Here is a 56,502-nt window from a genome sequence, read left to right on the forward strand (position 1 = left end):
AGCACGTTGTCGTAGTTGTCCAGGGTGGGCGAGAAGACGAAGGCCTTGCCGGTGTCGTAGATGTCGACGTTGGTCTTGAACGACGCGGCGATCATCCAGAGCAGCGGCGCGATCAGCCCCAGCACCACGACGGTCAGGGCAACCGCCCGGAAGACCTTGAACGGCTTGCCCGGCTTCATCGGTCCAGCCCCTTCTTGCGGTAGGTCAGGGCCCACATCACCCCGATGATGATCAGGAAGAAGATGATCAGGACCGTCGACGAGAGGCCGTACTCGTTGTAGTCGAAGCTCAGCCCGTACGCGTAGACGTTGAGCGTCTCGACCTCGTGGAACGACCCGCCGCCGCGACCCTTTGTGGCGTAGAGGATGTCGAAGGTCTTCAGCGCGTCGATGCCGCGCAGCAGGATCGCGACGATCACCGTGGGCATCAGCAGCGGCAGCGTGACGTGCCGGAACCGCTGCCAGGTGCTGGCGCCGTCGATGAGGGCGGCCTCCTGCGGCTCGTCCGACAGCGACGTGAGGCCGGCGAGCAGGATCAGCACCACCATCGGGGTCCACTGCCAGATGTCGATGAACATCGTCGTCGGCAGTGCGCTGTTCTGACCGGACAGCCAGGGCTGCGGGCCGATCCCGACCCAGCTAAGCACCTGGTTGGCCATGCCGATGGTGGGGTCGAAGATCAGCCGCCACATCATGCCGACCGCCACCGGGGTGGCGACCAGCGGCAGCAGGATGGCGACCCGGACCCAGCGCTCACCGCGGAACGGCCGCCACAGCAGCAGGGCGATCGCCATGCCGAGCGCCACCTCGACGGCGAGCACGACGCCGGTGAACAGGACGGTGCGCCACACCGCCGGCCAGAACCGGTCGGTGTCGGCGAGCACGTCCAGGTAGTTCTGGAACCCGATGAACTCGCTCTCGGCGCGGACCGAACCCTCGGCGTCGGTGAGGCTGAGGTATCCGGTCCACGCCACCGGAAAGATGATCAGCACGGCGACGAACGCCATGGCGGGAGCCGCGAAGAGCCATTTGCGGTGCGCGTTGGCCCAGCGCGACCAGCCCGACTCCGCCGGGGCCGCGCCGGCGTTCGACGGACTGGTGACTGGTGTGGTGACGGCTGACATGAGGTCTCCGAGTGCTCAGGGCCGGGACCCGGCGCGGGGACGGCGGAGCCGGTAGGCCCCGCCGTCCCCGCGGTCGGGTTACTTCGCCTCGTCGTCGAGGAACTTCTGGAACGCCTCGTTCGCCGCGTCCGCCGAGGCGGCCGGATCCTTGCCGGTGATCGCGTCGACGATCGGCTGGCCGACGATCTCGCGGGCCTGGGCGACCTTCACGACGAGCGGACGGTCGTGACCGACGCCGTTGTCAGTGCTGGCCGTGGTGGCCTCGGCGAGGTCCTTCGGGTAGGTGGCGATGGCCTGCGGGTTGGCCCAGACCGAGGCGCGGGCGCCGGGGACGCCGGCCTCCTGCTGCGCCAGCGACTGCTCCTTGCCGGCCGCCCACTCGATGAACTTCCAGGCGTTGTCCTTGTTCTTCGACTGGTCGTTGATGCCCAGCGCCCAGGACGGGATGTTGTAGGGCTTCGAGCCGGCCGGGCCGGCCGGGAAGGGCGCGAAGCCGACGGTGTCGGAGACCTTCGACTTGGCCGGGTCGGTGGCGTTCTTGTAGAGCGAGTTGGCCTCGGTGTAGAAGGCCGCCTTGCCCTGGGTGAAGATCGCCATGGCCTCGGACCAGCTCATGTCGGTGCTGACGTTGTCCGGGCCGTGCTCGCGCAGCAGCCCGCCGTAGTAGGCGTACGCCTGCTTGGCCTGGTCGGTGTTGACCGCGGCCTTGCCGTTGGCGTCGACGAAGTCACCGCCGAAGCTGAACAGGAAGCTGGAGAACTGGGTGACGGCGGCGGCCTTGCCGGTGCGGGAGACGAAGCCCGCGACGCCCGGGTTGTCGGCCTCGACCTTGGCGGCCTGCGCCTTGAGCTCGTCCAGGCTCTTCGGCGGGGCGTCGAAGCCGGACTTCTTCAGCAGGTCCTTGCGGTAGTACAGCACCTCCGACTCGGTGATGATCGGCACGCCGACCACCTTGTCGTCGTAGGTGGTGGCCTGCACCGGGCCGGCCTGGAAGTCGCTGAAGTCGAAGGCGCTGTCCGCCTTGGACCGCTCGGTCAGGTCGGCCAGGTACTTGTTCTTGCCGAACTGCTTGCCCTCCTGCAGCGGCCGGTACATCATCACGTCGAGGTCGCTGGATCCCGCGTTCAGCTTGACGTTGTACTGGTCGGACAGCTGGTCCTCACCGAGCTGGGTGACCTCGACCTTCAGGCCGGTCTGCTTCTCGAACTCCGGCAGCGCCTTCTTGACGTTCTCCGTCCAGACGTGGTTCACCAGCGTCACGCGCACGGTCTTCGAACCGCCGCTGTCCTCTCCACCGCCGCAGGCGGCCAGGCCCATGGCGACCACCACGGCCAGAGACGTACCGATTATCGATCGACGTCGCACGCCATCTCTCCATTTCTCGTGGTCGCCGCCCCGGGGGAAGAGCGCCACAACGCTGTAACGTCCGCTTAACTACGGGATGCTAGGTCGAAAAAGCTGATTTATTCAAGGGGTTGACCGAACTGATATGATCGTTGGCGTGGAACCGTACTCCTCCGGGGGCGTCGGCACCCAGCCCGCTCCGGCCGAGGTCGGGTTGCACGCCCGCGTCCTCGAGCACCTCGGCACCGCCATCTGCGGCGGAGAGTTCGCCCCCGGGGCGGTCCTCAACATCGACGACCTGGTCGACCGGTACGAGGTCTCCCGCTCGGTGGTCCGCGAGGTGCTGCGTGTCCTGGCGTCGATCGGGTTCATCGAGACCCGCCGACGGGTAGGGGTGACGATCCGGCCCGCGCACGACTGGAACGTCTTCGATCCGCAGGTGATCCGGTGGCGGCTGGCCTCGGCCAGCCGGCTCGCCCAGCTCCGGTCCATCACCGAGCTGCGCACCGCCATCGAGCCGCACGCCGCCCTGCTGGCCGCCGAGCGGGCCGGTCACGACGAGGCCAGCGACCTCGTCGGCCTGGCGGCGAAGATGTGGGCCGCCGGCAAGGCCGGCGACGAGGAGCGCTTCCTGCGCCTGGACATCGAGTTCCACCGGCGGGTGCTGCTCGCCTCCGGCAACGAGATGTTCGTCCGGCTGCAGGACCTGGTCGCCGAGGTGCTCACCGGCCGGCACAAGCACCACCTCATGCCGCACCACCCGCACGAGCAGGCGCTGCGCCTGCACGCCGAGGTGGCCCAGGCGATCCAGCGGCACGAGGGCGAGCGCGCCCGGCTGGCGATGGTGCAGCTCATGGAACAGGCGTTCGAGGAGATGCGGTCCCTCTGGGAGCAGACCGCCGAGCCCCGCGCGATGAGCTGACCCGCCCCGGCGGGTTCAAGCTCGGAGAACCGGCCCGTGCCGACAGGCCTACTACGCCAGCCCGAGCACGCTTGGTGTCTCTCCGCGGCGGGGCGACGCTCTCAGCGCAGGCCGCCCGGTCCGACCAGGCCCGTCTCGTAGGCGACGATGACCAGTTGCGCCCGATCACGTACCGCCAGTTTGGTCAGCAACCGCCCGACGTGCGTCTTCACGGTGGCCAGGCTGAGACCGAGGTGCCCGGCCAACTCCGCGTTGGACAGGCCCCGGCCGATCAGTGTGAGTACTTCCCGTTCCCGTTCGGTAACCCCCTCCAGCTGTCGTGGCAGCGGCCGGGCCGGCTCCGGCCGACGCGCGAACTCGTCGATGAGCCGGCGGGTCACAGTCGGTGCGAGCAGTCCTTCGCCGGCGGCCACCACCCGGATGCCGGCAAGCAGGTCCGCCGGTGGGGTGTCCTTGAGCAGGAAGCCGCTGGCTCCGGCGCGTAGGGCTCCGTAGACGTATTCGTCCAGGTCGAACGTGGTCAGGATGACGACCCGGGTGCCGGCCGTGGCGGGGTTGCCACAGATCCGCCGGGTCGCCTCGATACCGTCCATCTCTGGCATCCGCACGTCCATCAGCACCACGTCCGGCCGGTGTTCGGCGGTCAGAGCCACAGCCTCGACGCCGGTGCCGGCCTCACCGACCGTGGTGAGGTCCGGGGCCGAATCGACCAACAGCCGAAAACTGCCGCGTAGCAGCGCCTGGTCGTCGGCGATCAGCACCCGGGTCACGCGGTCGCCCGGTAGGGCAGGCTGGCCGTCACCGCGAAGCCGCCGCCGGAGCGTGGCCCGGCACGGAACTCGCCCCCGTGCAACGTCACCCGTTCCCGCATGCCGATCAGTCCGTGTCCCTCCCCGCCGATCAGGACCGGACGGTCGCCGTCGTCCATGACCTCGACCCTGACCTCGCCGGGCGTGACGGTCACCGTCGCCCGGCAGACGGCCGGTGCCGCGTGCTTCACCACGTTTGTCACCGCCTCCTGCACGATCCGGTACACCGCCAGGCCCACTGACTCCGGCACCACGCCGGGCGAATCCTCCCGACGTACGTCGAGCCGTACGTCGACACCGCCCATCGCCGCCTGCTGCGCGAGTACGGGCAGCGCGTCCAGCCCGGGCGGCGGGGCGTACGGGGTGTCCTCGCGCAGCGCGCCGAGCACCCGGCGTACGTCGGTCAGGGCGTTGCGGCCGGTCTCCTCGATCACCCGCAGGGCGGCCCCCGCCTCGCGGGGATCGGCGTCGGCGACGTGGTTGGCGACGGCCGCCTTCACCACGATGAGGCTCAGCGTGTGCGCGACCACGTCGTGCAGCTCGCGGGCCACCCGCAACCGCTCCTCGGCGGCGGCTCGGCGGACCAGGTGCTCGCCCTGGCGGGCGGCGACGACCCGTCGCTCGCGGACCAGCCAGCCGATCATCCAGGCGGGCGCGATCATGGCGGCGGCGTAGACGACCCCACCGGTTCGCGACCAGAGGTCGCTCTCGGTCAGCGCCAGGGCGACGCTCACCAGCGCGAGGCAACCGGCGGCGCAGAGCATCGACCGGGGCGTACGTGTCGACACGGCCATCGTGTAGAGGGACAGACCGATGGCGAGCCCCGGAGCGGCAGCGGCGTAGCCCGGGATCACACCCGTGATCAGTGCGACTGCGGCGACGGAGCTGATCACGACGGCGACGGTGATCGGCCACCGCCGCCGGACGGCCAACGGCAACCCGAGGGCCATCCCGACGAGCACCGACACCCAGAGCGGTTCGCGCACCCCACCGTGCAGCGGTGACTCCAGTGCCGCGTACGGGCCGAGCAGCGCGCCGATCGCCAGGGCGAGTACGGCGTCCACGGCGGCCAGTTCCGCCGGCCGCAGCCGCCGGATCGGCAGGATGGCGGTCACCTGCCGAAGCGTATCGGCCGGCCGGCCGGGCCGCGTCCACCTGCGGTCGGTCATCCTCGGGTACGACGTCTGACGCTTTCCGATCCCCGGATCCGCTCAGGGACGGGCCGGAGAGTGTCCACACCGGCACGACGCGCCGCACCCGCCGTGACCGGCACCCTGGCGGTCATGACCACACAAACGGTGATCCTGACCGGGCTGCGAGCGGTGTACGGCACCGGAGCCCGCCGGGTGGCGGCGCTCGACGGCGTGACGACCAGCTTCGCCAGCGGCACCTTCACTGCGGTGATGGGCCCGTCGGGCTCGGGGAAATCCACCCTGCTGCATTGTGCGGCCGGGTTGGACAAACCGACAGCGGGGACCGTCGAGATCGACGGCAGGCGCCTCGACGATCTGGGGGAGGACGAGCTGACCCGGCTGCGCCGCGACCGGATCGGCTTCGTGTTCCAGGGGTTCAACCTGGTGTCCACGTTGACCGCGGCGCAGAACGTCGAGTTGCCGCTGCGGCTGGCCGGGCGCCGTCCCCCGGTCCGGGACGTCGTCGCCGCGCTCGACGCCGTGGGACTGGCCGGCCGGTCCGGGCACCGGCCGAGCGAACTGTCCGGCGGTGAACAGCAACGCGTCGCCGTGGCCCGGGCGTTGATCACCCGCCCCGCGGTGGTCTTCGCCGACGAACCGACAGGGGCCCTGGACAGCGCGGCATCCCGGCAGGTCCTCCGGCTGCTTCGCGCACTCGTCGACGATCACCGGCAGACGGTCGTGATGGTGACCCACGATCCCACCGCCGCCGCGTTCGCCGATCGGGTCCTCCTGCTCGCCGACGGTCGCGTCGTGGACGAGATGACCGGCGGGATCACCGCTGCGGCCATCGCCGCGCGGATCGCCGAGGCGGAGATCACGGCGGGAAGCGCCGTGGAGCCGTCGTGCTGAGCGTCCGGCGGTCGGCCGGCGCGTTTGCGGCCGTCGCCATCGGCGTCACACTGGTCGCGGCGGCCACCCTGCTGCTCGCCTCCGGCCGCCCGCGGGTGCCCGACCGGCTGGCGAACGCGGCGGTCGTGGTGCAGAGCCCCGAGGCCGGTGCGCCGGCCGACTCGTTCGCGCCCACCCGGCCATGGTCCGCCGCCAGGTCGGCGGAACTCACCAGCAGGCTGGCCGAGGTGCCGGGCGTCACGGCGGCGGTGCCCGACCGGACCTTCTACGCTCAGGCGCTCGTCGACGGCCGGCCCCCGGGCACCGATGCGCAGCGGGAGGACGCCCATCAGGGGCACGGCTGGTCCAGTGCCCGGTTGGGCGGACTCCGTCCCACCGCCGGCGAGCCGCCCCGGCGGGCCGGCGAGGTGGTCGTCGACCGCACGCTCGGGCTGCGTCCCGGCGGGCCGGTCACCCTGCTCACGGCGGCGGGTGCGCAGCCGTACACCGTCACGGGTCTGGTCGATGCGCCCGGCCTCTACGTCGCGGACGAGGTCGCGGCCGTGCTCGCGCCCGGAGTCCGGGCCATCGGCCTGCTCGTCGCACCGGGCGCCGACCCCGAGGTGGTTGCCGATACGGCTCGCGGTCTCCTCGGCCGCGACGGGCGGGCGCTGACCGGGGACGACCGTGCCGCGCTGGAACCCCGGGGGGATGCCCGTACCCGCTGGATCGGCATGCAGGTGCTTACCGCCACGGCGGCTCTCGCCGGCTTCGTCACGGTCTTCGTGGTCGCCTCCACCTTCGCGTTCACCGTCGCGCAGCGCCGCCGTGAGCTGGGCCTGCTGCGCGCCGTCGGCGCCACCCCGCATCAGGTCCGCCGCATTGTGTACGCCGAGGCGCTCGTCGTCGGCGCCTCGGGCGGGACTGTCGGACTGCTGGTCGGCGGTGGGCTTGCGCCGCTGCTGGGCCCGCTTCTCGTCGACGTCGGCTTCGAACCGTCGAGCTTCCGGGTCGGGTACGAGCCCTGGCCGGTCGCGCTCTCGCTTGTCGCCGGGCCGGTGATCTCGCTGCTGGCTGTCTGGTCGGCCTCGCGCCGGGCGGCGCGGGTTCGACCGCTTGAGGCGTTGCGCGATGCGGCGGCGGAGCAGCGACCGATCGGGCGGCTGCGCATCGCCACCGGCGCGCTGCTCGTCGCGGTGGGGGGCGCGCTCAGCGTCGGGACGGCGACCGCCGACGAGGCCCGCGTCGCGGCGCAGTACGCCCTGTACGCGGTGATGGCCTTGGTGGCCGGTGCCACCGTGCTGGCGCCGGCGGCAGTCGGCCCGGTGGTGCTGATGCTGCGGTCGCCGGTGCGCCGACCGGGTGGCGCGATCGGGATGCTGGTCCGGGCCGGGGCGTTGACCGCGACCCGGCGGACAGCCTCGATCGCCGCCCCGGTGCTGCTCACTGTCGCGTTCGCGGTGCTGGTCTCTGGAATGGTGCGCACCACCACTGCTGCCTACGCGGCGGGCCGGGCCGACAACGTCAACGCCGGCTGGGTCGTCGTGCCCGACCGCGCGCCGGGCCTGTCGGACCAGGCCGTCGCGGCGACCGGGGGTGCCGCCCTGCTACCGACGACGGTCTTCGATGCCAACCCGGACTCGTCGCCGGAGAACCGGCCACTGACCGCGCTCGGCGTGGACCCGGCGGGCTTCACCGCCGCGAACCGGGCGCTCACCGTCGTTGCCGGCTCACTGGACGACCTGAGCGGTGGTGACACGGTGGTCCTCCCCGCCTCGGCGAACCGGCAGCCGTCCGAGCCGTACGCGCTTGTCTTCGCCGATGGCGAGCGCGTGTCGCTGCGCGTCGTCGCGGTCGTCACCGACGACTCGATCCCCGGCGACCTGCTACTGCCCCGGTCGCTGGTGCGGGCGCACGACCCCTCGGCGCTCACCTCCGCCGTGTACGTCCAGGACCGGGTCGATCCTCCGGTCGGAGCGCGGATCGTCGACGTTTCGGCGTGGGCGGCCGAGGCGGACCGCGCCGAGGATCGCCTCGTCTGGCTCTTCACCCTGCTGCTGATCGGTGTGTCGGCCGGCTACGGGGCGGTTGCGGTGGCGAACACGCTGCTGATGGCCGCTGCCGGCCGGGTGGCTGATCTGCGGCTGATCCGGTTGGCCGGTGCGACCCGGAAGCAGGTCATGTGGCTGGTCACTGCCGAGTCAACCCTGGTGGTCCTGATCGGCGCGCTGCTCGGCGGGGCTGTCGCCCTCGTCGGTCTGCTGAGCATCCGTGCCGGCCTGGCCGAGCAGGTCGGCGTACCGGTCGACCTGGTGGTGCCGTGGCCAGTGGTCAGCGGGGTGGTGGGGCTCTGCCTGCTCCTGGCGGTGCTGGCGAGCGCACTGCCGACCTGGCGGTCACTGCGTCACCGTCCCGCGCGGTCCCCCGTCGGCGTCTTGGGGTAAACCCTGTACATCGTCCTTCGGATGGCGGTCGGGCCGCTACCCGCCCCCTGACGCGAACCGGGTTCGTATGCTCCGGGTGTGCTCCTGGGCTGGGAGAACGGCGGTCCGGGCAACGTGGGTGAACGCCTGTCGCTCCCTGCCACCCCAGGTGAACCCCCAGGTCGCTAGACTGGGCCCTCGCGCCCTCGTAGCTCAGGGGGATAGAGCATCGGTTTCCTAACCCGACGCTCCGTTTGTGTCCGCAGACTGATGACCTGCGGATTTTCTCTTTCCAGGGTCCTGCGCCGGTCGCACGTGCGCGCCGCTGTGATCGCCTGCGGAAGCTCAGCGAAGTGCGTAAGTGCTGGTCAGCTCTACTTTTCATCGACCGTCGTAGTTGTCTACTGCGACGTGCTGCGCTCGGCTCGGCGTTGGGTCGCGTCCACTCTGGGCCGAGCTTACTCTCTGCCCGAGGCGGAAACCTGCCATAGGGCGCTGACCGGCATGGCGCGGAGTTTGTCGCCGAACGGCAGCGTGGCGGTTCCGGTATAGAGGACGATGCCGACGATGAAGTCGTCGCCGAGGCGGTCGGCGAGTCGGCGTAGGCCGCGGAAGTCGTCGGGTCCGACGGTGCTGGCTGCTTTGACCTCGATGCCGACCACCTGACCAGCTCGGGTCTCGAGCACCGCGTCGACTTCGTACCTGCTCTGGTCGCGGTAGTGAGACAGGTCGACGAACTCCTCGGACCAGGTCAGCTGCCGGGACAGCTCGGACAGCACAAATGACTCGAGCAGCGGGCCGAACGGTGCACCCGGCCGGAGCAGTGCCCGGGCGTCGGTCGCGATTTCGTTGGCGGCGATGCCCGAGTCGACGAAGATCAGCTTCGACGCGGCGGTGGCACGGGTGCCCAGGTTGCGGGACCAGCCGGGAATCCGTTTGATCAGGAAGATCTCTTCCAGGGCTTGGAGGTAGCGGACGATCGTCGGCCGGCTCAGTCCGAGGGCGGATTCAAGGGCGTTGGCGGCGATGATGGTCGCGGATCTGGCCGCGAGGATGCGTACCAGTTTGCGTAGCTCGCCCTTGTGCTGGATGTCGGACAGCTGCCGGACGTCGCGGTCGATGAGCGCCTGGACGTACGCGTCGAGGAAGCGTTGGCGGCGACGCGGGTCGGTACGGGTGGTGGCCTCGGGTAGGCCGCCGCGCACGATTCGGGCTGCGTAGTCGGCTCGGGTCACGTTCGACTCGTGTCGCAGGTCCGGGCCGAGCACGAAGACGGCGTCGATGAATCCGTCCAGGGCTCCGTCGAGTTCGCCTTGGGAGAATGGCCAGAGCTCGACCGTTTCCATCCGACCGGGCAGCGCGTCCGGCGCAGCCACCATGCCGAACAGCCGAGACGATCCGGTGAGCAGGTAACGGCCAGGACGGGGATCTTCGTCGACGGCAGCCTTGATGGCCAACAGGAGCTCCGGAGCGCGCTGGATCTCGTCGATGACCAGGAGTTCGGAGGAGTCTACGAACCCGACCGGATCGGCAATCGCCGCCGCCCGGTCCTGAGCCCGATCAAGATCGCGGCGCTCGGCCAGACGGTCGCCGGCAACGAGGCGAACCAGGGTGCTCTTGCCTGCTTGGCGTGCCCCACTGATCAAGACGACGCGGGTGTCCGCCAGAGCGGCGTTGACCTGCGCGGCGGCGCGGCGGGGGATTAGGTGCGGTGTGGGCACGGCGTCATCATAACCGCCGCATTTCTGATCTGCGAGGCCGTTTGCTTTCGATTTGCGGTGCCATAGGCGTTCGATGCGCGGGCATTTGATGTTCGATCTGCGGGTTAGGCGAACGGGGCGGTTCGTGGAAGGGGTCCACCGCTACGTCGCGTTGCTGCAAATCGCGGCGAGTTCGGGGAAGGCACCCTCCCAGTCCTGGCGGAGCTGGGGTGGCAGCCACAGGGTGGGCCAGAGCCGCCGCAGCAGGTCGGCATTGAGCCAGGTGTGCAGGTCCTCGACGGTGCTGGCTTCGGTGAGCACCACCTTGTACATGCCGGCCAGGCGTGCGGGCCGGTTCAGGTCGTACTCGGCATGCCCTGACCAGTCGAGGTGACGCGGAAGCGTCACCGTCCCTTCGGTGGGACCGTGCAGTGCGGCGAGGGTTTCGGCCACCACGTAGGGCTTCCGGTCGCCGTATGGCCGGTAGTCCGCTGGCGGCTGGGGTGACATCCTGCGCCGGCTGAGGTTCGTCGCCCGCCGGACTTCCGGTCGTAGCGCCTGACGGATCGTCTCCCGGCTGTATCCGGTGACCCGCTGCAGATCTACCGGCCGCCAGCCGGTGAAACGCCCGCATCTGCTCGTCCCGCTCGGTCAACGCGGCCGCCCGCATCGCCTCATACCTGGAGACAACCGCGTGCAGCTCATCCTCGGAGAAACCGGCCCATGGCCGTTAGCCTGCCATGCTAGGCCCAGCACGCTTGGCCTTTTGTCAATCCCTGTAACCGGCGGGACCGGTCTTGGTGATCGCGATGGCATGCACTCATGTTCTGGTGAAGCCGAGTACCCGGTATCCGGGCATGCGGCGTGGGAGTGAGGCGGCAAGGATGGGTGTGGCTGGGTCGTGGTAGTCGTGGACCTCGGCGAGGTCCTTGCCGGCCGCGGCGCGGATGACGCGGCCGGCGCATTGAACGAGTAGGCCGTCGTAGGAGATCGGGCCGGCGAGGAAGAGGGTGTCGAGGGCGGGGGCGTCGAAGCCTTCACCGATGAACGGTGTGGTGCCGATGACGAGCAGACCGTCGCCGGCTTTGGCGCCGTCGAGCCGGTCGACGATGGTTCGCCGTTCGCGGGTGCTCATCGCGCCTTGGAGCACGAGCGGCTGGTGTCCGCGTGCGGCGAGCAAGGCAGTGAGTGCCTCGACCTGGGCGACGCGTCGGGTCAGGACGAGACAGTTGCGGCCGCGGGTCAGGGCTGCGGCGACGTCGTCGGTGATCTGGGTGTTGCGGGGCTCGTCGAGGGCCAGCCGTCGGTGCACCTCGGCGAGCGCGCCGGGCGCGTCCAGGTCGATGTCGCCGGGTTGGAAGGTGGTCTCGTGGATGAACAGCGCTCGACGGGGTCCGGCGTCGGTGTGCATCGCGGCTGCGAGGGTGCCTTGTTCCTCGTCGGTGAGGGTGTGGCGGACGGGTCCGAGTTGCCAGGTGACGAGTTGTCCGAGGCCGTCGCGTCGGGTGGGGGTGGCGGTGAGGCCGAGCCAGAACTGCGCGGCGATCCGTTTGACCGAGTGCTCGTAGGCTGCGGCGCCGAGGTGGTGGCATTCGTCGACAATGACGTGCCCGTAACCCTGGGTCAGGGTCGCGACGTCGTCGCGCCGGGCGAGGGAGGGCAGCAGGGCGATGTCCACGGTGCCGGTGAGCTTGCGTCGGCCGCCGCCGAGTTGGCCGGGCTTGATGCCGAGGAACTGTTGGATGCGGGTGCGCCACTGGTCGGCGAGGGCTTTGCGGTCGACGAGGACGAGGGTGGAGGTGTTGCGTTCGGCGATCACGGCGCAGGCCATGACGGTCTTGCCGGAGCCCGGTGGGGCGACCAGGATCCCGTCGTCGTGGGCGAGAAGCGCGCCGACCGCGCTGGCTTGCCTGCCGGTGAGTTCGGCGGTGAAAGCGATGTCGATCTCGCTCCCGGAGTTTCGTACGTCCGTGACGGCCAGCCGCGACCCGGCGCGCTCGACGATCGTGGCGATGGTGTGCCGCAGCCCGCGCGGAAGGACCAGGCGACCATCGAGGGTGAGGTCGTAGCCCTGGATGAAGCGTGGCGTATCCCAGGTGGACTTGCGGAGTCGTTGCAGCTCGTAGAACTTCGGGTTGGCCATGGCGGCGACGTGTTTGAACGTGGCGAGTGCGGCGGGGGTGAGCTGTCCGGCGTCGATGCTCAGCCCGGCACCGGCCTCCGCGTGGACCACCGGAGGCAGTGGAGGGTGGACCTGCGTCGCGGCGGACCGGCTGATCGTTGCGATGTCGGCACCGGTGACGGATTGTTTGGCCTGCCGGGCAATCTGTTCGGCGTCGCCGGGGCTGAGCCGGTCCAGTGTCGACAGAAATGCCCACTGGTCGGCGTACGGCTCGAGGGTGCCGAGGTCGAGGAAGGTGGTCAGTCCATCCTTGCGGCGGCGGCCCTGTAGCGGCGCGGCGATGAGGTTGCCGAAGCCACCCTCAGGAAGGACGTCCTGGTTGGGGAAGAGACGGTCGTACGACCGCAGATCCATCGACCCGCGCAGCACCATCGCCTCGCGCAGCAGGACCGTACCCACGGCCCGCGCGGTGGCCGCGGGAACAGCGCTGGTGAAGAAAGCCCACACGTGGGCTCCGCGGCCCGACTGGGAGATCTCCAACGCGGCGGGCACCGCGCAGGCGCGTGCCGCCTTCACGTATGCGAGGGCGTCGAGCATCGCCGTCGGGCCGTCGAAGTCGGCCACGACGAAGTGGCAGGTGTTGCCGGGCATCAGCGGGTACAGGCCCATGAACACGTCGCCGACCAGATGTGCCGCGACGACCTCCGTCGTGCGGGGCAGGTAGGTGGCACCCTGCCGGTCCATACCCTTGCGCCAGCCGCCCGCGACCGCGGGCATCCATCCGGCTGCGCCGGTACGGGCGTTGTCCCACCGCACGGCGTACACGTCGGCCCGGGCCCGGAACCGGTCGGTGAACAACGTCAGCTTGTCCCGGGTCGGCGAAGCCATGGTGACCAGCCCTGGCGGCTCAACCGGAGCGGACAACTGCTCCGGCGCCGCAGTCGTGTCCTGGCCGCGCAGCTCCAGCAGACGCCCCAGCCGGGCGTTCTCCGCCCGTAACCGCTTCACCTCCCGCCGAAGATCGACGAACTCGGCCACCGAACCCATGCCGACCATCCTCGCGCATCAGGCTCCGAACACCCCGACACCGGTCCGCTATCCTCCGCCGATGGCATCGAAGGGAACCGCCGCGCTGGAGGCGATGATCGAGGAAGCCACCGTCGACACGGACGGTCACGAGGACCAGCGTGCCGGCCTGTTCGCCATGATCGAGGAGCATCTGGCGGTGCCGTTCACCACCACCGTCCTCGGCGTCGAGGCCACCGTGCAGAAGATCGACCTGACCGCGGACAGCATCGTCGCGGTCTGCGCCCGAGGCCGCCACCGGCAACGGGTCGGTCTTCTCGACCTTCCGCTACCCACCCCTATGCCGGACGGTGCCGCGTGGGTCGACGCCTACCGGCACTGGGCCGGGAGGTAGGCCACCATGAGCGAGTACCAGTACTACGAATTCACCGCCGTCGACCGACCCCTCACCGGCCGCGAGCGGGCCGAGCTGCGGTCGCTGTCCACCCGGGCCGACATCACTGCCACCAGCTTCGTCAACACCTACGAGTGGGGCAACTTCAAGGGCAACCCGCGCACGCTGATGGAACGGTACTTCGACGCGCACCTGTACCTGGCGAACTGGGGCACCCGCCAGCTCATGCTGCGACTACCGAAACACGTGCTCGACCCCGCCACCGTCTCCCAGTACTGCCAAGGTGACAGTGCATCCGCGTGGACCGCCGGCAAGCACGTCATCATCGACCTCCACGACGAGGACGAGGACGGCACCGATGAGTGGGACCTCGACGGTCACGGCCTCCTCGCCTCCATCATCCCGGTCCGGGCCCGCCTCGCCGCCGGCGACCTGCGCCTGCTCTACCTGGCCTGGCTGCGCTGCGTACAGTCCGCCGAGATCGCCGACGACGAGCCTGAACCGCCCGTCCCCGCCCGGCTGGGGACCCTCGACGCGTCCCTCACCGCCGTCGCCGAGTTCCTACGCATCGACCCCGACCTGATCGCGGCCGCGGCGGCCGGATCGGCGCCGGCCACCTCCGGCGAACCGACCGCTGCGCAACTACGCACCTGGGTCGTCGGGCTGTCCGCGCGGGACAAGGACGCCATCTTGACCGACCTGATCACCGGCGGCGACAGCCAACTGCGCAACCGGCTGCTGCGCCGCTACCGCGACGCACACCGCACTGATACGCCCACCCCGGCAGCCGCCCGTACCGCCGGGGAACTGCTCGCCACCGCCGCGGAGTTGCGCGCCGAACGGGAACGACGGGACGCCGAGCAACGCGAACGCGACCGGATTCGCCGCGAACGGTCCGCCGCAGCAGCCCGGCAACGGCACCTCGACACCCTCGCAGTCGACCAACCCGCCGCCTGGCAGCGAGTCGACGAGCTCATCGCCACGAAGAAACCCCGCGAGTACGACACCGCCGTGCAACTCCTCGTCGACCTGCGCGAACTCAGCGAACGCGACGGGGACAGTTCGTCGTTCCAGCACCAGCTGGCCGAGCTACGGGTGGCGCACGCCCGCAAGCCCAGTTTGCTCGAACGCCTCAACCTCGCAGGCCTCGACAGCTGACGCATGGTTCCCCGCTGACCGTCGCCAAGGTGTGGCGAGGATCGTGGATGGCCGGTGCGGCGTGCCAGCGTGACGCCCCAGACAGTCGACGCCGGCGGCGGTCCGCTCCCCGACGCGACCCCATCGCGCCGGACACTTCATTCTGCCCGCCAAGATCAACCGGGGTCACCTGGAGACTCCTCCAGCGGATGCCGACCGGGGTGAACCGGTGCCAACGTGGGTCACCATGGCCGACCGCCGGTCGCGAACCGGGGTTCGTGTGCGCCGGGTGTGGTCCTGGGCTGGGAGAACGGCGGTCCGGGTGACGTGGGTGAACGGGGGCCACTCCCTGCCACCCCAGGTGAACCCCCACGTCGCTAGACTAGGCGCTCGCGCCCTCGTAGCTCAGGGGATAGAGCATCGGTTTCCTAAGACCGTCATCTATGCATGTCGGTAGGCCGACTGCCTGCGATTCAGCCGTTCATTACCTCTGTTTGTTGGTCGCATTGGATAGCTGCTGCGCTCCGTTGCTGGCGGTTACAGTAGCAAACCGGCCGCCTCTGTTGCTTTTTGTGTCAACTTTCTCGATTCTAAATCCTCGTCACGGCATTTTGCGACTTGACGTAGCGAGGATGCTGTCCGGGGAAGCACGTGCGATCCTCGCCCAACCCGCTCCTTTACGCCGCACGCCGAGTTACGCCTGGGCACCGGAGTCGGAAGTGGGCGCAAACGCGTTGCCAGGCTGATGCGCCAGGCCGGGCTGCAGGGCTTCTGCCGGCGCTGCCGTCAGGGCTGCAAGGTGCGCGAGTTGGACGCGTGAGTGGATGCCGAGCTTCCGGTAGACGCGGGTGAGGTTTGCTTCGACTGTTTTGACACTGATGGTGAGGGCGGTGGCGATGTCGCGGTTGGTCGCTCCGCTGGCGGCGAGCTCGACGCAGCGCTGTTCGGCGGAGGTGAGGCAGGGGAGCGTACTGCTGTGCGCGGGGACGGGCTCCAGTTGGTGGAGGGTGCGGGTGGCGGCTTCGATCCAGGGGTGTGCCTGGTGCGTGCTGAAGAGGTCGGCGGCGCTCTGCGCCGCGGTGCGGGCGCTGGCGCGTCGGCGTCCGCGTCGTTCGGTGTGGCTGAGGGCCAGGAGGGTTCGACCGTGTTCGATGGGCAGGTGGCGGAGGTGGTCGGCTGCTGCGGTGAGGAGGTCGGCGGCCGCATCGTAGTTGCCCAGGGTGGCTTCCAGGAGTGCCTGGGAGCGGTCGAGCACGGGGAGGACGCAGCTTCTATCTAGATCAGTCGCGGTGCGACGGGTATCGGTCAGCAGTTTGCGGGCTTGGTCGAGGTAGCCGAGGGAGATGAGGGCTTGGGCGAGGTCGGCGTGCCAGCGCAGGACGGACGGGTCGCGGACCTGCTGGCGCTTCTCAAGCGTACGGACCTCTTCCAGCGCCTCCAGGGCTTCTTTCGGACGCCCGGTGACCAGGAGAAGATGTCCGAGGACGAAGAGGTTTCGGGAGAGGAAGACTTTGTTGTCCTCCCGGCGGGAGGTGTCCGCCCCGCGGCGTGCGTGAGCGAGGGCGGAGTCGGTGCACGAGGCGGTGCCCTCGACCAGGGCGGAGGTGTAGCACGTTGGTGCGGGGTCCAAGGCGGCTCTGTCGGTAAGCGACAGGGCGCGGCCGGCGTAGTCGAGGGCCAGTCCGCACCGTCCGGCGCGGATCTCGACTTCGGCGAGGCTACGCAGGACATCCACGGTGGCTTCGGCGTCTCCGGTCCGCTCGGCTTCGACGAGCAGAGGCAGCAGTGCGCTGCGGGCTTCGTCCAGACGGTCGTCGAAGATGGCGTGCCGGGCGGAGAGCTGTTCGGGCCTGGCGTTGACGGGGATGTGAGTGCTGCGTGGCAGGGACAGGGCGTGGCCGAGCGTGGTCTCGGCTTGGGGGCGGCCGAGGATGCGTTGGATGCGGGCCTGCATCGTGAGGGCCATGGCGGTGGTGGCGGTGTCGCCAGCGCTCCGGGCGAGGCTGGCGGCCCGGGCAGCCTGGGCGCACGCCCGGTCGGGATCGCCGTTGACGTTGGCCCAGATCGCCTGGCGGACGAGGATCTGCGCGGTCAGGTCCGGATGTCCGGCCGCTTCGTGAAGTGCGTCGGCGAACAGCTTGTCGCCGTTGTACAGGTGCTGTCCGCCTGAGTCGATCAGGGCGATGAGGGCGTTGACGCGGTTGGCGGGGCTGCTGTCGTGGTTCAGGACGAGGCGGACGGCAGCCTGGCCGCGGGGCAGGTCGCCGTTGTGGGCGGCGTCGCGTACGGCGGTCAGCGCCCGTTCGGTGAGCAGGTCGGCGTCGGTCTCCGGGGTACGTTCGGCGGCGAGCAGGGAGAGCTCGGCCGCTAGTGCGGGTTCTCCGCGCAGCCGGGCGCGGGCGGCGGCGCGGTCGGCGCAGTCGGCCGACTGCGGGTCGTTGGTGTCGGCCGCCAGCGTGGTGTGACGGTCGCGGCGGATGCTGTCGCGGCTGGCTTCGGCCAGGCGGGCGTGCAGGAGCCTGCGTGTGGCGACCGGCGGTCGGGCCGCGAGTTCGGCACCGATCGCGGCGGCGGCGAACCGGATCTTCCCGTCGACCTGCCCGATGTTGATCAGTCCGGCTGCCTCGGCCTCTGCGAGAAGGTTTTCGGCGGGCGGGCCGGCGAGGCGGCTCAGCAGTTCGCGGTCGGGCCGGTCGTCGAGTGCGGCGACCGTCAACAGTTCCTGAACTTCGGCCGACACAGTGCCCAGCCATTCGTTCACCAGTCGGCGGGCGGCCGGCGGCAGGACCAGGTCGTCTACGAGACCCTGAGCGGCCGGCAGGTCGGTGGCGCGGCTGCGGGCCCCGGCGAATGCGAGGGCTAGGGCCGGGTTCCCTCCGCTGCGGATGTGGGTCTGCGTGACCTCGTAGGGGGTTAGCCGGTACGGCGACAGCAGGGTTGCGACCTGATCGGGTGTCAGCGCCGGGATGCGTACCGCACAGGGGTCCTCGCCGCACCAGTGGCCTTCGCTCCCCGGGCGCCAGATTCGCTCTGCGGCTATGACGGGAAGGTCGGGAGCCAGGCGCAGTGCCCAACGCAAGACGGCCGCGCTGGCCGTATCCAGCCACTGGGCGTTGTCCACCACCAGTGTCAGAGGCGGGGTGTCCAGCAGCAGGGTGGCGGTCAACCGGCGCAGCCGTAGAGCGGTCCCGGCGGGATCGGCAGAGCCCGGCACTCCGACGGCCTTGTCGATTCCGGTCGCGAGTTCCCGCGCGGCCGGCAGCGGTTGGAGGGCCAGTGCGAGTTCGAGCAGTCCGGTGTAGGGGACCTGGGCGTCCTGTGGGCTCGGAGCCAGCCTTAGGACAGGCATGCCCAGCTGCTGCCCGAGTACACCGGCCGCAGCGGTCTTGCCGATCCCGGGCGGACCGAACAGCACCACCCGACGGGCGCCGCGCACGACGCCCGGTACCACCGGCAGCATGGTGCCGGTGGCCCCCTGATGCGCATTCACTGCCGTCGCAGAATCTGGCACCGGATCATAGTGCGCCCGACGGTCCTTCGCGCACCAGAGCAAGGGGTTGCCCTGATTTCGGCCAGCCTCCGCCGTTCCTAGTGTCATCGCCAAAGCCGAGCTGTCACCGGTTGCCGGAGATCCCATCAACACGGGCCCTGCTGCCACACCCCTCAACCCATCTCGGCGGGAGGATTGCGATGTATCGAAGAACTGCCATGGCGGCCGCTGTCGCGGTTGCGCTTACCCTGGGCACCGTGACCGGGGTGGCCACCCAGTCGACCGCAGCCACCCCGCCCCCTACACCCACGGTTGCGCAGAGCCCGCTGTCGCTGGCGATCTCTGCAGCCGACCGCGCTGCCGACGGCGGTCACGACGCGCTGGCGAAAGGCCCCTTCGAGCAGTACGACCGTCGCATGGTGATCCCGTGGGTGGACGGCCTGTTCTCCATTGCCTACGAGCGCACCTACCGGGGCCTGCCGGTGGTCGGCGGCGACGCCGCCGTACTCGCCGACGGCCGGGGCGCCATCCGGGCGATCTCGGCCGCCACCAAGACGAAGATCAACGTCTCCGTCGTGCCGACGGTCGCCGCCGACCGCGCCGAGCAGACCGCCAAGGGCCTGCTCACCAAGGTCGACCAGGTCGAGTCGCGCACCCTCGTGGTGCACGTCAAGGACAGCACCGCGCGACTCGCGTGGGAGGTCGTCGTCGCCGGGCGCACCGCCTCGGCGCCCAGCCACCTGCATGTCTTCGTGGACGCGCGCAACGGCCAGGTGCTGGCCAAGCAGGAGGACGCCGCGGCCGGTTCCGGCACCGGCAAGTGGAACGGGCCCAGCCCACTGTCGATCACCACGTCGCAGTCGGGCAGCACGTACTACCTGCGCGACACCACGCGCACCGGCCTGAACTGCCAGGACTACAGCACCAGCACCGTCTTCTCCGGCGCCGACGACAGCTGGGGCAACGGAGTGGGCACAAGCAAGGAGACCGGCTGCGTCGACGCACTGTACTCGGCGCAGAAGGAATGGGACATGCTGTCGGCCTGGCTGGGCCGCAACGGGCACAACGGCAACGGCGGCAGCTGGCCGATCAAGGTCGGCCTGAACGAGCAGAACGCCTACTGGGACGGCTCGACGATCACGATCGGCAAGAACTCGGCAGGCAACTGGATCTCCTCGATGGATGTGGTGGGTCACGAGTTCGGCCACGGCATGGACCAGAACACCCCCGGCGGCACCAGCTCCGAAGCCGGCCTCGGCGAAGCCACCGGCGACATCTTCGGCGCCCTGACCGAGGCATACGCCAACCAGTCCAGCGCCTACGACGAACCCGACTACCTGGTCGGTGAGGAGATCGACCTCGTCGGCGACGGCCCGATCCGCAACATGTACAACCCCTCGCTGGTCGGCGGCCACCCGAACTGCTACTCCTCGTCGATCCCGAACACGGAGGTACACGCGGCCGCAGGTCCGCTCAACCACTGGTTCTACCTGCTCGCCGAGGGCAGCGCGCCGGGCGGCGGCAAGCCGAACAGCCCCATCTGCTCGGGCGGCCCGTCGTCGGTCACCGGCGTGGGCATCCAGTCCGCCGGAAAGATCTTCTACGGCGGCATGCTGCTGAAGACCTCCGGCATGACCCACAAGAAGTACCGCACCGCGACCCTGACCGCCGCGAAGAACCTGGACTCCTCGTGCGTCCTGTTCAACCGGACCAAGGACGCGTGGAACGCGGTCGCGGTCCCGGCCCAGACCGGCGACCCGACCTGCACCGGTTCCAGCACCGACTTCTCCGTCTCGGTCAGCCCCACCTCGGGCAGCGTCAACGCGGGCTCCTCGGTCACCGCGACGGTCAACACCGCGACCGTCTCCGGCAGCGCGCAGACCGTGTCGCTGACCTCCTCGGGTGCCCCGTCGGGGGTCACCGTGTCGTTCAGCCCGACGTCGGTGACGTCGGGCAACAGCTCCACGATGACGGTGGCGACCACCTCCAGTGCGGCTGCGGGCACGTACACCATCACCGTGACCGGCACCGGTTCGATCACCCACACCGCGCAGTACACGCTCACGGTCAACGGCGGCACCCCCGGTGGCACCGCGCCGGACATCGACGTCGCCAACGTGCAGGCGCACCTGACACAGCTCAGCACCATCGCCACCAATAACGGCGGCACCCGCCGCTCGACCGGCCAGGGCTACCTGCAGTCGGTGGCGTACGTCAAGGGCAAGCTGCAGGCCGCCGGCTTCACCGTCACCGAGCAGCCCTGCACCTCCGGCTGCACCAGCGGTGCAGGCCCGAACCTGATCGCCGAGTGGCCGGGCGGTAACGCGAGCAACGTCTACATGTTCGGCGCCCACCTGGACGGCGTCTCGGTCGGTCCGGGCATCAACGACAACGGCTCCGGCTCGGCGGCGCTGCTCGAGGTCGCCCTCGCGCTGGCCGCGCAGAACCCGACCATGCTGAACAAGGTCCGCTTCGGCTGGTGGACCGACGAGGAACAGGGCCTCAACGGCTCCAAGTTCTACGTCAACTCGCTGACCAGTACCCAGCGAACGGCGATCAAGGCCTACTACAACTTCGACATGATCGCGTCGAAGAACGGCGGCTACTTCATCAACAACATCACCTCGACCGCGTCGCAGCCGATGAAGGCGTACTGGGACTCCCTCAGCCTGCAGCCGGAGGAGAACGTCGAGGGCCAGGGCCGTTCCGACGACTACTCGTTCCAGAACGCGGGCATCCCGACCTCCGGTTACGCGATGGGCGCCAGCGCCACCAAGACGTCGGCCCAGGCGTCGAAGTGGGGCGGCACGGCCGGTCAGTCCTACGACTCCTGCTACCACTCCTCGTGCGACACCCTCAGCAACATCGACGCCACCGCGCTGAACCGGGCTGCCGACGGCATCGCCTACACGCTGTGGAACCGGGCGGTCGGCACCTCGACGCCGACCAACGACTTCTCGATCTCGGCCAGCCCCTCGTCGGGCACCGTGAACGCGGGGTCCAGCACCACGACCACCGTCGGCACCGCCACCACCTCGGGCAGCGCCCAGACGGTGACCCTGACCGCCAGCGGCGCCCCCACGGGCGTAACGGTCTCGTTCAGCCCGTCGTCGGTCACCTCCGGCAGCTCGTCGACCGCCACCATCGCGGTCGGCTCGTCGGTGGCCGGCGGCACCTACACCATCACCATCACCGGCACGGGGTCGGTGTCGCACAGCACCACGTACACGCTGACCGTGACCGGCGGACCGGGCGGCTGCACCGCCGCCCAGCTGATCCTCAACGGCGGGTTCGAAAGCGGCACCTCGCCGTGGACCGGCTCCACCGGCGCGATCGGCACCTCTATCGGGCAGGTGCCGCGCAGCGGCACCCGGTACGCGTGGCTCGGCGGATACGGCTACACCGCGACCGAGGCCATCAGCCAGACCGTCACCATCCCGTCGGGCTGCACCAGTGCGGTACTGACCTACTGGCTGCACATCGACACGAGCGAGTACGGGGCGCTCGCCTACGACGTGTTCACGATCAAGGCCAACGGCACCACCGTGGCGTCGCTGTCCAACATGAACGCTGCCACGGGCTACACGCAGCGCACCGTCAACCTCGGCGCGTACGCCGGCCAGACGGTCACGCTGACCTTCACCGGCACCGAGGACGCCTACCTGCAGACCAGCTTCGTGCTGGACGACGTGACCCTGCAGATCGGCTGAGTTCAACGGCAGGGTGGGGCGCTCGCCCCACCCTGCCGCAGGTCCTGCGCCCCTGTTCCGCTGCCGGACCGGACCTTAGCCTGAATCCGTGGATTGGATTCTGGGTGCGTTGTCGGGTTGATCTAGCCGATTGGGGGTGTGATGGATCCGCTGGCCCTGGTCTCCGTAGAACGCCAAGTAACCCGGCTCCGCCTTGACCTGGCGAGAGGCGAAGTCCATCGCCTCCGGGCGCAGATCTGCCCAACCTCGCGGGAAGCGGCCGTACCGGTCGTAGAACCTCCGCAACAGCGCGAACCCGGCCGTATCTCGCCATGCTTGGACGCAACCAGGTCCAGCTCAGCAGGGACAAGGGTCCAGTGCTCGACCAGCTCGCCGATGCTCAGAGGAGATCGACTCACAGCGGTCAACCACCGTGGCAGCGATCAGGGACCGCGCAGACCCCCAAAAAGATCAACTATTTGGCCCCTGGTCGCAAGATCGGCGTGGTTGGTCGTGAAGGGCCCGTCGGCGTGTGACCAGGTCCAGCGAAGCCGTCGGTGGGTCAGCCACGCACTAGCCTGGCCGGCGAGGTCGCGGTGCCGGCGCTGGGTCCTGTTGGTGTCGCCGCCGTCGGTGGTGAAGGCGAGCAGGGCGTAGCCGCCGGGGATGCCGGCGTGGGGCTCGCCGGGGTGCCGGCTGCCGTCGACGGGGAGGTGCACGCTGGCCAGGGCCGGTGCGCCCTGTCCGGGCAGGGTTTGCAGCATGTGGACGCGGCCGTGGTCGACCAGGTGCCATCGGCCGTCCAGGGGCAGCCTGAGCACGGTGCGGGCGTGGGCGAACAGTTCGTAGGCGTCGACGGGGTCCTGCACGACGAGGGTGGTGGTCGCGGTCATCGTGGTCACCGGGCCCAGATCGCCAGGGCTGCGGTGGTGGCGGCGCCGGCGTACCCGGCGAGCAGCAGCGGCACGGCGCGGGAGATGGCGGTGTACTTGGCCCGTACGGCGCGGGAGAGCCACCACAACTCGCGGGCGCGTGCGAGGGGGGCGGTCTGGGCTCCCGGGTCGGTGTCGCCACCGACAACGCGGACCAGGACGTCCTGGGCGGTGTCGGTGTCGGCGTAGGCGACGAACCCGAAGTCCCCACCCCGAAATCCCGGTACGCGAAACCCGCGTCCGGCACCGGTGGGGCTACTGAACCGCCGAAAGCCCTTGCGGCAGGGCTGGCGCCGCGCGCCCTTTATGGGCATCACCGCACGCTCTTCCGCGCTCGTCGAAGAGGGCCGATGCCCACCGAACTCGCACATCGTGTCCGGGGTGTCTGTCGGTGACGGCGGCAGGCTGAGGTTGCCGTGCCCGTTGGGCCGGGAGTGGGGATGGCTGAAGTGTGTTCCGCCGTGATCGTGGCTGACGTTCGAGGTGCCAACCCCGCTCCCCCCCCCCGGTTTTCGACACAGGCGCCCTCTCTGCCAGGCCAGCACGCCATTCGCACCAGCTCCACGCCCAGGTCGCGTGCGATCCGCTAACGTCGAATCGCCGTGCGTCGGGGCGCCGCAACAGTCGGCTCGACGCAGGTCGATGCGAACGGAAAGGCGAGCCCATGATTGATCGCCAGGATCTTCAACAGGCCAGGGACGATCTCGGCCGTAAGCTCGCCGCCCTGCGTAGGTCGAGGGGACTCATTCAGGAAGCCCTCGCACGCCAGGTGCACACGACGCGCAGCACCCTGGGAATGGTCGAGCGGGGCCGGCAGGTCGTGGACCGGATCTTCTGGCTGCAGTGCGACACCCTGCTGGACGCCCAGGGCGAGCTACTCGCCGCCTACGACGCCTACCGACACCTCCAGTCCCGGTTCCAGGCACAGCAGGCCGAGGCGGCACAGCGGGCGCGGTGGGGAGCGGTACCCGAGGCGGTGATGGCAGCCGGCGAGGCCACAGGCGAAAGGTACGGCGAAGTCGGCGACAATCGACGCCCGCCGGACCGGTTCCACGGCGAGCGCCCGGAGGCGGGCCGCACCACACGAACCGGGCAGGTCTCAGTCGTCAACGCGGTAGCAGGCCGTGGCGAGGAAGCCGACCACGATGCCAGGTCGCGACTGCTGGCCGAGCTGCGCCGGCACCTGCTCGCACCTGCCGCACCGAAACAGCCGGTCGAGCCTCTCACGCTTTCGGAGGTCCGTCAGCGGGTGGCCCATCTCCATAGCCTTTACCAGCGTGGCAACTATGCCGAGGCGGTCCGGGCGTTGCCCGACACGTTCGAGCAGGCGAACCTGTTGACCCGGACCTGCACCGGCACGCAGCGCGCCCTGGCCGTCGGGTCGCTGGCGGCGGCGAATCTCGCCGCCGCCAAACTCACCGTGAAACTCGGCGATCCCAGCCTTGCCTGGGTGGCGGCGGACCGTGCCGCTCGTGTCGCCGCCGAGCAGGCCGAGGATGTTGCGCTCGTCGCTGCGGCGGCGTTCTCGGTGGGTACTGCGCTGCTGGCGATGCCGGACCGCGTCGGCGATGCCGAGGAGGTGGTGCTGGCCGCTCTCGATGGTGTGACGGACACGAGGGACTCCGCGTCGACGGGTCCGCGTGTCCTGTCGGCCCACGGGGCGTTGACTCTGCTCGCGGCGCTGATCGCCGCCCGGCAGGCCCAGCCCGCCGCTGTCGAGCGGCACCTCGACGACGCGAACGCCCTGGCCCGGCGGCTCGGCGCCGATCGTAACGACCTGTGGACCGGGTTCGGTCCGACGAACGTGATGATCCACCGCATCAGCATCGCCGCCCGAACGGACCAGCCTCAGCTGGCGATCCACCTTGGAGAACAGCTCGACACCTCGTCGCTGCCGGCGGCCCTGGTGAGCCGCCGCGCCCGGGTCCACCTCGACCTCGCCGCCGCCTACGCCTGCTCGCCCGGCAACGATCCCGCAGCCGTGCTGCACCTGCTCGAAGCCGAACGCATCGCGCCGCAGACGGTGCACGTGCACGGCCGGACGCGCCATCTGATCGGCGACCTGCTCACCCGTGAGCGGCGCGCCGTCACCCCCGGCCTGCGGGCACTCGCCGAACGCGCCGGAATCGCCGCGTGACGTCCGGATCCGCGAATGCCCGTCTGCTCTACCTGGTGGTCTGTGCCGCGCCACCGGCCCGCCGCATCGTCGAGCTGGTCGAGGCGGTGCGGCGCGACGGCTGGGATGTGTACGTCATCGCGACCGAAACCGCGCACACCTGGCTTCCCAACGATCGGCTGGCCGCCGTTACGGGCAGGCCCGTCAGCTACCGGCAGCGGCATCCTGACGAACCGAGCGTCCTGCCACGCGCCGATGCCGTCGCGGTCGTTCCGGCGACGTTCAACACCATCAACAAGTGGGCCACCGGCATCAACGACAGTCTGGCCCTCGGCATCCTCAACGAAGCTCTCGGCGCAGGCATGCCGATCATCGTCTCCCCGTACGTCAAACCCACCCTCGCCCGCCACCCCGCGTTCGACGCCCACCTGCGGCTCCTCGCCGACCACGGCGTACGCCTCACCGCCACCGAGGCGCTGCGACCAGCTCACGACGATCAGCCCTTCCGCTGGAACGTGATCCTCGACGAACTCCACAGGCTGTCCGCCCGCCTGTCGTAGTCGGCCCCCGAGAGGCGCTGGGGCCGGTCTGACCGTGTCGAAATCCCGTGTCGAGGGTGTTCGACACGGTCAGACCGGCGTTGAGTGGTGGACATGACCGCTCGGCGCCCGCCGCTCAGGGGTCCCCGGCACCGCCCAACCCGAGGGGAGTTGATCCGTGTGACCCTGTACCGCAGTTTCTCGCCGCTGCCGAGGAATCCGGGACCGCTGGTGGCCGGGACGGCTCGGACCTCACGTTGACTGCGGCTTGATCGAACCCGGGCCGCCTTGCGTCGCCTTGCCGGTTGGGCACCCGGTGAGTTCGGCCTGCGTCCTGCCCAGCAGGGGAACAGTCCTCGGGCGTCTGAGGCCGTGTTCGTCCTTGGCGGATAACGGAAAGTGCGGGCCGTCCGCAACGGCGGCGGTCCTGACGAACAGGAGAGTGACGCGCACATGAGCGTCGACACGATGAGCAGCGACGACCTCCGTGACGCGATGGTCGACCAGCTGGTCGCTGACCATGCGGCCAAGGGGCTGACGATGCGGCCCGAGGTCGAGGCGGCACTGCGGGTGGTTCCCCGCGAGCTGTACACGCCGGGTGTCCCGATGGAGGAGGCGTACCGCAGCGACACCGCGGTCGTCACCAAGCGGCTCGGTGATGAGACCGTCAGTTCGGTGTCCGCGCCGTGGCTGATCGCGGAGATGCTCGGGCAGGCGGCTGACGCCCTCACCGGTGGCCTGCACGGCCGGCACGTGCTGGAGATCGGATCGGGCGGCTACAACGCGTCGCTGCTGCGCGAGCTGGTCGGGCCGTCGGGTTCGGTCACGACCGTGGACATCGACCCGGAGGTGACCGAGCGGGCGGTGGCGTGTCTGGCGGTGGCAGGTTACGGCGATGTCAGCGTGGTGTGCGCGGACGCGGAGCAGCCGATCGACCTGGGGCGCTGCTACGACCTGATCATCGTGACGGCCGGGGCGTGGGACATCCCCGCGGCGTGGATCGCGCAGCTCGCCGAGGACGGCGTGCTGGTGGTGCCGCTACGGACGTTCGGGATGACCCGGTCGTGGGCGCTGCGCCGGGTCGGTGACCGGCTGGTCAGCCACAGCCAGCGCCTCTGCGGGTTCGTGGCGATGCGGGGCACCGGAGCCCACGAGATGCGGTATGTCGACATCGCCGCCGGTGTCCACCTGCGGCTGGATGAGGGCCAGCAGGTCGACCCGGAATCGGTCGGTGGGCTGCTGTCGCAGCCGCAGGAGCAGGCATGGGCAGGGGTGGGCCTGCCGCCTCGTAGCGTCCTGGCCGACCTGGACCTGTGGCTGGCGGCCCGCCTCGCCGATGAGGTCGACCAGTTCGTGGTGCTCTCGGCGCAGCAGGAGGCCGTCGACGCCGGCATCGTCGCCCCTGCCTGGCGGTTCGGTACGCCCGCCGCCCTGCACGAGGGGACGTTCTCCTACCGGTCGACGCTGCGCTGGACCGACGACACGTTCGACCTCGGCGCCTGCGCTCACGGGCCCGACGCCGCCGCGGCGGCGGGACGGATGGCCGGGCACATGCGCGCGTGGGTGGACGCTGGCGAGCCCTCTCCGGTGCTGCACGTCCTACCCGCAGGTACTCCCGACGGCGCCCTGCCGGCCGGGACGGTGCTGGACAAGCGACACAGTCGCCTCGTCCTCACCTTCACCTCCGCATAGGAAGGAACACGCGAGTGGAGACCATGGAACTCGAGGAGTTCGACCTGGACATCACCCTGGTGGACGCCGGCCCCGCTGCCAGCGGGTACGCCACCAGCACCGACGACGGCTGCGGCTCGGGCAACACGGGCTCGAACGCCTGTTCCGGCGGCAGCAAGTAACCGTCCCTGACGATCCACCCCGGGCCCGGCGTCTCCAGCGCCGGGCCCCCGTCTTCGAGGGTGCGTTCATGTTCCCCACGGCCGGTGCGGCGCTGATCAGAGTTGCCGCCTACCCCAGCGGTCTGACCCTGCCCGCGTGGCCCGACCTGACGACGGATCAGCCCGAGCAGTGGCGGCAGTGGCTGGCCGCAGTGTGGGCGCTGCCGGGATTCGCCACCGCCGTCGCCGCTGCCACACCCCAGTTGGCCGAACAGATCACCCGGACCGTGGCCAGTGCGCCGACCACCGACCGCCGGTTCGGGCGCATGGTCGACTCGACGGTCCGGTACCTGCTGAGGTGGACCACCCGGGCGACACCGTTCGGCACCTTCGCCGGGGTGGCTCCGGTCGAGTTCGGCGCCCGCGCATCGGTTCGGTGGGGCGAGGCGCATCAGGTGGTGACCCGCCCTGACGGGACGTTCGTCGCCGAGCACACCGGGCGCGCCGAGCAGGACCTGGCGGCGCTGCGCGACGTCGCGGTGGTGACGAACTCGGTGGGGTACCAGCGCGGTCAGGACGTACGCCCAGAACTCCTGATCGTCGGCTTCCTGCGCCATGCTTCCCGCGCGGTCCAGCCAGCGGTCGCCCGCGGCCCGGTCGCCGAGATCGTCGCTGAGCCAACCCGCGAACTCGCTCCACCGTGCCTCGGTGCTGAGAAGCCGGTTACGAAGCTGTCCACGTGTCTGCCGACGCAGGGCGGCGATCAGCGCGATCTGCTGTTCGACGGTCGACAGGATGGTGAGGCCACCCAGCAGGTCGTCCGCTTGTACGAGGAGCGCGCGAAGCTCCGCGAAGTGATCGACAACGGCAGGGTCGACGGACCGTGGGTGAGAAACGCCTGTGGTGGTGACAACCGGCACGGCGGTGAGGCCAGCGGCCAGTTCCAGCAGAGCCCTCCGGCTTACCCGCAATGACATCGCCTGCCCATCGGACATGACCGCAAGCGTAACCGCGTCACCATCGTGAAAGTCCGTCTCACCTGCCACCGCGGCACCGGCGACCCGCGCGAGTGGTGCCGTCAGGCCGTTCGGACCACCGGCCGTCAGATCCGTGGCGGCGAGGTCGCGCAACGACTCCCGTGCCGGATCCGTCACCGGGACACCGTGAGTGCCAGCCGGTAGTGAGCGGTCCTCGACTTCGCCCCACCGCATGCGTTGTGCCGCTTCGACTTTCTCCTGATCAAGCTGCTGCTTCAGGCGCCGATAGTCGTCGTAGTCGGCCAGCAACTCTCCACCAGCGGCTAGGGCCGCTTCACAGCGCTGCCAGAAGATCCGGTCCGGGCATTGCTGCCCGCGCTCGACGCCCGCGATCGTGGTCCGGGAAACCGGCACCCGCCTCGCCAATGCCAACTGGGTCAGCCCACGCACGTTGCGCCAGGCGGCAAGCCTTGCACCCAGTGCCCGCTTCGCATCGTCTACCCGCTGCGGATCGATCATGACGCCCGTCCCTTCACAACCCCGTACGGACACGACGGCTGCATTGACGCAAAGCGACGTTACCGTAACCGATCTCCGCCAGAACCGGCCAGCGCCTCAACAACCCCGGCGCCGACGTCCTTGTCCGCGCCGAGCAACGTCTATCGGCGGGCGACCCGAGACCCGACTCCGGACCTTCGATGATGTGCGCGGTGTGTGCTCGAGAGCGGATGCCACCGTGGGGCAACCGGTGCCACCGGATGCCACGGCGGGTCAACGGGCCGGGTCGCTGCCGGGGTCCGTGTGCTCGGGGTGTGGTCATCGGTCGGCCCTGACCAGGGCGACGACGTGGGTGAACGTGGGCCACTCCCTGCCACCCCGGGTGAACCGGCAGGCCGCTAGACTGGGCACTCGCGCCCTCGTAGCTCAGGGGATAGAGCATCGGTTTCCTAAACCGTGTGTCGCAGGTTCGAATCCTGCCGGGGGCACCTCGATACACCGCCGAAACGCCGCCTGTATCCGGCCCTGTCGGCTACCTCGGTTGCCGGCAGCGGGGGCCTGCCCGTGACGCTCGCGCCGCATCCTCACCACGGACTCGTCGGTTGCCCGGCGCCGTGCTCCTACCCGTCCCGCGTCAAGACGAGGTTGACCCCGCGATCGTCCAGGCCATCCTCGTCCTACATCACGTCCAGACCAGCCCAGCCTCAGGATGAATGGGATCGTCGCTACACCGACGGGTCCCAGGCGATGAGCTGGTCGAAGATGCGACGGTCGCCGTCCAGCTCCAGCTTCGGAGAATCCAGCGGTACGCGGCCGTAAAAGAACAAGACCAGGTCACTGGCCGTGCCCCGGGCGGAGACGTCGGCCGTGTCCGGGTCCTCGCTGGCAGCCGACGTGCCGAGACGGGCGGCCCGTGCGCCCTCGCGGGACAGCCGAAGGCGCCAAGAGCGGCCCTCGGTGGCGTGGTAATCGACGACCGCGGGGTCGTGCGGCCAGGCGACATCCGTCGAGCAGAGGGTGAACTGGCAGTCGTCGAAACCCTCAAGGGCGACCTCCTCCGGTAGCGGTGCCGGGTTCCCCACGGTGAGCTGGGCATCGTAGGTGTGCACCGCGATCTCGGGCACCTGGCGCCGAGCCCATGCGCCGGAGGTTTCCGGTGACTGCGAGTCACCCCAGAACGTCCAACAACCGCGGTCCGGGCCGGCCTCACGCAGCGCGCTCGTCAGTCGCTCGACGGACTCGGTCCACCAGGCCAGCAGAGCCTCGCGTTCCCGAGGCGCACCCGCGCCGTCGTCCCAAGCGGACTTCTCCGGGGGAGCGTCGGCTGGCCCGGCGGCGACGATGGCGGCCGACCTGCGACGGCCCATGCCCAGGTGCTGCACGAGATCGAACAGCGTCCACTCCGGACAGGTCGGCACCGGCACGTCGAGGCTGGGCGCCGCAGCGACCGCGGCACGGAAGGCGGTCGACCGTTCGTCGATCAGCCGCAGATGATCAGCGAACGTCAAAGTCTTTTGCATCCCGGCTTTCTACCAGTGTGTTCCGATAGCGGGACAGCGATTTTCGCAGCTGGCGCGACCGCGGCATTGGCGCGCCACGGTTCCACCTGTCGTGACTCGCACCGTTTCCGTGCCGAGGCCGCTGCGGGCCTGTCGACCGATTCCCGTGGCACACCTGCGCGGCTAGCGTCCGTGTATGCCCCCCTCTCATCCGCCTCGACCGTCGAGTCAGCCCGGTGGTCCCGCCGGGACGCACCTCCCGATGCCGGAGGGTGGCCGTTCTGCCCCCGTTTCCTATCGAGCGGTGTACGTGTTGGCGATCCTGGCGACGTTGTGTTGGGGAGGCGCGGCATACGGCGGTTGGCTGATCTTTTCCGGCCGCGACATGGTCGAGGGCCTGCTGAGCTTCATCGGACTCCTCTGGCTCGCCGCGTTCGAGATGTTCGCGTTGCTGTTCACTGTCACCGCGGCTTTCGAGCTGCGTCGGCGCCACTCGCCTCGTGCGGCCCTGGTGACCGGTCTGGTCGCAGTCGCCGGGGTGGTCGTGACGATCGTGTTCGTGCTCTGGGTCTCGACGGGGACAAGTCAGACGGGCCTGTAGCGAGGGTCGAGGTGAAGCTCGGGGATGGCATCGCCCCGACGACGGGCCCGATGGGACGGGACCCGAGGGTCGACGGCGGTCAGCTCCTGGAGGTGGGAGCCGCGCGGGTCCAGCGAGGTAACCGCCGTGCCGCTCTCGGCCGTGTCCACACGTGTTGAACCGCGTGCGGCAGGTTCGAATCCTGCCGGGGCACCAGATTCGCCTACGGGCTGACCGTCCCCGACATGTTGCTGACACGCCCCATCGCGTCGAAGTCGACGCGCAGGACGGAGCCGTCCTGACTCTGTGCCGTCACCGACATCGGTGCCCGGTCCAGGCGCCATCCCTGCTGGTGCAGGAACGCCTCGACGGTGACGCGGTGTTCCACCGGGAAGGACTGGAGGACCTGGGCCAGGACGGTCGGCACCCGCTCCGGCCGGACCGGCGCGGTGATCTGCGGCGGGGCGTCGTCGAGGTGGAAGAAGACCGCGCCGCCGTCGTACGGCCCGCGGTAGTAGCAGCGGCCGGTCAGGCCGGACGCCAGCAGGGCGAGCCGGTGTCCGTCGGCGCGCCGGAGCGGGAACGTGGGTTCGGTGAGTTCGGCGACCTGCTGGCGGTGCCCGTACTCGCGGAGCCAGCCGGCCAGGTGCAGCAGCGCCGGTGGGAGGTTGCTGGCCTCGTTCGCCCAGGCCCACAGCCAGGTGCCGTCGTCGTGACTTTCGGTGCCGAGGAGCTGGACGCGGTATCGCAGGTCGTTCCCGAACGTCACGGTGCCGTCGGGCACGTCGAGCTGCCAGTCGCGTTCGCCGAGGAGATCTGCCAGCGCCAACTGACGGGCCAGCCCGGTGCCGACGTGTTCGGCGAAGAGGCGATCGAAGGTCGGCATCGCCGCAGTGTGCCAGATCCTTGGGGAACGGGACGGCCCCGCGTCCGGCCGGAGCCGGAGCGCGGGGCCGGCGGGTCAGCGGACCAGCGCTGCCACCAGCGTCCCGATGCAGGCGACGACGGCGGCGATGATCGGACTGAGCGTCTTGATGTACGCCAGGATGATGCGGTGCCGGCCTGTCAGTTCGGCAACGGCTTCGTCCTCGTCCTCTGGTGTCTCGAAGTCTGACCCGTGAGGGATTACAGTCAACGTGACTCCTTCCGTTGCAGCGGTGGAGTCGAATGCGGCGTCCGGTGGCAGCCGGGCGCCGCCCTCTGTGTGAGGCGACGCTGTGCCGTTCGACGGTTCGAGCATGCTCCCGGCGGACGGCTAGCACAAGAGTCGGCATTTCACTGTCGGGTACCTGACAAGCAGATGCATCGCATCGAGAAAATTCCGGTGCCAGCTCTTGCCAAATGCAATTTTCCGTGAAGCAGTTCAACCGAGCGTGACTGGGCCAGAGCGCATGGTGAGCAGGCGTGCTGTCAGGCCCGGCGGAGCTGGAGCACCGCCACGCGGGCGTCGTGGCCGTCGACGTGCATGGGCACCGTCTTGCGGTTGCGCAACTGGATCTGGACTCCGTTCGACCCCTGGAGCCAGCCGATCTGGTCGATGCCGGCGTCGAAGGCGCGGGTCTCCTTCGCGGGGAACAGCTTCGGCATCGGGTTGCGGTTGGTGTCACCGGTCCAGATCACCGGGTAGCCACGGGCCTGCCAACTGGAGATCCGTTCCCGGAGGACGTCGAAGTGGTGCGCCCACTTGGTCCTGCGCCACTCCTCGTGCGGATCTTCCTGGCCGTTAAACGCGCCGGCCACGAAGTGCGTGTTGAGGAACGCGAACTGAAGCGCCGCGTCGTCGTTGGCGGCCAGCAGGACCTCGGAGATGACGCGGTTCACCGAGACGCCCGCCAGACCCTCGTGTACGGGTGTGACGTGCTTGTCGAGCACGTCGTACGCCTTGGGCACGGAGATCGGGACGTAGTGCCCGCCGTCGTCGAGGTGCACGTTGCGGTAGCGCTCGCCGAACAGCTCGTTGATCCAGCCCTTCTCCTTCGTGTCACCGTCACCCCCGCCGATCTCCTGCCAGCCGACGAGCGGACGGTCCTCGGGGCCGGTCATGTCGAGGGCGTTGCGGACCGCCGTGATCGCGGCCTTGCGCTTGTCGAGGTTCGCCCGGCCGATGTTGGCGGTGACGACGCCCAGGTTCCGCCAGGCGGTCGCCGCCCCGGCGGGTGCGGGGAACCCCAGGGCGCCGGCGAGCGCGACGCCGCCCGCGAGGCCGAGTGCCTGTCGTCTGCTGACGCGTTCCATGCGACTCCTTACTGGTCGGCTGCTACGTGGACGGCCGGCTACGAGACGAGGAAGCCGGTGGAGGGGCGGGTCAGGACGCCTGTCATCGGGAAGCGGGTGGTGCCGTTCCACCAGTGCCACACCACGCGCTCGCTGCCGTCGGCGGCGGCGAAGACGTCCATTCCGCCGGGGCCCTGGTGGTTGCCGGGCAGGTCGCGGATCGGGTTGAGGCCGGCGGCGCCGGTGAAGCCGAAGAACGGGCGGGACACGCCCTCGCGGATCGGGGTGCAGCGGGAGCCGGGTAGCGGAGTGGCGCCGCAGCGGGCGATGCCGGTGGAGTAGCGCGCGCTGTCCCAGTTGTTGCCCGAGTACATCAGGTACCAGTCGCCGTCGGCGGCCTTCCACATCGACGGGTTCTCGACCACGTGCGTACCGCCGCTGGTCTTGGCGGTGTCCCAGGTGATGTCGGTGCTCTTGAGCATGTCCCGGCGGGTGTCCCAGATGGCGCGGCCCTCACCGTCGGTGCGGACCGTGGAGATGCCGGTCTCGGCGCCGGAGGCGATGGCGTCGTCCCGGTAGGTGACGTACAGGTTCCCGCCAGCCACGAACGGGTTGGCGTCCAGTGCCCACCGGCCGGCGTCCGGGCAGGCCCACTCGCCCTGGTTCTGGAACGGGCCGCGGGCACTGTCGGAGACGGCCCGTCCGATGCACTTCTGCCCGGAGCCCTTGCGGGAGGCGGTGTAGAACATGAAGAACCGGCCGTCGAAGCGTGCGACGCCGGGGGCCCAGACCGCGCCGCCGGGTTCGGCCCAGGCGCCGGGACCGGACGGCAGGGCGTCGTGGGAGGCGCAGTCGGCCATGCCGACGCTGTTGCCGGAGCCGTGGACGAGGACCGGTACGTACAGCCTGCCGGTCGCGCCGCAGCGCGCGCCGGTCCCGGCGCCGACTGTGGTGCCGTAGGTGACGTAGGAGCCGTCCTTCGCCAGCAAGGTGTCCGGGTCGGCCAGCGGGAAGGTGGACGAGCTCGCCAGCGTGGACATGTCGCCGGCGGGCGCGGCGGTGGCGGGAACCACGCCCGCTGTGGTGGCCGTCAGGGCGGTCGCGGCGAGGGCAACGAGGCATCCGCGCATTCGAAGGAATCTCACCGGCGCACCTCCATCGATGAAAGTAATTATCGGCCGAACGCTATCGATGTTCGACGATCCCGTCAACGGGGGAGCGTCGAACGTCGGGAGCGGGAAGCGGGGCCCGCCCGGAGGCCTGCCGCGTTACTCTCCGTCAAGAGGGCGTGCCGCCTGCCGGGTCCTCAGGCCGGTGCCAGGACCCGTCGGTACCCTGGCATGTCCTGGCCTGTCCGCGACGACATGAGGTATTCGTGAACGATCTTCGAGTGGTGGCGTTCGATCTCGACGACACCCTGGCGATTTCCAAGTCCCAGATCGATCGTCGGATGGCGGAGTTGCTCGGCCACCTGCTCACCGAGGTGGACGTACTGGTCATCTCCGGTGGCCGGTTCGAGCAGTTCCAGTCGCAGGTGCTCGCCCACCTCGAACTCACCGAGGAGCAGCGCCGCCGGCTGCACCTGATGCCGACCTGCGGCACCCGCTACTACCGGTGGTCCGACGGGGACTGGCGGCAGGTCTACGCCGAGGACCTCACCGAGGCCGACAAGGCCCGCGTCGTCGCCGCGCTCACCGAGTCGGCGCAGGCGCTGGGCCTGTGGGAGACGAAGACCTGGGGCGACATCATCGAGGACCGGGGCAGCCAGATCACGTTCTCCGCGCTGGGGCAGTCCGCCCCGCCGGCCGAGAAGTACGGCTGGGATCCGGACGGCGACAAGAAGCGGCGGCTGCGCGACGCGGTCGCGGCGAAGCTGCCCGACCTGGAGGTGCGCGGCGGTGGCTCGACCTCGATCGACGTCACCCGCAAGGGCGTGGACAAGGCGTACGGCATGCGCAAGCTGCTGGAGCACCTGGATCTGAAGATCGACAACGTGCTCTTCGTGGGTGACCGCCTGGATGTGGGTGGCAACGACTACCCGGTCAAGGCGATGGGCATCCGCTGTGCGGCGGTCACCCGCTGGGAGGAGACCGCCGACTACGTCGAGAAGCTCGTCGACGACCTGGTGAAGCGGCGCGCCGAGCGCGCCTGAGCACGGACCGCAGCAGGGCCCGCCGGTTTCGGAACCGGCGGGCCCTGGCGGTATCGACGGCGATGGGGTAGGAACAGCGAGAGAGCGCTCTCCCGTCCCATCACCGAACAGGCAGGCAGATGCGATCACCCGACCCCTCCCGCCGCCGTTTCCTCACCCTCACCGCCTCCGCGGCCTCGCTCACCGCCCTCGGCCTCCCGGCCGGCGCCGCAGCCGCGTCCCCGGCCGCGCGCCCGGCCCGCGAGCCCGACTTCGGACCGAACGTCTTCGTGTACGACCAGGACACGCCGGTCGAGGAGATCCAGTCCACGCTGGACCGGCTCTTCACCGCCCAGGAGCGCAACGAGATGGGCTTCGACAGGTACGCCGTGCTGTTCAAGCCCGGCCGCTACGAGGTGGACGCCCGGCTCGGCTACTACACGACTGTCGCCGGTCTCGGTACCCACCCGGACGACGTGGAGATCCACGGCGCGGTCCGGGTGGTCGGCCAGCCGGACCCGAACTCGCCCGCCGGCATCTCCGCGCTCACCAACTTCTGGCGTTCGGCGGAGAACCTCGCCGTCACCCCGACCGACTGGTCGAACCAATGGGCCGTCTCGCAGGCGTCACCGATGCGCCGGGTGCACGTCAAGGGCGTGCTGTGGCTGGAACCCGGCAACGGCGGCTACTCCAGCGGCGGCTACATCGCCGACTCCAAGGTGGACGGCATCACGATCAACGGCTCACAGCAGCAGTGGCTCACCCGCGACAGCGAACTCGGCGGCGAGTGGACCAACGGCGTGTGGAACCAGGTCTTCTCCGGCGTGATCGGCGCGCCCGCGCAGGGCTTCCCCGACCCGCCGTACACCACGCTGCCGAGCAGCCCGGTGACCCGGGAGAAGCCGTACCTGTTCGTCGACGCCCGGGGCGCCTGGCGGGTCGCCGTACCGCGCCTGCGCCGGAACACCGCCGGCACCACCTGGGCCGCCGGTGGCGCTCCGGTGCCGTCGCTGCCGCTGTCCGCGTTCTTCCTGGCCCGGCCCACCGACTCGGCGAAGCGGATCAACGCGGAACTCGCTCGCGGCCGGCACCTGCTGCTCACCCCCGGCGTCTACCACCTCGACCGGGCGCTGCGGGTACGCCGCCCGGACACCGTCGTGCTCGGCCTCGGCATGCCGAGCCTGGTGCCGGACCGGGGGGACGCGGCGCTGCGGATCGAGGACGTGGACGGGGTCCGCGTCGCCGGGGTGCTCGTGGACGCCGGGCCGGTCGAGTCACCGGTGCTGGTCGAGGTCGGCACGCGGCACTGCCACCGGTCCCACGCCACGAACCCGATCTCGCTCCAGGACGTCTTCTTCCGCATCGGCGGCCCGTACGCCGGGCGGGCGGCTACCAGCCTGGTGGTGCACAGCCGGCACACGCTCATCGACAACATCTGGGCCTGGCGCGGCGACCACGGCCGGGCGGGCACGATCGGCTGGACGGTGAACACCGCCGCCACCGGCGTGATCGTCAACGGCGACGACGTGACCGCGTACGGGCTGTTCGTCGAGCACTACCAGCGCTGGCAGACGATCTGGAACGGTGAGCGCGGCCGGACCGTGTTCTACCAGAGCGAGCTGCCCTACGACCCGCCGAGCCAGGCGGCCTGGCGCAGCCCGACCGGCAACGGCTGGGCCTCGTACAAGGTGGCCGACCACGTCCGCACGCACGAGGCGTGGGGACTCGGCGTGTACTCGTACTTCAACCAGGGCGTGGACATCCGCTGCGACCGGGCGATCGAGGCGCCGCGCCGGGCGGGCGTGCGGTTCCACGACGCGATCACCGTGTTCCTGGACGGCAGCGGCGGCATCGAGCGCACGATCAACGAGGCCGGCACTCCCGTCGTCGGCTCGTACGGCACCAGCCCGGTGGTCAGCTACCCCTGACCGGCGTCGGGACGGCCCGGCCGGATCATCGGCCGGGCCGTCCCGGCTCACCCGGCGAGCTGGTCGACGCGGGTGAGCACCTGGTCGACGAGGCCGTACTCGCGGGCCTGCTCGGCGGTAAACCAGCGGTCGCGGTCCCAGTCGCGCTGGATTTCCTCCAGCGTGCGCCCGCTGTGCTGGGCGATCAGCTCCTGCATGGTGCGCTTGACGTGCAGCATGTTCTCGGCCTGGATGGTGATGTCCGCGGCGGTGCCGCCCATTCCGCCGGACGGCTGGTGCATCATGATCCGCGAGTGCGGCAGCGCGAACCGCTTGCCGGCCGCCCCGGCGCAGAGCAGGAACTGCCCCATCGACCCGGCCATGCCGAGCGCCAGCGTCGCCACGTCGTTCTTGACGTACCGCATGGTGTCGTAGACGGCCATGCCGGCGCTGACCGAGCCGCCCGGCGAGTTGATGTAGAGGAAGATGTCGCGCTCCGCGTCCTCGGCCGCGAGGAGCAGGATCTGCGCGCAGATCTGGTTGGCCGACGCGTCGGTGACCTCGGTGCCGAGGAAGATGATCCGTTCCTTCAGCAGCCGCTCGAAGACCCGGTCACCGAACGCCGGCTGTCCCTCGTCGAGCATCCAGATGCCACCCATCGCCGCCCACCTCCGTGCCGCCGGTGGGCGGGGGACCGCCCGGGAACCGGCGGTCTCCAGCGTCCGCCGGACGCACCCGCGCGGCCCAGGCTTTCTGCCCCGGGCAGATTCGCCCTGGGCAGAAGCTACGCGGCGACCGGCCGCCGCCGGCCGGCGCGGGCCCGTCGCCGGGCCACCGCCGATGAGATACGCGGACGGGGGCGGACGGCCGGGGCGGAGGGAGCCGGCCAGATCCGGATGCCGCCGGAGAACCCGATCGGCGTGGCGGCGTCGAACGCCGGACCGAGCGGCGCCGGCCCGAGCCCGACGGGCCGCAGCGCGCCGCCCAGCAGCGGCGTGGCGGTGACCGGCCGGCGGGCGACGTGCGGCCGGAGCGAGACGGCGGGCCGGCGGGACACGGGCGGCCGGGGCGACACGACCGGGCGGCGCGTGACGGACAGCCGCGGCGGGCCGACCCGCAGCTGTGGCCCGGTGCGCGCGGCCGGCACCCGGTCGAACCGGGCCGCCGAGATCCCGGGGCCGACCGGCGTCGGCCGCTCCCGGCGCAGCTCGTCGCGGGCCTCTTCGAGCAGGTCGGCGAGGTGGATCCCGAGCGCGCGGCAGATCGCGGCCAGCACCTCGGAGGAGGCCTCCTTGCGCCCGCGTTCGACCTCGGACAGATAGGGCAGGGAGACGCCGGCGGCCTGGGCCACCTCGCGCAGCGTGCGGCCCTGGCGCAGGCGGATGCGCCGCAGCACCCCGCCGATCACGCGTCGCAGCAACGACATGCCGGCCTCCTCGCGGTCGCCGTCCGGACGTCCCCATCATGCCCCGTCCACGCCCCCGGCACCTGCCCGGTCAGCCCCCGTGTACCGACCGGGCAGGTGTGGATCAACGCGGGACGACCGGTCGGTCATCAGTCTCACCCGTGACGGCGCCGATGGATGTGACGAAATCCTTACCGCTCGCGGCGACGGACCGGCCCCTGCCCGACCAGCCGGCTCGGGGCGTACCCGCTATCTTGAGGGCGTGCAGGCGACGGTGGCGGAGCGGGACCGACGGTGATCCATTTTCCCGCGCAGCGGCGGGGGCCGCTGAGCGCGCTGAGTCTGCGCCTGCTCGCCGCCCTCGGCCTGGTCTTCGCCACGGTGTTCGTGGTGTGGCTCGACCGCGACGGCTACCGCGACGTCGACGAGAGCGGCCTGACCCTGCTCGACTGCTTCTACTACGTGGTGGTCTCGCTCTCCACCACCGGGTACGGCGACATCACCCCGGTCAGCCCGTCCGCCCGCCTGGCCAACGTCCTGTTCATCACCCCCGCCCGGGTGCTGTTCCTGATCATCCTGGTCGGCACCACCCTGGAAGTCCTGACCGAGCAGTACCGCACCGGGCGTCGCCTGTCGCGGTGGAGGAGAACCGTGAAGGACCACGTCATCATCTGCGGCTACGGCACCAAGGGCCGCAGCGCGGTCTCCGCCCTGCTGGAGAACGGCACGGACAAGTCCAAGATCGTGGTGGTCGAGCGGAGCGGGCCCGCACTGCGGCAGGCCACCTCCAACGGGCTGGTGACGATCGAGGGTTCGGCTACCCGGTCGTCGGTGCTGGAGCAGGCGCACGTGCGTACCGCGAAGTCGGTCATCATCGCGACCGACAGCGACGACGCGTCGGTGCTGGTGGCGCTCACGGTCCGGCAGCTCACCGCCGGCCAGGTCCGGATCATCGCGGCGGTACGCGAGGCGGAGAACGCGCCGCTGCTCAAGCAGAGCGGCGCCCACCACGTGATCGTCTCGTCGGCCACCGCGGGCCGGCTGCTCGGCCTGTCCACCTCGGCCCCGCCCCTGATCGACGTGGTGGAGGACCTGCTCACCCCGGGTCAGGGCATGGCGCTGGCCATGCGGTCGGCCGAGCGTGACGAGGTGGGCCGCTCACCCCGTGAGCTGGAGTCGCTCGTCATCGCGCTGGTCCGCCGGGGCAAGGTGGTCACGCTCAACGACCGTGCGGGCGCGGTGATCGAGACCGGCGACATGCTCGTCCACGTCCGGGACGACCGGCCGCAGGCCACCACCGCGCTCTGACCGCGCCCCGCTGAGCGCGACGTTCAGCAGGTGCCCGGGCCGCCCTCCGCGAGCACTTCGCCGCACGTCGACGACCGGCCCTGGGTGGCCCGTCGTAGCAGGTCGTAGAGCAGGTCCCGCTCGCCGGGAGCCAGCGCGCCGAGGACCTCCTCCTCGGCTCCGGCGAGCGCGCACTCGGCCTCGCGGAGCCGCCTGGTGCCCGCCTCGGTGAGGCGTACCTCGTGCCGTCGGCGGTCCTCCGGGGAGCGGCGGCGCTCGGCCAGGCCGTCCGCCTCCAGGTCGTTCAGCAGCCCGACCACGTTCGTGCTGTCGATCTGAAGCGTGCCGGCGAGCGCCTGCTGGCTGATGCCGCCGGAGTCGCGCAGCACTGTGAGCGCCACCAGGTGGCGTGGGCGCAGGCCCAGCGGGGTCAGCACCGACTCGGAGCGCAGCCGCATCCGCCGGGCCAGATGGTCGAGCAGGGGCCCGGAGCGGCGCTCGGACTCCTCGACCGGTGCGGCGGACATGTGACCCAGTTTACGCGCCCCGGGAAACATCGACCTGCTATAAATAGTTTGTTCTACACAAACGATCGATGGAGGAGAAAGAAATGGCTCACCTGCTGCACATCGACTCCAGCATCACGGGGGAGCGGTCGATCAGCCGACGGCTCACCGCCCGTGCCGCCGCCGCCTGGCGCGCCGCCCACCCGGACGGCACCGTCACCTACCGCGACCTGGGCCAGAACCCGCTGCCACACCTGGACACGGCGAGCGGTCTCGCGCGCATGGTGCCGCCGGATCAGCACACCCCCGAGCAGGCGGCGTCCTGGCGGCGGACCCAGGAGGTGGTGGCCGAGGTGAAGCAGGCCGACACGGTCCTGCTCGGGCTGCCGCTCTACAACTACGGGCCGCCCAGCAGCGTGAAGTCCTGGGTCGACCACCTGATCGCCCCCGGCATCGCGTACGACCCGGTGACGAACGCCGGGCTGCTCGGCGACCGCCAGTTCGTCGTCCTGGTCAGCCGCGGCGGCGGGTACGGCGCGGGCACCCCGCGGGAGGGCTGGGACCACGCCGAGCCGTGGCTGCCGCACGGCCTCTCCCTGACCGGGCTGGAGCCGCGGTTCATCTGCGCCGAGCTGACCCTGGCCCCGGTCAACCCGGCGATGGCCGAGCTGATCCCGCTGTTCGAGCAGAGCCTCGCCGCTGCCGAGCGGGCCGTCGACGAGCTGTGGGTGCCCGCCTCGGCGGCCGCCTGACCAGGCTGCGCCACACGCGAAGGGCGGGCCGTTCCGCGGGGGAACGGCCCGCCCTCTCGCGTGACGGGTCAGCGGCGGATCAGAGGATCGTCCAGGTGTCGCCGCTGCCGAGCAGGGCGGCGAGCTGCTGCTCCGGGGTCTGGTCGACGCTAGCCCTGGCGGCCGCGACCTGCTCCTGCACGGTGCTGTCGTAGGAGGGGCGGCCCACCGAGCGGAACACTCCGATCGGGGTGTTGCTCAGGTCCAGGCCGGGCAGCCGGGACAGCGCGAACGCGTACGCCGGGTCGGCCACCGTGGCATCGTGCACGACGATCTCCTCGGCCGGGGTGTTCGCGGTCTCCCGCACCTCCAGCCCGAAGCCACCCGGCGGGTGCACCACGCAGAACTGCCCGTCCTTGCCGAACGTGATCGGCTGCCCGTGCTCCAGCCGGATCAGGAAGTCGTCCCGGGTGGCCGGCTCCTTCAGTGGGTCGAACGCGCCGTCGTTGAAGATGTTGCAGTTCTGGTAGATCTCCACGAACGCCGAACCCTCGTGCTGGGCGGCGGCCCGCAGCACCGACTGGAGGTGCTTGCGGTCCGAGTCGATCGTCCGGGCCACGAACGTGGCCTCCGCGCCGAGTGCCAGCGACAGCGGGTTGAACGGGGCGTCCGCCGACCCGACCGGCGTCGACTTGGTGATCTTGCCGACCTCGGAGGTCGGCGAGTACTGGCCCTTCGTGAGCCCGTAGATCCGGTTGTTGAACAGCAGGATCTTCAGGTTCACGTTGCGGCGCAGCGCGTGGATCAGGTGGTTGCCGCCGATGGAGAGCGCGTCGCCGTCACCGGTGACCACCCAGACCGACAGGTCCGGCCGGGACACCGACAGGCCGGTGGCGATCGCCGGGGCGCGGCCGTGGATCGAGTGCATGCCGTACGTGTTCATGTAGTACGGGAAACGCGACGAGCAGCCGATGCCCGAGACGAAGACGATGTTCTCCCGGGGGATGTTCAGCTCCGGCATGAAGCCCTGCACGGCGGCCAGGATGGCGTAGTCGCCGCAACCGGGGCACCAGCGCACCTCCTGGTCGGACTTGAAGTCCTTGGCGGTGAGCTTCAGGGCGACGGGCTCAGACATTCTTCAGGACCTCTTCCAGCATCGTCTCCAGCTCGGCGGCGGTGAACGGCAGGCCGCGGACCTGGTTGTAGCCGATCGCGTCGACCAGGTACTTCGCCCGGATCACGTGGGCGAGCTGGCCGAGGTTCATCTCCGGCACGACCACCCTGTCGTAGCGGCTCAGCACCTCGCCGAGGTTCGCCGGCATCGGGGCCAGGTGCCGCAGGTGGGCCTGGGCCACCGAGAGCCCGCGCTGGCGCAGGCCACGGCAGGCGGCGCCGATCGGGCCGTACGTCGAGCCCCAGCCCAGCACCAGCACCCGGGCGTCGCCGTCCGGGTCCTCCACCTCGACGTCCGGCACCGGGATGGTCTCGATGCGGGCCGCCCGGGTCCGCACCATGAAGTCGTGGTTGGCCGGGTCGTACGAGATGTCGCCGGTCTTGTCGGCCTTCTCCAGGCCGCCGATCCGGTGCTCCAGGCCGGCCGTGCCGGGCACCGCCCACGGGCGGGCCAGCGTCTGCGGATCCCGCAGGTACGGCAGGAAGGTCGTGCCGTCCTCGCCGTTGGGCTCGGTGGCGAACTCGACCCGCAGGTCGGGCAGCGACTCCACGTCCGGCAGCAGCCACGGCTCGGAGCCGTTCGCGACGTAGTTGTCGGAGAGCAGGATCACCGGGGTGCGGTAGGTCAGCGCGATCCGGGCCGCCTCCAGCGCCGCGTGGAAGCAGTCCGACGGGGACTTCGGCGCGATCACCGCGACCGGCGCCTCGCCGTGCCGGCCGTACAGGGCCATGTTCAGGTCGGCCTGCTCGGTCTTGGTGGGCATGCCGGTGGACGGCCCGGCCCGCTGCACGTCGACGATGACCAGGGGCAGCTCCAGGGCCACCGCCAGGGAGATCGTCTCGCTCTTGAGCGCCACGCCCGGACCGCTCGTGGTGGTCACGCCGAGCGAGCCGCCGTACGACGCGCCGAGCGCCGCCCCGACCGCGGCGATCTCGTCCTCGGCCTGCATGGTGACCACGCCGAACCTCTTGTGCTTGCTCAGCTCGTGCAGGATGTCCGAGGCCGGCGTGATCGGGTACGCGCCGAGGAACACCGGCAGCCCGGAGCGCACCCCGGCGGCCACCAGACCCAGCGACAGCGCCGCGTTGCCGGTGATGTTCCGGTAGGTGCCCGGCAGCATCCTGGCGGGCTTGACCTCGTACCGGACGGAGAAGTCCTCGGTCGTCTCGCCGAAGTTCCAGCCGGCCCGGAACGCGGCCACGTTCGCCGCCACCAGCTCGGGGCGGGCCGCGAACTTGCGCTCCAGGAACCGCAGGGTCGACTCGTACGGGCGGGAGTACATCCAGCTCAGCAGCCCGAGCGCGAACATGTTCTTTGCCCGCTCGGCGTCCTTCTTGGACACGTCGTGCTCGGCCAGCGCGCCCACGGTCATCGAGGTGAGCGCCACCGGGTGCACCGCGTATCCGGCGAGCGAGTCGTCGTCGAGCGGACTCGTCGCGTAGCCGACCTTGGCCAGGTTGCGCCGGGTGAACTCGTCGGTGTTGACGATGATGTCCGCCCCGCGCGGCAGGTCCGCCAGGTTGGCCTTCAGCGCCGCCGGGTTCATCGCCACCAGCACGTTCGGCGCGTCACCCGGGGTCAGGATGTCGTAGTCGGCGAAGTGCACCTGGAAGCTCGACACGCCGGGCAGGGTGCCGGCGGGAGCGCGGATCTCGGCGGGGAAGTTCGGCAACGTGGAGATGTCGTTGCCCAACTGCGCCGTCTCCGAGGTGAACCGGTCGCCGGTGAGCTGCATGCCGTCGCCGGAGTCACCGGCGAACCGGATGACCACCCGGTCCAGTTGACGGATCTGCTTGGTCACACCCGCACCTCGCTTAACTGAGCGCCGTCACCCTCGCCGGTCCGGCCCGCTCCGATTCTCACGTCAGAGCCTACGTCGCCACGTTAGGGCCACCTTGGTCGAGGTCCGACGTATGGGACTGGATCGGGCTGCTGTATGCCCTGCTTTGCAGCGTTTAGTACCTGGGCCCGTAACCCAGATCACCACATATCCATGATCACCTGTCGGCGACCGGCCGCTCCGGCGCGGTGATGTCGCTGCGGCGGCGCAGCGAGCGGGTCGCCAGAGCCAGCGCGAGCACGACGAGGAGACCGGACACGGCGATCAACGCGATGGCGGCCCCCCGGACCGAGGTGCCGTCACCGTCGCGTTCGCCGGCGGCGACGAGCACGCCCTGCGAACCGGTCGGGGCCGGCGCGGCGACCGGCGGCGTGGCGTCCGCCGCGGCGGCGCTGATCCGGAAGCTCATCTGCACCTGCCGGTCCCGCCCGCTGCGCGGGTCCAGCCGGCCGATCACCGCGCCGGACAGCGGTGCCAGCCGCTGGGCCTCCGCCGAGGCGGCGAGCGTCAGCCGTACGCCGCCGGTCCGCCCCGCCGCCAGCACGCCCAGATCGCAGCGGGTCCGGTCGGCCGAGACCGGGGCACAGCCGGGCTCGCTGCCGGCGACTGTCACCCCGGCGGGCAGGAGAACGTCGATCCGGCCGGCCGCGTCGACCCGGCCGGTGTTACCGAGCCGGACGGTGAGCGTCGCGGGAGCGCCGCTGATGTCGAACAGCACCTCGTCGGCGCGGAGCGAGATGCCGGGTACCGGCGGCCCGGGCGGGAACAGCACGGCGAAGCCCTCGTCGTCGTACGCCGCGCCGCTGACCCCGGGTGCGACGGCGGTGACCTGGACCGACCCGGCCAGCGGCATGGTCCGCCAGGCGTCGCCGTCGACCCGGACCCGGATGGTGGCGCTGAACCGGGCGCCCGGCTCCGCGTCCCACCCGGCGCAGCGGTGGTTGCCGCCACCGGCCGGCTCGCAACCGGGGGTGCCCGCGTCGGACAGCCCGGGCGGCAGCGTGTAGCCCAGGCTGATCCGCTCCGCCCGCCCACCGGTGTTCGTCACCGTCACCCGTAGCGCGGCCACCGTGGCGTCGGCGTTCCAGTAGGCCGGCGGCAGCACCACGTCGCCGGTGTTCACGCGTACCCCCAGAGGGCCGCCGGCCGGCTGCGCCGGCGGGGGCGGTGGTGGCTTGACCGGCGGCACGACGGGCGGCGGCGCGGGCGCCGTGGTGGCCGGCGCGGCGGTGGTCGGCGCCGGATCGGCGGGCGCGCTGGCCGGCGGCGCGGCCGGCGAGGTGGGGGCCGGCGCCGGGGGCGTGGTCGGTGGCGGCGGCGCCTCGGTCGGCGGCGGGGCCGTCGCCGTGGGCGCCGGGTCGCCGCTGGGCGCCGGACCGGACGGCTCGCCGCCGGGGTCGCCGCCCGGCTCCACCGGCTCGATCGCCCGGAGCACGGCCGCCGGGCCCGGGTGCGCGACCGCCCCGGCGGGCACCACCGCCACCATCGCCGCGACGAGCACGGGCGCCAGCACCGCGAGGGTACGGCGGAACGCGGCCCGCCGATCGGGCGCAACGCTGGGGCGGGGCATCTGTCCTCCGGACGATCAACGGGATCCCATTATTCGGTGATACTTGCCATCAGGCACTAGTCCTGCCAGGAAACAAATTCGTAACGTGTCCGGGACATCTGGACGAGACCGGTACGCTCCGGTCGTGACCGGATACCTCGGCTCGTACGCCACGCTCGGTCTGCTGCTGCTCGCCGCCGTGCTCTTCTTCGTGACGGCGTTCTCGGCGAACCGGGTGTTACGTCCGAGCCGGCCGGCCGAGCCGTGGGGCAAGCGGGCCACGTACGAGTGCGGCATCGACCCGGTCGGCGGCGACTGGGCGCAGATGCAGATCAGGTACTACGTCTACGCGTATCTCTACGTGCTCTTCGCGGTCGAGGCGGTCTTCCTGTTCCCCTGGGCGCTGGTCTTCGACCGGCCCGGATTCGGCGCCACCACGGTCGTGGAGATGGGCGTCTTCGTGGCGATCGTCGCGCTCGGCATCCTCTACGCGTGGCGGCGCGGCGTCCTGCGCTGGACCTGACCAGCGGCCCGGCACCGGGCCCGGCCCGCTAGGCCAGCCCGCGCCGGGTCGCCGCCGGCGGCCGGTCGCCCCGGATCGACGCCACCATGTCCAGCACCCGGCGGGTCTCGCGGACCTGGTGGGCACGGAACACCCGGGCGCCGAGCCAGGCCGAGACCGCCGTGGCGGCGAGCGTCCCCTCCAGCCGCTCGGGCACCGGCAGGTCGAGCGTCTCGCCGATGAAGTCCTTGTTCGACAGCGCCACCAGCAGCGGCCAGCCCGTGTCGGTCAGCTCCGACAGCCGCCTGGTGATCTCCAGCGAGTGCCGGGTGTTCTTGCCGAAGTCGTGCGCCGGGTCGATCAGGATGCCGTCCCGGCGCACACCCAGCCCGACCGCGCGTTCGGCCAGGCCGGTCACCGTGCCGAGCACGTCGGCCACCACGTCGTCGAAGGCGGCCCGGTGCGGCCGGGTACGCGGGGCGAGCCCGCCCGCGTGCGAGCAGACCAGGCCGGCGCCGGTCGCCGCGGCGACCCGGGCCAGCGCCGGGTCCGCCCCCGACCAGGTGTCGTTCAGCAGGTCCGCGCCGGCCACTACCGCCTCCACCGCCACCTCGGCACGCCAGGTGTCGATGGAGACGACCACGTCCGGGAAGGCGGACCGGACCGCGGCGATGGTGTCCACCGTCCGCCGGATCTCCTCGGCCACGTCCACCTCGTCGCCCGGCCCGGCCTTCACCCCGCCGATGTCGATGATCTCGGCGCCCTCGTCCACCGCGCGTTCCACCGCGCGCAGCGCGCTGTCCTGGGCGAAGGTGGCGCCCCGGTCGAAGAACGAGTCGGGCGTGCGGTTGACGATAGCCATCACCACCAGCTCACCGGGGCCGAACGTCCGTCCGCCCAGCCGCAACGCCCCGGTCATGCCCGCCTCCTCGCCGCCGGACCGCACCGGCCGGTCCGACGCTATCCGGTCCCGCCCGCGTCGCCCGCGCCGCCCGTGCCGGTACCGCGCGGCGGACGCATTCGCGGAACGGACGCCTCAGAGGGCTCGCCCGATCCCGCCCCGCATGCCACGATCTGTGCATGGGTGAGGTTCTGCTCCTCTTGGTCGTCGCGCTGACAGTCGCGGCTGTGGTGTTCGGGGTGACGGTGCTGGTCTCCGGCAAGGATCCGGGCCTCACACCGGCCGAGCCGGACGGCCGGGCCGTGCCACTGCCCGGCAGCCGTCCGCTCGACGAGTCGGACGTGTCAGGCGTCCGCTTCGACACGGCGCTGCGCGGTTACCGGATGAGTCAGGTCGACGCGGCACTGCGCCGGGCGGCGTACGACATCGGCTACAAGACCGAGCTGATCGGCGTCCTGGAGGCGGAGAACGCGGCCCTGCGGGACGGGCGTACCGAGGACGCCGACGCGCTGCGCCGGGCGCGCGAGGAGGCCGCCGCGACCCGCCCCGAGACGGAGCCGGCGCCCGGCCCGTCCGCCCCCGAGCCGGTGGTGATCGACCTGTCCGGGCCGGAGCCGTCGAGCCGGATCGACGGCGACGGGCAGCCGGACCGGCCCGACGCCGGCGGGCAGCCGGGACGCGCGCCGGCCGAGGCGGGTGTGGCGGAGGCCCCGGCCGCCGCGGCCACCGAGGACACCGTCTCCCCGGCGGACGGGAGCGCCGACGGTGACCGGGAGCGCGGTTCGGTGGTCCGATCGGAGTCGGCGTGACCGGCGCCGGCCGGCCGGCTGACGACTTCACCGAGGCGTCCCGGCGCGGTGCCGCCGAGGTCACCGCCACGGTGATCGTCGAGGCGCCGGCGGAGCGGGTGTTCGCCGCGCTCACCGCGTGGGAGCGGCAGTCGGACTGGATCCCGCTGACCCGGGTCCGGGTGGTCGAGGGCGACGGCGGCGAGGGCAGCCTGGTCGAGGCGGTCACCGCGCTCGGTCCGGCCGTGCTCCGCGACGAGATGCGGGTGGTCCGGGTCGACGCGCCGTACGAGGTCGGTGTGGTGCACTGCGGCAGGCTGCTGCGCGGCCCCGGCGTGCTGCGCTGCACCCCGATGGACCGCGACCGCACACAGGTGATCTGGCACGAGTGGTTCCACCTGCCGGGCGGGCGGGCCGGCCGGGTCGCCTGGCCGGTGCTCTGGCCCGGCTCGAAGTTCAGCCTCACCCAGGCGCTGAAGAAGTTCGCCCGGCTGGTCGAGCAGGGCCGCCTGCCCTGAGCCGGGTTGTCGGTGGGCTGACCTACCGTGGACGCCGTGACTGACCTGGTGACCGGCGCGGACGGGCTGCCGCGCTGCGCATGGGGGGCGAGCACCCCCGACTACGCCGTCTACCACGACGAGGAGTGGGGCCGGCCGCTGCGCGGCGACGACGCGCTCTACGAGCGGCTGACGCTGGAGGCGTTCCAGTCCGGCCTGTCCTGGCTGACCATCCTGCGCAAACGGCAGGCGTTCCGGGACGCCTTCGCCGGCTTCCGGATCGACGCGGTGGCCCGCTTCGGTGAGGCCGACGTGACCCGGCTGCTGGCCGACGCCGGGATCGTCCGCAACCGAGCCAAGATCGAGGCGGCGATCGCCAACGCCCGGGCGGCGTCGGAGCTGCCCGAGGGCCTCTCCGCGCTGCTCTGGTCGTTCGCGCCCCCGCCCCGGGCGGCGCGACCCCGGTCCTTCGCCGAGGTGCCGGCCACCAGCCCGGAGTCCGTGGCGATGGCCAAGGCGCTCAAGAAGCAGGGTTTCCGGTTCGTCGGCCCCACCACCGCCTACGCGCTGATGCAGGCCACCGGCATGGTCGACGACCACCTGGCCGACTGCCACGTGAGCGGTGACCGGGCCGGGGTGTGACGGAGCGCGCCACCTCCGGCGTGATGGGATTGGGGCATGACCGACACCGAGCCGCGTACGAGCGGGACGACAGACGGTGCGACCACCACCGGCGCCTGGGCGGTGCTGCTGCCCGCCGAGCGCTTCGAGGCCGAACGGCTGGTGCACCACGACCTGCTGGAGCTGACCGGGCTGGCCGAGGCGGCCCGCCCCCGGCCCGGCGACCAGGTGGCGGTGCTCGTCGACGAGCCGCTGCGTCTGGTCGCGCTCGGCAAGGTCGCGCCCGCGGTGTCCGGGCCCCGGGAGGACCCGGACGATCCGCAGTCCGACCCGGTGGACGCGCCGCTCGTGGTCACGTACACCCGGCGGGTGCTCGACGAGCCGGTGCCGGTCGACGGCCCGGCGCCGGACGGCCCGGTCGTGGCGCTCGACCCGGCCCGCTGGCGGTCGCTGGCCGACCGGCTCGGCCCGCCGCCGGCCCGCAGCACCTGGCTGGTCAGCCTGGACCTGCCGATCGAGGCCGCGTCGCGCGCCGAGGCGGTGCGGATCTTCTGGTCCTACGTGCAGGAGCTGGGCCCTCGGGAGCTGCCGGCGTTCGTCTCGCCGTACGGCGACGAGCTGGCCATGCAGGCGTTCGTGCTGGGCGTCGAGGCCAACCAGGATCCGGAAGAGGACGACTGACAGCCGGGGCCGGCCGGCGCGGTCAGCGGCCCTGGAAGACCGGCTTCTGCTTCTCGACGAACGCCATCGTGGCGGCCCGGTGGTCGGCGGTGGCGCCGCAGATCGCCTGTGCCTGCGCCTCGGCCGCCAGCGCGTCGGCGAGCGTGCCCGCGTCGGCGATGGAGAGCTGGCGCTTGATCGCCCCGTATGCGACGGTCGGGCCGGCGGCGAGCCGTGCGGCCAGTTCCTGCGCGGCCGGGAGCACCTGCTCGTCGTCGTCCACCAGCCTGGTCAGCAGGCCCAGCCGGCACGCGTCGTCGGCGCCGACCGGCTCGGCGAGCATCAGCAGCTCGACGGCCTTGGCGTGGCCGACCAGCCGGGGCAGCGTCCAGGAGGCGCCGGTGTCGGCGGCGAGCCCCACCCCGGCGAACGCCATCAGGAACCGGGTCTTCGGACCGCCGATGCGGAAGTCGGCGAGGAACGCCAGCGAGGCGCCCGCCCCGGCGGCCATCCCGCGCACCGCGGCGACCACCGGCTTGGGCAGGTTGGCCAGCCGGGCGGCGATCGGGTTGTAGTGCGCCCGCACCGTGCCCAGCGGGTCCGCGTCCGCTGTCTCGAGCGTCCGCACGTGCTCGCGCAGGTCCTGCCCGGCGCTGAACGAGCCGCCCGCGCCGGCGAGCACCACCGCCCGGCAGGACCGGTCGGTCTCCAGCTCGGCCAGGGTGTCCCGGAGCGCCTCCTTGAGCGCCACGTCGAGCGAGTTCATCGCCGTCGGGCGGTTCAGCGTCAGGGTGACGACGGCGTCGGTGCGGTCGACGAGCAGCGGCTCGGTCACGTTCTAACGACCCTTCTGTCGGGCGAGGCGGTTGCTGGCGTCGAGGCACTGCTCGACGTACCGGTCGGCGGCCGGCCGGAGCCGGGCCGCGTGCCGGTCGAAGAACGCGGCCGCGCTGGTGCCCGGCCAGCGCTCGGGCAGCAGTGCCGGGGGCAGTTGCGGATCCCGGAACAGGAACGTACGCCACGCGTGCACGAGCCGGAACCGGGCCGCGTACGCGTCCTCGTCGTTGCTGCGCACCGTGATGCCGGAGAGCAGCGGCTTCTGCTCGGCGACGAAGCGTTCGTACGCCCGGCCGATCTCGGCCAGGTCCCAGGCGCGGCGGACCACGCCCATCGCACCTGGTGTGCCCGCCGCGTGCGCGGCGGTGAACCGCTCGAAGCGCACACCCGCCTCGTCGAGCAGCAGGTCGACGTCCTCCGCCGGGCGGGTGGCCACCCAGGTGCAGTCGTCGAGCGTGCCGTAGCCGAGGAAGGAGAGGTTCGCGGCGAGCCGCTGCCGGTCCCGTCGGGAGGAGGGCGCGGTGAGCACCAGGAGATCGAACCGTCCGTCCCAATTGTGCCGCCCGGTCCGGTAGATCCGGGACGCCGCCTCGTCGAGTCGACGAGCCGCCTTCGGGGTGATCGAATATCCCGGTCCGGACGCGAGCCGGAGCGGTTCCAGCCAGCCCTGGCGGACCATCCGGGAGACCGCGGTGCGTACCGCCGGTGGGGCGATCCCCAGCGGGGCGAGCAGCTTGACCAGGGCGGCGACCGGTGCGCGGCCACCCCGGGCCCGGAGGTGGTCGCCGTACAGGTCGAAGAGTGCCGACCGTGCCTGCATGACCGCACATTGTGACAGGCCTATCCAAGATAAGCTAGATGCTGTTACATCAATGCTGCCTCGGTTTGGGTCCGGCGGTGTTCATCAGGGAAAATCGTTTGTCGAGCCTTCCGTGATGGCTGCGGACGGCGATGGCGAAGTGGCTGTGGGGCAACTCACCGACCCTGGTGTAGGTCTGAGGGGAGACAACATGGCGGCGATGAAGCCGCGGACGGGCGACGGTCCGCTGGAAGTCACCAAGGAGGGCCGGGGCATCGTCATGCGAGTCCCGCTGGAGGGTGGTGGCCGGCTCGTCGTCGAGATGACTCCCGACGAGGCCACCGCGCTCGGTGACGCGCTGAAGGCGGCTGCGGGCTGATTCGAGGAGTGTCCCGCGCGGCATCCGCCGCGCGGGCGGTTCGTCCTACCCTGAGCCACCGGGCTGCCCGGTGGCTCAGGGTCTTTCCTCGACGGGTGCGTGGTGAAACGTGCCTGTTCACCCCTTCTCGGAGGTACGGTCCAGCGTGCTGGTCATTCGTCTGGTGAGCGGGCCCGCGGGGCCCGACGCTCTCGTCCTGCCCGTCCGCTCCGGAGGGCCGGACTCGCCGGACCCCCCGGACTCCCCGGCCCGACTGGTGCCGACCGCCGTGCCGGTCGGCGACGACGTGCGGGCCGAGGCCGCCGCCGTACTGCCCGTCACCCGGCTCACCGGCGCGGCCGGCGAGGTGCGCGAGCACCTGCGTCCCGGCGGCTCGCCGGCGCGGCTGTGGCTCCTCGGTGTCGGCGACGGCGACGAGCGCGACTGGCGTACCGCCGGGGCGGCGCTGGCCCGCGCGGCGAAGGATGAGACGCAGATCACCATCGCGCTTCCCGGTGAGGCGACGGCGGCGCTACGCGGACTGGCCGAAGGGCTGCTGCTCGGCTCGTACCGTTTCCGCCTGACCGAGGCCGGCGGGCGGTCCGCCCTGGCCGGGGTTTCGGTCCTGGTCGACGACCCGGACGCGCTCGCCGGCACGCTCGCCGCCGCCCGGGCCACCGCCGAGACGACCCGGCTCGCGCGGGACCTCACGAACATGCCCTCGTCCACCAAGAACCCGGAGTGGTTCGCCGCGCAGGTGGCCGAGGCCGCGTCCGGGCACCCCGGCCTGCACCTGCGGGTGCGCGGCCCGGAGGAACTGGCGGCCGAGGGCTTCGGCGGTCTGCTGGCCGTCGGCGGCGGATCCGCGAGCGGCCCGCGCCTGGTGGAGCTGGACTGGCGGCCCGAGGGCGCGCGTACCCACGTGGTGCTCGTCGGCAAGGGCATCACGTTCGACACCGGCGGCATCTCGATCAAGCCGGTGCCGGCCATGAAGCTGATGCGCAAGGACATGGCCGGCGCCGCGGCGGTGATCGCCGCGACGCTCGGCGCCGCCGAGCTGCGCCTGCCGGTACGGATCACCACGCTCGCCCCGCTCGCCGAGAACATGGTCAGCGGCTCGGCGTTCCGCCCCGGCGACGTGATCCGGCACTACGGCGGGCTGACCAGCGAGAGCACCAACTCCGACGCCGAGGGCCGGCTGGTGCTCGCCGACGCGCTGGCGTACGCCGCCCGCGAGCTGAAGCCCGACCTGCTGATCGACCTGGCGACGCTGACCGGCGCGAACGCCGTCGCCCTGGGCAAGCGGCACGCCGCGCTCTACAGCGACAACGACGCGCTCGCCGCCGGCCTGCTCGACGCGATCACCGCGGCCGGCGAGCGGGCCTGGCGGATGCCGCTCGCCGACGACTACCTGGAATACCTGGCCAGCGACGTCGCCGACCTGCACAGCTCGCCGGCGCAGGGCGCCGGTTCGGTGGTGGCCGCGCTGTTCCTGCGGGAGTTCACCGGCGACCTGCGGGACCGGTGGGCGCACCTGGACATGTCCGCGCCGTCCTGGTCCGACGACACGCACGGCGAGCTGGTCAAGGGCGCCACCGGCTGGGGCGTGCGCGGGTTGCTCCGCTGGCTGGCGACGCTGGGCTGAGTCGGGCGTGCCGGGGCACGTGGGGGCCGAGTCAGGCCTTCACCGCGGCGAGCAGGCCGTGGCCGACCGGCAGCAGCGCGGGCACCCACTGCTCCGACTCGCGGATCGCCTTGATCGTCTCCCGCACGGTGACCGTCTCGACGTCGCGCGCGGCCGGGTCGCTGATCCGGCCGGCCGCCAGCGCGCCGTTGAGCGCGAGCACCCCGCCGGGGCGCAGCAGCCGCAGCGCCGCGTCCACGTACGCGGCGAAGCCGGTCGCCACCGCGTCCACGAAGACCAGGTCGTAGGCGCCGTCCGCGAGCCGGGGCAGCACGTCGAGGGCCCGGCCGGTGATGATCCGGGTACGTCCCGACGGAAAGCCCGCCTCCTGGAACAGCCGCCGGGCGATGCGCTGGTATTCGACCTCGACGTCGATCGTGGTGAGCACCCCGTCGGGGCGCATGCCGCGCAGCAGCCACACGCCGCTCACGCCGGTGCCGGTGCCGATCTCCACCACCGCCCGGGCGTTGCCGGCGGCGGCGAGCAGCCGCAGCGCGGCGCCCGACCCGGGCGTGACCGCTTCCACCCCCACCTCGTGGGCGAGGGCGCGGGCCGTGCGCAGCACGAGATCCTCGGGGACGAAAGACTCGGCGAAGTGAAGCGCCTGGGCCGTCGAACTGCCGTGACCGGCGACCGTGGCGATGGGACACCTCCGAGGGGCGGACTGGTGCGAGGGGCGGTATGCACTGTGAGCGTAGAGGCGGGCCGGTACCGGCGCAGCCGCGAGTCCGTCGCCGGGTGCTCACCGACGGCAACCCCTGACCCCATTCGCGCCATCCGTGTAATCCTGGATGGGTCCCGCGCGTCACTGTCGTCCGGCTCCGCCGGCCGCCGGCGCGGGGCCAGCGGGACGGAGTGGGAGGCACCGACGTGACCGACGGCTGGGACTGGCGGCGGCCCGGCGGATCGCCGGCACCGGGTGGGCCGGCGTCCGGACGACCGCCGCAGGACGCCCCGGGTCAGGTGCCGTCGCCGTGGTGGTCCGACGCGCTGGCCGACCCCTGGCGGGACCCGTACGCGCCCGCCGCCGTGGTGGTTCCGGCGACACCGGCGCCCGGTGCGGGGGAGCCGGAGCCAGTCACCGACCCCGATCTGCCGGCCCGGCCGGGGCTGCGGCAGGTGGTGCTGATCTCGCTGGTCACCGCGCTGCTGGCCGGTTCCCTGGGCAGCGCCCTGACGTACGCGTTCCTGCGCGGCGGCGACGTGCCGACGATCGGCGCGCAGTCCGGCCAGGCCCCGGCGCTGGCGCAGCGCAAGCCCGAGTCGCTGGCCGGGGTGGCCGAGCGGGTCCTGCCCAGCGTGGTCACCATCCGCGTGGTCAGCCTCGGCGGCACCAGCGAGGGCTCCGGCTTCGTGGTGACCAGCGAGGGCCACATCGTCACGAACGACCACGTGGTCGCCGACGGCCCGGGTAAGGCCACTGTCGTGTTCAACGACGGCAGCACCGCCGCCGCCACCGTGGTCGGGCAGGACCCGGAGTCGGACCTCGCCGTGATCAAAGTCTCCCGCAGCGGGCTGACCCCGGTGCAGTTCGGCGACTCCGACGCGCTCGCCGTCGGTGACCCGGTGCTCGCCATCGGGTCACCGCTGTCGCTCGCGAACACCGTCACCGCCGGCATCGTGAGCGCGCTGGACCGGACCATGCAGGCCGGCGAGCCGGGCGGGCCGACCCGCTACTACGCGGCGATCCAGACCGACGCCGCGGTCAACCACGGCAACTCCGGCGGCCCGCTGGTGGACGGCGCCGGGCGGGTGGTCGGGGTGAACTCGACGATCAAGTCGCTGGTGGCCGACGGGCAGGAGGCCGGCAACATCGGCCTCGCCTTCGCCATCCCGATCAACCAGGCGAAGCGGATCACCGAGGACATCATCGGCACCGGCAAGGCCCGGCGTACGGTGATCGGCGCCCAGGTCGGCGGCACCGGCGCCACCGGCGGCGGGGTACGCCTCAACGCGGTCGAGCCGGCCGGCCCGGCGGCGGCTGCCGGACTCCGTACCGGGGACGTGGTGCTGCGGCTGGACGGCCATCCGATGACCGATCCGACCGACCTGGTGGCCCTGGTGCGCAAGTACGCGCCCGGTTCGGTGGTGACAGTCGAGTACCGGCGCGGGTCGTCGCGCCAGAACGCGTCGGTGACGCTCGCCGCTGACGCGAAGTAAGCACCCGTCACCCCCTCCCGGATGGTCACCTGACGTGCGTAGTCTTGCCCTCACACGGACGAGGAGGCCGCGGTGTTCGAGAACCTGAACTGGTGGGAGATCGGCGTCCTGCTGCTCCTGGCGCTGTTGATCTTCGGGGACCGGCTGCCCAACGTGATCAGCGACGGCCTCCGGATGGTCCGCAACCTGCGCAACATGGCGCGCAACGCCACCGGCGACCTGAGTCGCGAGCTGGGCACCGACATCCAGCTGGAGGATCTGCACCCCAAGGCGTTCATCCGCAAGCACCTGCTCAGCGAGGAAGACGAGCAGGCGATCCGCAAGCCGCTCCAGAGCATGTACGACGACCTGCGCTCGGACGTCACAGGCGTGCACGACGAGTTGAAGGACGTGGCGAAGGCCGCCGACCTGCGCACCCCGAGCGTGGCGACCAGCACCCCCGCACCCACCCCGACGCCCCCGGCCCCCCGCCCGTCCTACGACGACGCCACCTGACCGCTCGCCCTCTCGCGCGCCGTCGATCATGAAGGTGGCGGCGCGTCGGCGACCGCCAACCTCATGATCGTCCGCTGAAACGGGCGCCGCCCCCTCCCGCGTGGCGGGAAGGGGCGGCGGAGAGCGGGAGCGGTGCGGGTCAGCGGCCGGCCGGCTTGAGGCCCAGGGGCTTGCCGAGCAGGGACTCACGGCGCACGGCCAGGCGGTCGGCGACCTCGAACAGCGCCTTCGCGGCCGGGGCGTCCGGCTGGGCCAGCACGATCGGCTGACCGGCATCGCC

At 71.2% G+C, this 56,502-nt stretch carries 51 protein-coding genes, 1 tRNA gene and 3 pseudogenes (2 of these 55 cut by a window edge); 27 read left to right on the top strand and 28 right to left on the bottom strand.

Annotated features, from left to right (window positions below):
- The 3 genes from ACGFIA_RS14300 to ACGFIA_RS14310 form a co-directional block, all read right to left on the bottom strand.
- Positions 1 to 179, bottom strand: partial view of a carbohydrate ABC transporter permease gene (locus tag ACGFIA_RS14300; protein ID WP_357390666.1) — the beginning only. The gene continues 637 nt to the left of window position 1, outside the view; the window shows 179 of its 816 coding nt (coding positions 1-179); it begins with the start codon at positions 177 to 179; its stop codon lies off the left edge, out of view.
- Entirely contained in the window at positions 176 to 1,123 is a 948-nt protein-coding gene (locus ACGFIA_RS14305) for a sugar ABC transporter permease (protein ID WP_357390668.1), read from the bottom strand. Before ACGFIA_RS14305 ends, ACGFIA_RS14300 begins: the two co-directional genes overlap by 4 nt.
- A gap of 78 nt (positions 1,124 to 1,201) precedes the next feature.
- Entirely contained in the window at positions 1,202 to 2,488 is a 1,287-nt protein-coding gene (locus ACGFIA_RS14310; RefSeq protein ID WP_393260214.1) for an ABC transporter substrate-binding protein, read from the bottom strand.
- Positions 2,489 to 2,624: 136 nt separating this feature from the next.
- Between ACGFIA_RS14310 and ACGFIA_RS14315 the strand changes: the two genes are divergently transcribed.
- Positions 2,625 to 3,389 carry an FCD domain-containing protein gene (locus tag ACGFIA_RS14315; protein ID WP_357390672.1) on the top strand — a complete coding sequence of 255 codons (765 nt, stop codon included), beginning with the start codon at positions 2,625 to 2,627 and terminating at the stop codon, positions 3,387 to 3,389.
- A 101-nt stretch (positions 3,390 to 3,490) separates the two neighbouring features.
- Here the strand turns inward: ACGFIA_RS14315 and ACGFIA_RS14320 are convergent, their stop codons facing one another.
- Both ACGFIA_RS14320 and ACGFIA_RS14325 read right to left on the bottom strand, forming a co-directional pair.
- Positions 3,491 to 4,159, bottom strand: a complete 669-nt coding sequence (locus ACGFIA_RS14320) for a response regulator transcription factor (protein ID WP_357390674.1) — start codon at positions 4,157 to 4,159, stop codon at positions 3,491 to 3,493.
- Positions 4,156 to 5,313 carry a sensor histidine kinase gene (locus ACGFIA_RS14325; protein ID WP_357390676.1) on the bottom strand — a complete coding sequence of 386 codons (1,158 nt, stop codon included), beginning with the start codon at positions 5,311 to 5,313 and terminating at the stop codon, positions 4,156 to 4,158. Before ACGFIA_RS14325 ends, ACGFIA_RS14320 begins: the two co-directional genes overlap by 4 nt.
- A 168-nt stretch (positions 5,314 to 5,481) precedes the next feature.
- Between ACGFIA_RS14325 and ACGFIA_RS14330 the strand changes: the two genes are divergently transcribed.
- Both ACGFIA_RS14330 and ACGFIA_RS14335 read left to right on the top strand, forming a co-directional pair.
- Positions 5,482 to 6,243, top strand: a complete 762-nt coding sequence (locus ACGFIA_RS14330) for an ABC transporter ATP-binding protein (RefSeq protein ID WP_357390678.1) — start codon at positions 5,482 to 5,484, stop codon at positions 6,241 to 6,243.
- Positions 6,237 to 8,666: an FtsX-like permease family protein gene (locus tag ACGFIA_RS14335; protein WP_393260220.1), complete on the top strand. Its 2,430-nt coding sequence runs from the start codon at positions 6,237 to 6,239 to the stop codon at positions 8,664 to 8,666. The genes ACGFIA_RS14330 and ACGFIA_RS14335 overlap by 7 nt, the downstream gene beginning before the upstream one ends.
- Before the next feature lie 437 nt (positions 8,667 to 9,103).
- Here ACGFIA_RS14335 and ACGFIA_RS14340 read toward each other — a convergent pair whose 3' ends face one another.
- From ACGFIA_RS14340 to ACGFIA_RS14350, 3 genes and pseudogenes are all read right to left on the bottom strand, one after another.
- Positions 9,104 to 10,366 carry an ATP-binding protein gene (locus tag ACGFIA_RS14340; protein WP_393260222.1) on the bottom strand — a complete coding sequence of 421 codons (1,263 nt, stop codon included), beginning with the start codon at positions 10,364 to 10,366 and terminating at the stop codon, positions 9,104 to 9,106.
- Between the two features lie 141 nt (positions 10,367 to 10,507).
- A pseudogene (locus tag ACGFIA_RS14345) lies at positions 10,508 to 11,015 on the bottom strand (hypothetical protein).
- A 150-nt stretch (positions 11,016 to 11,165) separates the two neighbouring features.
- A complete protein-coding gene (locus tag ACGFIA_RS14350; RefSeq protein ID WP_393260225.1) occupies positions 11,166 to 13,514 on the bottom strand; it encodes a DEAD/DEAH box helicase family protein in 2,349 nt (782 codons plus the stop codon).
- 61 nt (positions 13,515 to 13,575) lie between these two features.
- Here ACGFIA_RS14350 and ACGFIA_RS14355 point away from each other — a divergent pair, with 61 nt between their 5' ends.
- The 3 genes from ACGFIA_RS14355 (at position 13,576) to ACGFIA_RS14365 (ending at position 15,844) form a co-directional block, all read left to right on the top strand.
- Positions 13,576 to 13,887: a hypothetical protein gene (locus tag ACGFIA_RS14355; protein ID WP_357391122.1), complete on the top strand. Its 312-nt coding sequence runs from the start codon at positions 13,576 to 13,578 to the stop codon at positions 13,885 to 13,887.
- A gap of 6 nt (positions 13,888 to 13,893) precedes the next feature.
- Positions 13,894 to 15,045, top strand: a complete 1,152-nt coding sequence (locus ACGFIA_RS14360) for a hypothetical protein (RefSeq protein WP_393260228.1) — start codon at positions 13,894 to 13,896, stop codon at positions 15,043 to 15,045.
- Between the two features lie 679 nt (positions 15,046 to 15,724).
- Positions 15,725 to 15,844, top strand: a complete 120-nt coding sequence (locus ACGFIA_RS14365; RefSeq protein WP_223201434.1) for an IS3 family transposase — start codon at positions 15,725 to 15,727, stop codon at positions 15,842 to 15,844.
- On the opposite strand, the pseudogene ACGFIA_RS14370 reads toward ACGFIA_RS14365, so the two are convergent.
- Positions 15,830 to 18,661, bottom strand: a pseudogene (locus ACGFIA_RS14370) (LuxR C-terminal-related transcriptional regulator); the annotation flags it as partial. The gene ACGFIA_RS14365 and the pseudogene ACGFIA_RS14370 overlap by 15 nt on opposite strands.
- 269 nt (positions 18,662 to 18,930) lie before the next feature.
- On the opposite strand from ACGFIA_RS14370, the gene ACGFIA_RS14375 reads away from it, so the two are divergent.
- Positions 18,931 to 22,224, top strand: a complete 3,294-nt coding sequence (locus ACGFIA_RS14375; protein WP_393260231.1) for a M28 family peptidase — start codon at positions 18,931 to 18,933, stop codon at positions 22,222 to 22,224.
- Between the two features lie 422 nt (positions 22,225 to 22,646).
- Here the strand turns inward: ACGFIA_RS14375 and ACGFIA_RS14380 are convergent, their stop codons facing one another.
- A complete protein-coding gene (locus tag ACGFIA_RS14380; RefSeq protein ID WP_124778772.1) occupies positions 22,647 to 23,096 on the bottom strand; it encodes a hypothetical protein in 450 nt (149 codons plus the stop codon).
- Between the two features lie 5 nt (positions 23,097 to 23,101).
- The gene (locus ACGFIA_RS14385; protein ID WP_091113588.1) at positions 23,102 to 23,449 is read right to left on the bottom strand and encodes a hypothetical protein; all 348 of its coding nucleotides are present in this window, start codon (positions 23,447 to 23,449) and stop codon (positions 23,102 to 23,104) included.
- A gap of 350 nt (positions 23,450 to 23,799) precedes the next feature.
- On the opposite strand from ACGFIA_RS14385, the gene ACGFIA_RS14390 reads away from it, so the two are divergent.
- From ACGFIA_RS14390 to ACGFIA_RS14410, 5 genes are all read left to right on the top strand, one after another.
- The gene (locus tag ACGFIA_RS14390; protein ID WP_051611166.1) at positions 23,800 to 25,272 is read left to right on the top strand and encodes a helix-turn-helix transcriptional regulator; all 1,473 of its coding nucleotides are present in this window, start codon (positions 23,800 to 23,802) and stop codon (positions 25,270 to 25,272) included.
- The gene (locus tag ACGFIA_RS14395; RefSeq protein ID WP_046569670.1) at positions 25,269 to 25,811 is read left to right on the top strand and encodes a flavoprotein; all 543 of its coding nucleotides are present in this window, start codon (positions 25,269 to 25,271) and stop codon (positions 25,809 to 25,811) included. Before ACGFIA_RS14390 ends, ACGFIA_RS14395 begins: the two co-directional genes overlap by 4 nt.
- 432 nt (positions 25,812 to 26,243) lie before the next feature.
- Positions 26,244 to 27,482, top strand: coding sequence for a methyltransferase, FxLD system (gene fxlM, locus ACGFIA_RS14400; protein ID WP_043330488.1), 1,239 nt, complete (start codon positions 26,244 to 26,246; stop codon positions 27,480 to 27,482).
- 23 nt (positions 27,483 to 27,505) lie between these two features.
- Positions 27,506 to 27,643: an FxLD family lanthipeptide gene (locus ACGFIA_RS14405; protein ID WP_082159628.1), complete on the top strand. Its 138-nt coding sequence runs from the start codon at positions 27,506 to 27,508 to the stop codon at positions 27,641 to 27,643.
- A 68-nt stretch (positions 27,644 to 27,711) separates the two neighbouring features.
- Complete coding sequence (locus ACGFIA_RS14410; protein WP_393260236.1) at positions 27,712 to 28,596, top strand: lantibiotic dehydratase; 885 nt, start codon at positions 27,712 to 27,714, stop codon at positions 28,594 to 28,596.
- Positions 28,597 to 28,911: 315 nt separating this feature from the next.
- Here ACGFIA_RS14410 and ACGFIA_RS14415 read toward each other — a convergent pair.
- Positions 28,912 to 29,118: pseudogene (locus ACGFIA_RS14415) on the bottom strand (helix-turn-helix transcriptional regulator); the annotation flags it as partial.
- Between the two features lie 394 nt (positions 29,119 to 29,512).
- On the opposite strand from ACGFIA_RS14415, the gene ACGFIA_RS14420 reads away from it, so the two are divergent.
- Positions 29,513 to 29,585: transfer RNA gene (locus ACGFIA_RS14420), tRNA-Arg, on the top strand.
- A gap of 237 nt (positions 29,586 to 29,822) precedes the next feature.
- Here the strand turns inward: ACGFIA_RS14420 and ACGFIA_RS14425 are convergent.
- On the bottom strand, positions 29,823 to 30,605 hold the full coding sequence (locus ACGFIA_RS14425) for a maleylpyruvate isomerase N-terminal domain-containing protein (RefSeq protein WP_393260239.1): 783 nt from the start codon (positions 30,603 to 30,605) through the stop codon (positions 29,823 to 29,825).
- Positions 30,606 to 30,900: 295 nt separating this feature from the next.
- On the opposite strand from ACGFIA_RS14425, the gene ACGFIA_RS14430 reads away from it, so the two are divergent.
- Entirely contained in the window at positions 30,901 to 31,197 is a 297-nt protein-coding gene (locus ACGFIA_RS14430; protein ID WP_357381217.1) for a hypothetical protein, read from the top strand.
- Between the two features lie 202 nt (positions 31,198 to 31,399).
- On the opposite strand, the gene ACGFIA_RS14435 is transcribed toward ACGFIA_RS14430, so the two are convergent.
- The 4 genes from ACGFIA_RS14435 to ACGFIA_RS14450 form a co-directional block, all read right to left on the bottom strand.
- A complete protein-coding gene (locus ACGFIA_RS14435; RefSeq protein WP_357471819.1) occupies positions 31,400 to 32,062 on the bottom strand; it encodes a DUF6882 domain-containing protein in 663 nt (220 codons plus the stop codon).
- A gap of 75 nt (positions 32,063 to 32,137) precedes the next feature.
- Positions 32,138 to 32,311, bottom strand: a complete 174-nt coding sequence (locus ACGFIA_RS14440; RefSeq protein WP_357381221.1) for a hypothetical protein — start codon at positions 32,309 to 32,311, stop codon at positions 32,138 to 32,140.
- 275 nt (positions 32,312 to 32,586) lie between these two features.
- Positions 32,587 to 33,411: a hypothetical protein gene (locus ACGFIA_RS14445; RefSeq protein WP_357381223.1), complete on the bottom strand. Its 825-nt coding sequence runs from the start codon at positions 33,409 to 33,411 to the stop codon at positions 32,587 to 32,589.
- Between the two features lie 38 nt (positions 33,412 to 33,449).
- Positions 33,450 to 34,535: a family 43 glycosylhydrolase gene (locus ACGFIA_RS14450; protein ID WP_357381225.1), complete on the bottom strand. Its 1,086-nt coding sequence runs from the start codon at positions 34,533 to 34,535 to the stop codon at positions 33,450 to 33,452.
- A gap of 230 nt (positions 34,536 to 34,765) precedes the next feature.
- Here ACGFIA_RS14450 and ACGFIA_RS14455 point away from each other — a divergent pair, with 230 nt between their 5' ends.
- Positions 34,766 to 35,542 carry an HAD-IIB family hydrolase gene (locus ACGFIA_RS14455; protein WP_357381227.1) on the top strand — a complete coding sequence of 259 codons (777 nt, stop codon included), beginning with the start codon at positions 34,766 to 34,768 and terminating at the stop codon, positions 35,540 to 35,542.
- Between the two features lie 119 nt (positions 35,543 to 35,661).
- Entirely contained in the window at positions 35,662 to 37,449 is a 1,788-nt protein-coding gene (locus tag ACGFIA_RS14460) for an adenylyl cyclase (protein ID WP_357381229.1), read from the top strand.
- Between the two features lie 47 nt (positions 37,450 to 37,496).
- On the opposite strand, the gene ACGFIA_RS14465 is transcribed toward ACGFIA_RS14460, so the two are convergent.
- Together ACGFIA_RS14465 and ACGFIA_RS14470 are read right to left on the bottom strand one after the other, a co-directional pair.
- Complete coding sequence (locus ACGFIA_RS14465; RefSeq protein ID WP_357381231.1) at positions 37,497 to 38,087, bottom strand: ATP-dependent Clp protease proteolytic subunit; 591 nt, start codon at positions 38,085 to 38,087, stop codon at positions 37,497 to 37,499.
- Positions 38,088 to 38,212: 125 nt separating this feature from the next.
- On the bottom strand, positions 38,213 to 38,854 hold the full coding sequence (locus ACGFIA_RS14470) for a helix-turn-helix transcriptional regulator (protein ID WP_357381233.1): 642 nt from the start codon (positions 38,852 to 38,854) through the stop codon (positions 38,213 to 38,215).
- A gap of 273 nt (positions 38,855 to 39,127) precedes the next feature.
- Between ACGFIA_RS14470 and ACGFIA_RS14475 the strand changes: the two genes are divergently transcribed.
- Entirely contained in the window at positions 39,128 to 40,141 is a 1,014-nt protein-coding gene (locus ACGFIA_RS14475) for a potassium channel family protein (protein ID WP_357381235.1), read from the top strand.
- A gap of 23 nt (positions 40,142 to 40,164) precedes the next feature.
- Here ACGFIA_RS14475 and ACGFIA_RS14480 read toward each other — a convergent pair whose 3' ends face one another.
- Positions 40,165 to 40,647 (bottom strand): MarR family winged helix-turn-helix transcriptional regulator, encoded by a 483-nt coding sequence (locus ACGFIA_RS14480; protein ID WP_357381237.1) that lies wholly within the window; start codon positions 40,645 to 40,647, stop codon positions 40,165 to 40,167.
- An 83-nt stretch (positions 40,648 to 40,730) separates the two neighbouring features.
- Between ACGFIA_RS14480 and ACGFIA_RS14485 the strand changes: the two genes are divergently transcribed.
- A complete protein-coding gene (locus ACGFIA_RS14485) occupies positions 40,731 to 41,378 on the top strand; it encodes an NAD(P)H-dependent oxidoreductase (RefSeq protein ID WP_357471825.1) in 648 nt (215 codons plus the stop codon).
- 79 nt (positions 41,379 to 41,457) lie between these two features.
- Here ACGFIA_RS14485 and ACGFIA_RS14490 read toward each other — a convergent pair whose 3' ends face one another.
- From ACGFIA_RS14490 to ACGFIA_RS14500, 3 genes are all read right to left on the bottom strand, one after another.
- Positions 41,458 to 42,492, bottom strand: coding sequence for a 2-oxoacid:ferredoxin oxidoreductase subunit beta (locus tag ACGFIA_RS14490; RefSeq protein WP_357381241.1), 1,035 nt, complete (start codon positions 42,490 to 42,492; stop codon positions 41,458 to 41,460).
- On the bottom strand, positions 42,485 to 44,332 hold the full coding sequence (locus tag ACGFIA_RS14495; protein ID WP_357381243.1) for a 2-oxoacid:acceptor oxidoreductase subunit alpha: 1,848 nt from the start codon (positions 44,330 to 44,332) through the stop codon (positions 42,485 to 42,487). The genes ACGFIA_RS14490 and ACGFIA_RS14495 overlap by 8 nt, the downstream gene beginning before the upstream one ends.
- 196 nt (positions 44,333 to 44,528) lie before the next feature.
- Complete coding sequence (locus ACGFIA_RS14500) at positions 44,529 to 45,941, bottom strand: hypothetical protein (RefSeq protein ID WP_393260247.1); 1,413 nt, start codon at positions 45,939 to 45,941, stop codon at positions 44,529 to 44,531.
- A 124-nt stretch (positions 45,942 to 46,065) separates the two neighbouring features.
- Between ACGFIA_RS14500 and ACGFIA_RS14505 the strand changes: the two genes are divergently transcribed.
- Complete coding sequence (locus tag ACGFIA_RS14505) at positions 46,066 to 46,443, top strand: NADH-quinone oxidoreductase subunit A (protein ID WP_030501070.1); 378 nt, start codon at positions 46,066 to 46,068, stop codon at positions 46,441 to 46,443.
- 28 nt (positions 46,444 to 46,471) lie between these two features.
- On the opposite strand, the gene folP is transcribed toward ACGFIA_RS14505, so the two are convergent.
- Positions 46,472 to 47,341, bottom strand: coding sequence for a dihydropteroate synthase (gene folP / locus ACGFIA_RS14510; protein ID WP_357471831.1), 870 nt, complete (start codon positions 47,339 to 47,341; stop codon positions 46,472 to 46,474).
- Positions 47,342 to 47,502: 161 nt separating this feature from the next.
- On the opposite strand from folP, the gene ACGFIA_RS14515 reads away from it, so the two are divergent.
- The 4 genes from ACGFIA_RS14515 to ACGFIA_RS14530 are packed head-to-tail and all read left to right on the top strand — an operon-like array spanning position 47,503 to position 49,910.
- A complete protein-coding gene (locus ACGFIA_RS14515) occupies positions 47,503 to 48,132 on the top strand; it encodes a DivIVA domain-containing protein (RefSeq protein ID WP_357471833.1) in 630 nt (209 codons plus the stop codon).
- Positions 48,129 to 48,629 carry an SRPBCC family protein gene (locus ACGFIA_RS14520; RefSeq protein WP_355095947.1) on the top strand — a complete coding sequence of 167 codons (501 nt, stop codon included), beginning with the start codon at positions 48,129 to 48,131 and terminating at the stop codon, positions 48,627 to 48,629. Before ACGFIA_RS14515 ends, ACGFIA_RS14520 begins: the two co-directional genes overlap by 4 nt.
- Positions 48,630 to 48,665: 36 nt before the next feature.
- On the top strand, positions 48,666 to 49,250 hold the full coding sequence (locus ACGFIA_RS14525) for a DNA-3-methyladenine glycosylase I (RefSeq protein WP_357381251.1): 585 nt from the start codon (positions 48,666 to 48,668) through the stop codon (positions 49,248 to 49,250).
- Positions 49,251 to 49,286: 36 nt separating this feature from the next.
- Positions 49,287 to 49,910, top strand: coding sequence for a hypothetical protein (locus tag ACGFIA_RS14530; protein ID WP_357471836.1), 624 nt, complete (start codon positions 49,287 to 49,289; stop codon positions 49,908 to 49,910).
- Between the two features lie 22 nt (positions 49,911 to 49,932).
- Here the strand turns inward: ACGFIA_RS14530 and ACGFIA_RS14535 are convergent, their stop codons facing one another.
- Both ACGFIA_RS14535 and ACGFIA_RS14540 read right to left on the bottom strand, forming a co-directional pair.
- Complete coding sequence (locus ACGFIA_RS14535; protein WP_357381255.1) at positions 49,933 to 50,724, bottom strand: enoyl-CoA hydratase-related protein; 792 nt, start codon at positions 50,722 to 50,724, stop codon at positions 49,933 to 49,935.
- 3 nt (positions 50,725 to 50,727) lie between these two features.
- Positions 50,728 to 51,546 (bottom strand): PaaX family transcriptional regulator C-terminal domain-containing protein, encoded by an 819-nt coding sequence (locus ACGFIA_RS14540; RefSeq protein ID WP_357471839.1) that lies wholly within the window; start codon positions 51,544 to 51,546, stop codon positions 50,728 to 50,730.
- 190 nt (positions 51,547 to 51,736) lie between these two features.
- On the opposite strand from ACGFIA_RS14540, the gene ACGFIA_RS14545 reads away from it, so the two are divergent.
- Together ACGFIA_RS14545 and ACGFIA_RS14550 are read left to right on the top strand one after the other, a co-directional pair.
- Positions 51,737 to 51,904 (top strand): DUF3117 domain-containing protein, encoded by a 168-nt coding sequence (locus ACGFIA_RS14545; protein WP_013283866.1) that lies wholly within the window; start codon positions 51,737 to 51,739, stop codon positions 51,902 to 51,904.
- A 145-nt stretch (positions 51,905 to 52,049) separates the two neighbouring features.
- A complete protein-coding gene (locus ACGFIA_RS14550; RefSeq protein WP_393260252.1) occupies positions 52,050 to 53,528 on the top strand; it encodes a leucyl aminopeptidase family protein in 1,479 nt (492 codons plus the stop codon).
- A 31-nt stretch (positions 53,529 to 53,559) separates the two neighbouring features.
- Here ACGFIA_RS14550 and ACGFIA_RS14555 read toward each other — a convergent pair whose 3' ends face one another.
- Positions 53,560 to 54,132 carry an O-methyltransferase gene (locus ACGFIA_RS14555; RefSeq protein WP_357381262.1) on the bottom strand — a complete coding sequence of 191 codons (573 nt, stop codon included), beginning with the start codon at positions 54,130 to 54,132 and terminating at the stop codon, positions 53,560 to 53,562.
- 290 nt (positions 54,133 to 54,422) lie between these two features.
- Here ACGFIA_RS14555 and ACGFIA_RS14560 point away from each other — a divergent pair, with 290 nt between their 5' ends.
- Both ACGFIA_RS14560 and ACGFIA_RS14565 read left to right on the top strand, forming a co-directional pair.
- A complete protein-coding gene (locus ACGFIA_RS14560) occupies positions 54,423 to 55,727 on the top strand; it encodes a S1C family serine protease (protein ID WP_393260255.1) in 1,305 nt (434 codons plus the stop codon).
- Between the two features lie 72 nt (positions 55,728 to 55,799).
- A complete protein-coding gene (locus ACGFIA_RS14565) occupies positions 55,800 to 56,222 on the top strand; it encodes a preprotein translocase subunit TatB (RefSeq protein WP_357381266.1) in 423 nt (140 codons plus the stop codon).
- Positions 56,223 to 56,361: 139 nt separating this feature from the next.
- Here the strand turns inward: ACGFIA_RS14565 and ACGFIA_RS14570 are convergent, their stop codons facing one another.
- Positions 56,362 to 56,502 carry the 3' end of a P-loop NTPase gene (locus tag ACGFIA_RS14570; protein ID WP_357381268.1) on the bottom strand. Its footprint extends 1,008 nt past the window's final position, so only the last 141 of its 1,149 coding nucleotides appear in the window; its start codon lies beyond the right edge, outside the window — the gene reads right to left on this strand; it ends in the stop codon at positions 56,362 to 56,364.

The organism is Micromonospora sp. NPDC049203, from assembly GCF_043197215.1.
In the GTDB taxonomy this organism is placed as follows: Bacteria; Actinomycetota; Actinomycetes; order Mycobacteriales; family Micromonosporaceae; genus Micromonospora.

Coding starts and splice junctions, on each gene's coding strand:
- ACGFIA_RS14500 (WP_393260247.1), bottom strand. CDS start 45,941: ATGCCCCGCCCCAGCGTTGCGCCCGATCGGCGGGCCGCGTTCCGCCGT.
- ACGFIA_RS14540 (WP_357471839.1), bottom strand. CDS start 51,546: ATGCAGGCACGGTCGGCACTCTTCGACCTGTACGGCGACCACCTCCGG.
- ACGFIA_RS14545 (WP_013283866.1), top strand. CDS start 51,737: ATGGCGGCGATGAAGCCGCGGACGGGCGACGGTCCGCTGGAAGTCACC.
- ACGFIA_RS14375 (WP_393260231.1), top strand. CDS start 18,931: ATGGTGATCCCGTGGGTGGACGGCCTGTTCTCCATTGCCTACGAGCGC.
- ACGFIA_RS14410 (WP_393260236.1), top strand. CDS start 27,712: ATGTTCCCCACGGCCGGTGCGGCGCTGATCAGAGTTGCCGCCTACCCC.
- ACGFIA_RS14470 (WP_357381233.1), bottom strand. CDS start 38,854: ATGTCGTTGCTGCGACGCGTGATCGGCGGGGTGCTGCGGCGCATCCGC.
- ACGFIA_RS14360 (WP_393260228.1), top strand. CDS start 13,894: ATGAGCGAGTACCAGTACTACGAATTCACCGCCGTCGACCGACCCCTC.
- ACGFIA_RS14390 (WP_051611166.1), top strand. CDS start 23,800: ATGATTGATCGCCAGGATCTTCAACAGGCCAGGGACGATCTCGGCCGT.
- ACGFIA_RS14465 (WP_357381231.1), bottom strand. CDS start 38,087: ATGGGTGGCATCTGGATGCTCGACGAGGGACAGCCGGCGTTCGGTGAC.
- ACGFIA_RS14460 (WP_357381229.1), top strand. CDS start 35,662: ATGCGATCACCCGACCCCTCCCGCCGCCGTTTCCTCACCCTCACCGCC.
- ACGFIA_RS14435 (WP_357471819.1), bottom strand. CDS start 32,062: ATGCCGACCTTCGATCGCCTCTTCGCCGAACACGTCGGCACCGGGCTG.
- ACGFIA_RS14355 (WP_357391122.1), top strand. CDS start 13,576: ATGGCATCGAAGGGAACCGCCGCGCTGGAGGCGATGATCGAGGAAGCC.
- ACGFIA_RS14485 (WP_357471825.1), top strand. CDS start 40,731: ATGGCTCACCTGCTGCACATCGACTCCAGCATCACGGGGGAGCGGTCG.
- ACGFIA_RS14380 (WP_124778772.1), bottom strand. CDS start 23,096: ATGACCGCGACCACCACCCTCGTCGTGCAGGACCCCGTCGACGCCTAC.
- ACGFIA_RS14405 (WP_082159628.1), top strand. CDS start 27,506: ATGGAACTCGAGGAGTTCGACCTGGACATCACCCTGGTGGACGCCGGC.
- ACGFIA_RS14350 (WP_393260225.1), bottom strand. CDS start 13,514: ATGGGTTCGGTGGCCGAGTTCGTCGATCTTCGGCGGGAGGTGAAGCGG.
- fxlM (WP_043330488.1), top strand. CDS start 26,244: ATGAGCGTCGACACGATGAGCAGCGACGACCTCCGTGACGCGATGGTC.
- ACGFIA_RS14330 (WP_357390678.1), top strand. CDS start 5,482: ATGACCACACAAACGGTGATCCTGACCGGGCTGCGAGCGGTGTACGGC.
- ACGFIA_RS14305 (WP_357390668.1), bottom strand. CDS start 1,123: ATGTCAGCCGTCACCACACCAGTCACCAGTCCGTCGAACGCCGGCGCG.
- ACGFIA_RS14515 (WP_357471833.1), top strand. CDS start 47,503: ATGGGTGAGGTTCTGCTCCTCTTGGTCGTCGCGCTGACAGTCGCGGCT.
- ACGFIA_RS14490 (WP_357381241.1), bottom strand. CDS start 42,492: ATGTCTGAGCCCGTCGCCCTGAAGCTCACCGCCAAGGACTTCAAGTCC.
- ACGFIA_RS14385 (WP_091113588.1), bottom strand. CDS start 23,449: ATGCCCATAAAGGGCGCGCGGCGCCAGCCCTGCCGCAAGGGCTTTCGG.
- ACGFIA_RS14530 (WP_357471836.1), top strand. CDS start 49,287: ATGACCGACACCGAGCCGCGTACGAGCGGGACGACAGACGGTGCGACC.
- ACGFIA_RS14480 (WP_357381237.1), bottom strand. CDS start 40,647: ATGTCCGCCGCACCGGTCGAGGAGTCCGAGCGCCGCTCCGGGCCCCTG.
- ACGFIA_RS14445 (WP_357381223.1), bottom strand. CDS start 33,411: ATGGAACGCGTCAGCAGACGACAGGCACTCGGCCTCGCGGGCGGCGTC.
- folP (WP_357471831.1), bottom strand. CDS start 47,341: ATGACCGGGGCGTTGCGGCTGGGCGGACGGACGTTCGGCCCCGGTGAG.